45 protein-coding genes, 1 pseudogene and 3 riboswitches (1 of these 49 running past the window's edge) are annotated in these 57,671 nt (G+C 50.6%); of the genes and pseudogenes, 36 read left to right on the top strand and 10 right to left on the bottom strand.

The window, feature by feature from the left end; genetic code table 11:
* Positions 1-1,208: the 3' portion of an ABC transporter permease gene (locus tag HPT30_RS14985; RefSeq protein WP_175372159.1), read on the top strand. It extends 70 nt beyond the left edge of the window; the window shows 1,208 of its 1,278 coding nt (coding positions 71-1,278); its start codon lies beyond the left edge, outside the window; its stop codon occupies positions 1,206-1,208.
* 296 nt (positions 1,209-1,504) lie between these two features.
* On the opposite strand, the gene HPT30_RS14980 is transcribed toward HPT30_RS14985, so the two are convergent.
* Positions 1,505-2,773, bottom strand: a complete 1,269-nt coding sequence (locus HPT30_RS14980; protein WP_175372158.1) for a BaiN/RdsA family NAD(P)/FAD-dependent oxidoreductase — start codon at positions 2,771-2,773, stop codon at positions 1,505-1,507.
* Between the two features lie 176 nt (positions 2,774-2,949).
* Here HPT30_RS14980 and HPT30_RS30705 point away from each other — a divergent pair, with 176 nt between their 5' ends.
* From HPT30_RS30705 to nadE, 3 genes are all read left to right on the top strand, one after another.
* Positions 2,950-4,707, top strand: a complete 1,758-nt coding sequence (locus HPT30_RS30705) for a two-component system sensor histidine kinase NtrB (RefSeq protein WP_175372157.1) — start codon at positions 2,950-2,952, stop codon at positions 4,705-4,707.
* Positions 4,708-4,829: 122 nt separating this feature from the next.
* Complete coding sequence (locus HPT30_RS14970) at positions 4,830-5,264, top strand: BrxA/BrxB family bacilliredoxin (protein ID WP_066374486.1); 435 nt, start codon at positions 4,830-4,832, stop codon at positions 5,262-5,264.
* 201 nt (positions 5,265-5,465) lie between these two features.
* Entirely contained in the window at positions 5,466-6,275 is an 810-nt protein-coding gene (gene nadE / locus HPT30_RS14965; protein WP_175372156.1) for an NAD(+) synthase, read from the top strand.
* A gap of 158 nt (positions 6,276-6,433) precedes the next feature.
* Here nadE and HPT30_RS14960 read toward each other — a convergent pair whose 3' ends face one another.
* Positions 6,434-7,267 carry an alpha/beta hydrolase gene (locus HPT30_RS14960; RefSeq protein WP_175372155.1) on the bottom strand — a complete coding sequence of 278 codons (834 nt, stop codon included), beginning with the start codon at positions 7,265-7,267 and terminating at the stop codon, positions 6,434-6,436.
* Between the two features lie 249 nt (positions 7,268-7,516).
* Here HPT30_RS14960 and acpS point away from each other — a divergent pair, with 249 nt between their 5' ends.
* Both acpS and mutY read left to right on the top strand, forming a co-directional pair.
* Positions 7,517-7,909 carry a holo-ACP synthase gene (acpS, locus tag HPT30_RS14955; protein ID WP_175372154.1) on the top strand — a complete coding sequence of 131 codons (393 nt, stop codon included), beginning with the start codon at positions 7,517-7,519 and terminating at the stop codon, positions 7,907-7,909.
* A gap of 37 nt (positions 7,910-7,946) precedes the next feature.
* A complete protein-coding gene (gene mutY / locus HPT30_RS14950) occupies positions 7,947-9,215 on the top strand; it encodes an A/G-specific adenine glycosylase (RefSeq protein WP_175372153.1) in 1,269 nt (422 codons plus the stop codon).
* 307 nt (positions 9,216-9,522) lie between these two features.
* Here the strand turns inward: mutY and HPT30_RS14945 are convergent, their stop codons facing one another.
* Entirely contained in the window at positions 9,523-10,131 is a 609-nt protein-coding gene (locus HPT30_RS14945; RefSeq protein ID WP_175372152.1) for a superoxide dismutase, read from the bottom strand.
* 447 nt (positions 10,132-10,578) lie between these two features.
* Here HPT30_RS14945 and HPT30_RS14940 point away from each other — a divergent pair, with 447 nt between their 5' ends.
* From HPT30_RS14940 to folE, 4 genes and pseudogenes are all read left to right on the top strand, one after another.
* Positions 10,579-10,998 carry a GNAT family N-acetyltransferase gene (locus tag HPT30_RS14940; RefSeq protein ID WP_066374477.1) on the top strand — a complete coding sequence of 140 codons (420 nt, stop codon included), beginning with the start codon at positions 10,579-10,581 and terminating at the stop codon, positions 10,996-10,998.
* Positions 10,999-11,247: 249 nt separating this feature from the next.
* Positions 11,248-12,420 (top strand): annotated as a pseudogene (queG, locus tag HPT30_RS14935) (tRNA epoxyqueuosine(34) reductase QueG); the annotation flags it as partial.
* Between the two features lie 125 nt (positions 12,421-12,545).
* Positions 12,546-12,797 carry a YneF family protein gene (locus HPT30_RS14930; protein WP_066374476.1) on the top strand — a complete coding sequence of 84 codons (252 nt, stop codon included), beginning with the start codon at positions 12,546-12,548 and terminating at the stop codon, positions 12,795-12,797.
* Between the two features lie 54 nt (positions 12,798-12,851).
* A complete protein-coding gene (gene folE / locus HPT30_RS14925; protein WP_066374474.1) occupies positions 12,852-13,445 on the top strand; it encodes a GTP cyclohydrolase I FolE in 594 nt (197 codons plus the stop codon).
* An 858-nt stretch (positions 13,446-14,303) separates the two neighbouring features.
* On the opposite strand, the gene HPT30_RS14920 is transcribed toward folE, so the two are convergent.
* Positions 14,304-15,827 (bottom strand): Fe-Mn family superoxide dismutase, encoded by a 1,524-nt coding sequence (locus HPT30_RS14920; protein WP_175372151.1) that lies wholly within the window; start codon positions 15,825-15,827, stop codon positions 14,304-14,306.
* A 611-nt stretch (positions 15,828-16,438) separates the two neighbouring features.
* Positions 16,439-17,479, bottom strand: coding sequence for an alpha/beta hydrolase (locus HPT30_RS14915; protein ID WP_175372150.1), 1,041 nt, complete (start codon positions 17,477-17,479; stop codon positions 16,439-16,441).
* Positions 17,480-17,743: 264 nt separating this feature from the next.
* On the opposite strand from HPT30_RS14915, the gene HPT30_RS14910 reads away from it, so the two are divergent.
* Both HPT30_RS14910 and HPT30_RS30425 read left to right on the top strand, forming a co-directional pair.
* Positions 17,744-18,487, top strand: coding sequence for an IclR family transcriptional regulator (locus HPT30_RS14910; RefSeq protein ID WP_175372149.1), 744 nt, complete (start codon positions 17,744-17,746; stop codon positions 18,485-18,487).
* A gap of 71 nt (positions 18,488-18,558) precedes the next feature.
* Positions 18,559-18,687 carry a hypothetical protein gene (locus HPT30_RS30425; RefSeq protein WP_281364498.1) on the top strand — a complete coding sequence of 43 codons (129 nt, stop codon included), beginning with the start codon at positions 18,559-18,561 and terminating at the stop codon, positions 18,685-18,687.
* 931 nt (positions 18,688-19,618) lie between these two features.
* Here the strand turns inward: HPT30_RS30425 and acnA are convergent.
* Positions 19,619-22,363 (bottom strand): aconitate hydratase AcnA, encoded by a 2,745-nt coding sequence (acnA, locus tag HPT30_RS14905; RefSeq protein WP_175372148.1) that lies wholly within the window; start codon positions 22,361-22,363, stop codon positions 19,619-19,621.
* A 233-nt stretch (positions 22,364-22,596) separates the two neighbouring features.
* Here acnA and HPT30_RS14900 point away from each other — a divergent pair, with 233 nt between their 5' ends.
* From HPT30_RS14900 to HPT30_RS14860, 9 genes are all read left to right on the top strand, one after another.
* Positions 22,597-23,619: an amidase domain-containing protein gene (locus tag HPT30_RS14900; protein ID WP_175372147.1), complete on the top strand. Its 1,023-nt coding sequence runs from the start codon at positions 22,597-22,599 to the stop codon at positions 23,617-23,619.
* A gap of 22 nt (positions 23,620-23,641) precedes the next feature.
* Positions 23,642-24,733 carry a D-alanine--D-alanine ligase gene (locus HPT30_RS14895; protein ID WP_175372146.1) on the top strand — a complete coding sequence of 364 codons (1,092 nt, stop codon included), beginning with the start codon at positions 23,642-23,644 and terminating at the stop codon, positions 24,731-24,733.
* 55 nt (positions 24,734-24,788) lie between these two features.
* Complete coding sequence (locus HPT30_RS14890) at positions 24,789-25,106, top strand: hypothetical protein (protein WP_175372145.1); 318 nt, start codon at positions 24,789-24,791, stop codon at positions 25,104-25,106.
* Positions 25,103-26,110 carry a UV DNA damage repair endonuclease UvsE gene (uvsE, locus tag HPT30_RS14885; protein ID WP_175372144.1) on the top strand — a complete coding sequence of 336 codons (1,008 nt, stop codon included), beginning with the start codon at positions 25,103-25,105 and terminating at the stop codon, positions 26,108-26,110. Before HPT30_RS14890 ends, uvsE begins: the two co-directional genes overlap by 4 nt.
* Before the next feature lie 181 nt (positions 26,111-26,291).
* Positions 26,292-27,176, top strand: a complete 885-nt coding sequence (locus HPT30_RS14880) for an inositol monophosphatase family protein (protein WP_175372261.1) — start codon at positions 26,292-26,294, stop codon at positions 27,174-27,176.
* Positions 27,177-27,195: 19 nt separating this feature from the next.
* Positions 27,196-27,480 carry a hypothetical protein gene (locus HPT30_RS14875; RefSeq protein WP_175372260.1) on the top strand — a complete coding sequence of 95 codons (285 nt, stop codon included), beginning with the start codon at positions 27,196-27,198 and terminating at the stop codon, positions 27,478-27,480.
* A gap of 116 nt (positions 27,481-27,596) precedes the next feature.
* A complete protein-coding gene (locus tag HPT30_RS14870; RefSeq protein ID WP_175372143.1) occupies positions 27,597-28,889 on the top strand; it encodes a stalk domain-containing protein in 1,293 nt (430 codons plus the stop codon).
* A gap of 99 nt (positions 28,890-28,988) precedes the next feature.
* Positions 28,989-29,540 (top strand): peptide deformylase, encoded by a 552-nt coding sequence (gene def / locus HPT30_RS14865; protein WP_376767039.1) that lies wholly within the window; start codon positions 28,989-28,991, stop codon positions 29,538-29,540.
* A gap of 164 nt (positions 29,541-29,704) precedes the next feature.
* A complete protein-coding gene (locus tag HPT30_RS14860; RefSeq protein WP_175372141.1) occupies positions 29,705-30,331 on the top strand; it encodes a hypothetical protein in 627 nt (208 codons plus the stop codon).
* A gap of 117 nt (positions 30,332-30,448) precedes the next feature.
* On the opposite strand, the gene HPT30_RS14855 is transcribed toward HPT30_RS14860, so the two are convergent.
* Positions 30,449-31,768: a glutamate-1-semialdehyde 2,1-aminomutase gene (locus HPT30_RS14855; protein ID WP_175372140.1), complete on the bottom strand. Its 1,320-nt coding sequence runs from the start codon at positions 31,766-31,768 to the stop codon at positions 30,449-30,451.
* 123 nt (positions 31,769-31,891) lie between these two features.
* Entirely contained in the window at positions 31,892-32,932 is a 1,041-nt protein-coding gene (locus tag HPT30_RS14850) for an LCP family protein (protein WP_066374453.1), read from the bottom strand.
* Positions 32,933-33,038: 106 nt separating this feature from the next.
* Between HPT30_RS14850 and bcp the strand changes: the two genes are divergently transcribed.
* The 3 genes from bcp to HPT30_RS14835 all read left to right on the top strand — a co-directional run bounded on the left by bcp (position 33,039) and on the right by HPT30_RS14835 (position 35,673).
* Positions 33,039-33,506, top strand: a complete 468-nt coding sequence (gene bcp, locus HPT30_RS14845) for a thioredoxin-dependent thiol peroxidase (protein WP_175372139.1) — start codon at positions 33,039-33,041, stop codon at positions 33,504-33,506.
* Between the two features lie 212 nt (positions 33,507-33,718).
* Complete coding sequence (locus HPT30_RS14840; RefSeq protein WP_175372138.1) at positions 33,719-34,177, top strand: MarR family winged helix-turn-helix transcriptional regulator; 459 nt, start codon at positions 33,719-33,721, stop codon at positions 34,175-34,177.
* On the top strand, positions 34,174-35,673 hold the full coding sequence (locus HPT30_RS14835; protein WP_175372137.1) for a DHA2 family efflux MFS transporter permease subunit: 1,500 nt from the start codon (positions 34,174-34,176) through the stop codon (positions 35,671-35,673). Before HPT30_RS14840 ends, HPT30_RS14835 begins: the two co-directional genes overlap by 4 nt.
* Positions 35,674-35,768: 95 nt before the next feature.
* Here the strand turns inward: HPT30_RS14835 and HPT30_RS14830 are convergent, their stop codons facing one another.
* Positions 35,769-36,710 carry a helix-turn-helix transcriptional regulator gene (locus HPT30_RS14830; RefSeq protein WP_175372136.1) on the bottom strand — a complete coding sequence of 314 codons (942 nt, stop codon included), beginning with the start codon at positions 36,708-36,710 and terminating at the stop codon, positions 35,769-35,771.
* A gap of 145 nt (positions 36,711-36,855) precedes the next feature.
* Between HPT30_RS14830 and HPT30_RS14825 the strand changes: the two genes are divergently transcribed.
* On the top strand, positions 36,856-38,211 hold the full coding sequence (locus tag HPT30_RS14825) for an MFS transporter (protein ID WP_175372135.1): 1,356 nt from the start codon (positions 36,856-36,858) through the stop codon (positions 38,209-38,211).
* On the opposite strand, the gene HPT30_RS14820 is transcribed toward HPT30_RS14825, so the two are convergent.
* Entirely contained in the window at positions 38,186-38,854 is a 669-nt protein-coding gene (locus tag HPT30_RS14820; RefSeq protein ID WP_175372134.1) for a DedA family protein, read from the bottom strand. The genes HPT30_RS14825 and HPT30_RS14820 overlap by 26 nt on opposite strands.
* 108 nt (positions 38,855-38,962) lie before the next feature.
* On the opposite strand from HPT30_RS14820, the gene HPT30_RS14815 reads away from it, so the two are divergent.
* The 11 genes from HPT30_RS14815 (at position 38,963) to HPT30_RS14765 (ending at position 57,314) form a co-directional block, all read left to right on the top strand.
* Positions 38,963-40,375, top strand: a complete 1,413-nt coding sequence (locus tag HPT30_RS14815; RefSeq protein ID WP_246317107.1) for a polysaccharide deacetylase family protein — start codon at positions 38,963-38,965, stop codon at positions 40,373-40,375.
* 331 nt (positions 40,376-40,706) lie between these two features.
* Positions 40,707-41,960 carry a DUF58 domain-containing protein gene (locus HPT30_RS14810; RefSeq protein WP_175372133.1) on the top strand — a complete coding sequence of 418 codons (1,254 nt, stop codon included), beginning with the start codon at positions 40,707-40,709 and terminating at the stop codon, positions 41,958-41,960.
* A complete protein-coding gene (locus HPT30_RS14805) occupies positions 41,929-44,349 on the top strand; it encodes a transglutaminase TgpA family protein (protein WP_175372132.1) in 2,421 nt (806 codons plus the stop codon). The genes HPT30_RS14810 and HPT30_RS14805 overlap by 32 nt, the downstream gene beginning before the upstream one ends.
* Positions 44,350-44,564: 215 nt before the next feature.
* On the top strand, positions 44,565-46,103 hold the full coding sequence (gene guaA, locus HPT30_RS14800) for a glutamine-hydrolyzing GMP synthase (RefSeq protein ID WP_175372131.1): 1,539 nt from the start codon (positions 44,565-44,567) through the stop codon (positions 46,101-46,103).
* 321 nt (positions 46,104-46,424) lie between these two features.
* Positions 46,425-46,523, top strand: a riboswitch (purine riboswitch).
* Between the two features lie 125 nt (positions 46,524-46,648).
* On the top strand, positions 46,649-48,049 hold the full coding sequence (locus tag HPT30_RS14795; protein ID WP_175372130.1) for an NCS2 family permease: 1,401 nt from the start codon (positions 46,649-46,651) through the stop codon (positions 48,047-48,049).
* 124 nt (positions 48,050-48,173) lie between these two features.
* Positions 48,174-50,183, top strand: coding sequence for a glycosyltransferase family 39 protein (locus HPT30_RS14790; protein WP_175372129.1), 2,010 nt, complete (start codon positions 48,174-48,176; stop codon positions 50,181-50,183).
* Positions 50,180-54,010, top strand: a complete 3,831-nt coding sequence (locus HPT30_RS14785) for a glycosyltransferase family 39 protein (protein WP_246317105.1) — start codon at positions 50,180-50,182, stop codon at positions 54,008-54,010. Before HPT30_RS14790 ends, HPT30_RS14785 begins: the two co-directional genes overlap by 4 nt.
* 64 nt (positions 54,011-54,074) lie before the next feature.
* The gene (locus tag HPT30_RS14780) at positions 54,075-55,055 is read left to right on the top strand and encodes a glycosyltransferase family 2 protein (protein WP_175372128.1); all 981 of its coding nucleotides are present in this window, start codon (positions 54,075-54,077) and stop codon (positions 55,053-55,055) included.
* Positions 55,045-55,449, top strand: coding sequence for a GtrA family protein (locus HPT30_RS14775; RefSeq protein ID WP_175372127.1), 405 nt, complete (start codon positions 55,045-55,047; stop codon positions 55,447-55,449). The genes HPT30_RS14780 and HPT30_RS14775 overlap by 11 nt, the downstream gene beginning before the upstream one ends.
* Before the next feature lie 26 nt (positions 55,450-55,475).
* Entirely contained in the window at positions 55,476-56,153 is a 678-nt protein-coding gene (locus HPT30_RS14770; protein ID WP_175372126.1) for a class D sortase, read from the top strand.
* A 104-nt stretch (positions 56,154-56,257) separates the two neighbouring features.
* A riboswitch (cyclic di-GMP riboswitch) is annotated at positions 56,258-56,338 on the top strand.
* 75 nt (positions 56,339-56,413) lie between these two features.
* Positions 56,414-56,494: riboswitch (cyclic di-GMP riboswitch) on the top strand.
* Positions 56,495-56,507: 13 nt separating this feature from the next.
* Positions 56,508-57,314 carry a transglutaminase-like domain-containing protein gene (locus tag HPT30_RS14765; RefSeq protein WP_175372125.1) on the top strand — a complete coding sequence of 269 codons (807 nt, stop codon included), beginning with the start codon at positions 56,508-56,510 and terminating at the stop codon, positions 57,312-57,314.
* Positions 57,315-57,671 lie beyond the last annotated feature (357 nt).

The raw sequence follows: 57,671 nt of genomic DNA, 5'->3' as shown, positions 1-57,671 counted from the left end.
TCCGCAGACGGCTGCTCTCACATTGGCGTGAGCAATGGACGATTATTCGTACCGCTGCTGATTGGACGGTACTGCTCTATATCATTATTCCCGGCCTCCTGCTTGGAGGGCGGATCTATTACGGATATTGGGTTGAACCTCTTCCCGCATGGAGCACAGCAATACCTTTTCCGATCGTCCCTGCGCTGCTGGCGCTGCTGATAAGCAGGGGAGGTTTGCTGCTGTTTATGCAGGAGGGCGATCTGCTATTTCTTCGTCAGCGTCAGCGTTGGATCAAGGGCATTAAGCTGCGCGGCCTGTTGTACAGTCTAGGAGTGACCACGCTGAAGATATGTGCAGTCTTTCTGGTCATGCTGCCCTTTATTGTACGCAGTTATAATGTGCCTGTGCCAGCAGCTGTTGCACTGCTGATCCTGACGGTAGTCGCGAGTTGGTGCGTCAAGTTGCTGGGGCATCTGGTCCGGGTGCAGCGGCAAGGGTGGCGGAAATGGCTGTGGCAGATTCCGGCTATTGTCATTCCCTGCGGGTTCTACCTTCAGATGGCTATTCTGTGGTACGACAGTCCAGGTCTCCTGCTGACGGTTGCCGGAGTTTTTGCGGCTGCCACGGCTATAGCCATCCAGCTGCGCTTCCAGCTGCGCGGCACGTTCATGAACGATGTGCGCGAGGATTACAAGCAGCGTATGAGCATAGCGAGCTTGCTGCTGCGCGGTGTGGTGGATAAGCCGCGCCCGACCCGGCACAAGCCGTGGATCTTCCGCAGGTCTCAGCCGCTGCTGAGATCAAAGCAGGCTGAGAGCCGCTTTGCAGCCGCTGCGATTAAAGCACTGGTACGGAATCCGGCGCATATGAAGCTGTACCTGTCGTTCGCCGGGGTAACAGGAGTGGCTATATTGATCGTCCCCTCTATTCTCAAGTGGCTGGTATTTGTCGTGCTGAATTCGCTGATGGCCTATTGGCTGCACTCCTTCTGGTCCTTATTTTCGGGTGATGATTTTGTAGGGATATTGCCCTTTACCAAGGAGCAGAAGAATGGGGCTGGTGCCAAGGCAGTTCCTATTCTGCTCATTCCGTTTTCCGTATTCTGCGCCGGTGTGGTTTGTCTGCAGCTCTATGCCTGGTGGGGGTTGTTGCTGTTCATTCCTGTTGGCTGCTTGGCCGGTATCATGATTGCACGGGTATTCAACACCTTTCGACTCAGTTCGTGAGAAGGAAGGGACGCTAGAACATAACTGAGATGCTGAAGCATTAGCAAAAGCAGAAGCATTAGCCGAAACAGAAACAGAAACAGAGTGAAAGTAGAGCAACTGCAAATCAAAAAGCTCGTAAAATAAAACCAGCGTAACGGATATCGCTCCGTTACGCTGGTTTTGTGGTAGCAGCTCTATAATTTAGGTACAGTTTAGGTTCTATCTTAAGTTCCATAGTTTTAGGCTAAGTCGCCCATGGCCTTATTATCACCATGGAGGTGCTACTAGTAGCTCTACTTCTAGTCAACCAACAGTTAGTTATTGCGGGCCTCAGCGGCATGCTTCCCGGCTGTATAACCCGTTGAGAACGCAGCAGTAATATTATAGCCGCCTGTATAACCGTGGATATCCAGTACTTCGCCGCAGAAGAACAAGCCCGGCATTACCCGGGATTCCATCGTTTTGGGTTCAATCTCCTTCAGATTGACGCCGCCTCCGGTCACGAAGGCTTCCTCTATGGAACGGGTGCCATGTACCAAGATTGGCATCCGTTTCAGGAGGGAGGCCAATGACAGCAGGCCATTCTTAGGCAGGCTGTGGCCGGTAATATCCCCATCCAGTCCCGCTTTGGACAGCAGCAGCGGAATCATGCGCTCAGGCAGTAATCCCTTGAGCGAATTGCGGATCGCTTTTTTCGGCTCTTGTTCCAGCTTGTCCTGAATCTGAGATTCCAGTTCCTGCGGGTGAAGATCCGGGAACAGATCGATGGACAATTCCACCGCATCCACCCCGAATTTGTTCTTCACCTGGCGCAGAAACTGGCTGCAGCGCAGGGCAATGGGTCCGGACAGGCCAAAATGGGTGAAGATCATATCCCCGCGATGGGCGATAACCTTCTTCCCTTTGGGATTCCAGACCGTCAGGTTTACATCACGCAGGGACAAGCCCTGTAGGTCACCGGATTTGATCCATTCCTCCCGTGAGAGGATCGGCACCTCTGTCGGGAACAGCTCCGTAATGGTGTGTCCGGCTGCTATAGCCCAGGGATATCCGTCCCCGGTGGAACCAGTCTGGGGCACAGACTTACCGCCGGTAGCGACGATCACGGCTGAAGAATGATGCACAGCGCCAGACATTAGACGGACGCCTTTGACCGTTCCGTTCTCATACAGCACCTCACGAACAGGGCTATCGGTCAGAATCTGTACACCGAGGCTCTTAACCTTGCTGATTAGCGCCGAGACAACGCTTGATGCTTTATCGGAAACGGGGAACATTCGCCCATTGTCTTCTTCTTTTAAAGGAATGCCAAGGCCTTCAAAGAAAGCGATGATATCCCGGTTGTTAAAATGGTCGAAGGCGCTGTAGAGAAAACGTCCGTTACCCGGAATATGGGCGATCAGATCAGCGTTCTCCTTAATATTGGTCACGTTGCAGCGTCCGCCGCCTGAAATACCAAGCTTTCGGCCCAGTTTGGAGCCTTTATCAACCAGCAGGACGGATGCTCCGTGCTCGGCAGCAGCCACGCTGGCCATCAGCCCCGAAGAGCCGCCACCAATCACTATTACATCGTAGTTACGCATGAATTTACTCCTTTACATGTCAAAGCAGAGGTTGTGTCTACCGTTCTTCTATCGGCATCATACCATTTCTGGCTCTGATGTCACCAGTCCTGACATCATTTGTCGATTTACAATTGTCAGAAAAGCGCGGGTATGCTTTAATCTAAGGGTGAAGGATTATTTGTCCAACTTGGGGAGTGATTTCAATTACTGGTGCGGTTAAGGATATTTTATTGCAAATATCGGCTGCGAGCTCCTTTTTGTTTCTCTTTCAATGGTGGCTGGATCAGAACCATTGCAAACGCTGGAACAGCAAATTGGATAACCAGTCCTTTTTGATGATAGCATGTGCGCTGAGTGTTACGCTCTGCTCGTTAATGTCCACATCCTTATTCGGCATTACCTATCTCAATTTAGGAATTTTACCAGCCTTTATAGGCATATTATACGGCAGCTTCCGTTCAGGATTAAGTCTGTCCCTCTTGTTTCTGTTCTGCAACATTCTCTTCTCCAGAACGGACAGCCTGAGTACGCTATTGTTGAATTCGTCTGTATTACTCTACCCATTGCTGTTTGGTATGTCCGACCGTTTTAAGAAGGGAACGGTCGTTGAGAAGATCGGTCTGCTCTGGATGGTGCTGCTCCCAAGCATGCTATTCGTTGCACTAGTGCCGATCTTGGGGGGACAAGACAAATATGAGCGGCATTTTGGCAATTCAGGGGATGCTATGGAAGCGCTTGTTCTTACTCTGTATGTGTTTATTGCCATCGTTCTGGGGGCGGTATTCATTTATTTTGTAGAAGTAACTTGGGGGAGAGTTCACCTCAAGGAGCGAATGAAGGATTTCTCCGAAAAGTTTCAGTGGGAGTCGGAGAAGCTTCAGCAGATTACTGACATCATGCCACTCAGCATTATGTCGCTGGATGAGAATGGAGCGATCACGGGGATCAACGATTATATGTTCGAACTGATCCGCAGCCATTATCCTAATGTCACTAAAGTCGATATTATGTCGCAACCTGTCTGTCGTTTGTTCAGGGAAGATGTAGACGAAGAGATTTTCACACGCATGCGTGCCAGCATCCGGACCAAAGAGCGTTCCAGTGAGAAAGTCATTCATAAAGCAAGGGTCTATCACATATTCATAGCTCCACTCCCTCCCCGGGTGCAGGGACTGTCCGGCGGATCCCTGCTGATCGTCCAGGATATGACCGAGGAAGAGAAAATGCGGAGTGAGCTGGACAATGTAGAACGGCTTACCCTGGTAGGTCAAATGGCAGCGGGCATCACTCATGAAATCCGCAATCCCATGGCAGTGGTGCGTGGTTTTCTCCAGCTTATGAGAGAGAAGAGCGGACCGGAGCTAGAATCCTACTATCAGATCGTGATGGAGGAGTTGGACCGTGCTAACAGTATCATCAACGATTTTCTGTCGCTTGCCCAGAGTCGTATTTCGCACAAGGAGAATGTCCTCTTGCATGAAATTATTGATGATCTCAGTCCCTTGCTATGGGCAGATGCCAATCTGCGTGGTCAAAGCGTTGAAGTGAAGCTGAGTTCCTCATTGCCTTCGCTCGATCTGAATGTCCGGGAGATCAAGCAATTGATCCTCAACCTTGGTCGTAACGGGATGGAGGCCATGGGTCCTAAGGGGGTGTTGACACTGGAAACGCGAACCGTGAAGGATCATGTGGAACTGATCATACGAGATACAGGGAGTGGAATTTCGGAAAGCCAGCGGGAGAAGCTGTTTGTTCCGTTTTTTACGACAAAAAGTCAGGGGACAGGTCTTGGGCTGTCGCTGTGCCTTAGCATTGTCGAGCGGCATAACGGCACGATTGCCGTCGATTCGGAGGAAGGCAAGGGAACAGTGTTTACGATATCCTTTCCTGCTGTGCGCTCAGAGATGTCGGAGTATGTGATTACAGAGACCAAGGAAGTATCTGCTAGATGAAGAGTGCCGAAGGGCCTTGTTCATCCCTTGCTTTCACAGAGTATGGATGTATAATAAAGTTAGTAAGTGCTGTTGTGATATTATCTGACAAGCAGCTAAAGTGCAAAGGAGAGTGCTGAGAAATGTCCATGTCTTTTAGCCAATATATGAGAGATTCAATCCAGCCTATGCGTGACGATCTGACAGGCATCGGATTCGAGGAGTTGTTGACCCCAGAAGCGGTAGAAGCTGCGCTTCCAAATGCCAAGGGTACAGCGCTTGTGGTTGTTAATTCCGTATGCGGATGCGCTGCTGGCCAATGCCGTCCGGGCGTAGCCCAAGCGTTGCAAAATGAGATTGTGCCGGATCACCTGTTCACAGTATTCGCCGGTCAGGAGAAGGAAGCTACAGCCAAAGCGCGTGAGTATTTCGCTCCATATGCGCCGTCTTCGCCTTCCATCGCACTGATGAAGGATGGAGAACTGGTTCACTTCATCGAGCGTCACTCCGTTGAAGACCGTTCCGCAGCTGAAATTGCTGCTGAATTGAAGGAAGTATTCAACCGTCTCTGCCAATAAAATCATAGCTATTCCATATAATCTCGCTGCGCCGGATATTCCGGCTGCATGCGGGATTTTTCAAAATAGAAATACATACTTTCGGGCTTGATGTTCCCTCCATGTTTGGGACAGAATAGGTTTGGAAGTGTTCAGATCCCATTATTATGGTGATATGATGATGATGGAATCATTTCAGACTGATGAAACGGGGTGTAGTTTGTGAGTTTGCAGGAAGAGATTATCGCCGACCTCGGTGTCAAACCAACAATTGATGCAGAGGCAGAGGTTCAGAAGCGAGTCGATTTTCTAAAAAAATACGTGCTTCAAGCAGGCGCCAAAGGGCTGCTAATCGCCATTAGTGGCGGAGTAGACAGCGCGGTGGCCGCGGGTCTGTGCAAACGGGCAACGGACGAGCTGTCGGAGCAGGAAGGCAAAGAGTATGTGACTCTTGGTGTATTCCAGCCTTACGGGGAACAGGAAGATATTGACCACAGTTATGCTGTAGCCAAGGCTTTTGACTTGAAGCATACAGTAGAGACTAATATCGAGGAAGCCGTGAACGAAATCGCTCTTGAAGTGGAGCACGGCATGAAGGCACTTGGTGATCACCGTCATATGACCCATCAGGGTAAGGGGAACGTGAAGGCCAGAACACGGATGGTGATGCAATACGCACTTTCCTTTGAGAAGAATCTGCTTGTAGTTGGCACGGATCATGCTTCCGAGGCGATTACCGGGTTCTATACCAAATGGGGTGACGGGGCTGTCGATATTACACCTCTCTCTACCCTGAACAAGCGTCAGGTGCGGCAAGTGGCCAGCTATATCGGAGTGCCGGAAGAAGTAGTCACTAAAGCGCCAACGGCCGGACTTTGGCCTGGACAAACGGACGAGACGGAGCTTGGTATTAGCTATGATGACAACAGCGATTATCTGGAAGGCAAGCAGGTTCGGCCTGAAGTCGCAGAGAAGCTGGAGAGCTACTACCGTAGAACAGCGCACAAGCGCAATGTCATTCCGGGTATTTAGTACAGCAACAGCATACCTGATCTCGGGAACCGCCACGGGGTGCTCTGTGAAACAGTGCAGAGTCCGGGGCGGTTTTTGCCGTTTTGTGAGGGCGACGCCAGAAAGACACGACATCGAGGGACGACTGCCAACAGCTCGGGAGAACAGTAAGAGGACAGTTATTGTCCCAGCTGGCTAGCAAGTGTACGGTCGATAAAAGCTTCGGAGACCGCAATGGCCTGCTCCAGTTGTGGGGTGGTTCCTGCAAAGGGATGTACGGTTCCAAAGGTATGATTCCCGTCCGGAATTTGTACCCAGTCGATATCCGGACGGATCTCGGTCAACTGTGCTGAACCGCGCCGCAAATGCTCGCCATCACGTGTTCCTTGAATCAAGACGGTGGGAAAAGTAGCTTCCCTCATCCGCTCCAGAATTTGATACCGCTCTTGGTGCTGCTCGAGGTCTTCCAGAAGCACTGCATCCAGCGGCATTTGCTGGCCTGTGCGGCCATTAAGGATATAAGCCCGGCCTTGCTGTAGCATATCTCGTTTCTGCTCCGGCGAGTACAAATTCTCAGGATGGGTCACACCATTCCAGGAGATGACACCTGTGATTCCTTCCGGATGATCCAACGCGTATAACAGAGCATCTGCCCCGCCCCGGCTATGTCCCAGGAGAAAGACGGGAAGGCTGCCCAAATCAGGGTGCTGATTCAGATAAGAGAGTAGAATCTCCATGTCTTTGAGCTCGCGGCTGAAGGTATTGCGCGCAAATTTATCGAGCTCGGTAAAATTGTGCAGATCTTCTCCAATCCCTGAATGTGAGAAGTTGAAGGTGACGACTTCATGCTCGCGGCTGAGTGCATTGGCGAGATAGGGGAACATTCCCCAATCCTTGAACCCTTTGTAACCGTGAATTATGATAACGAGGCTCTTCGGTGTGTTGTGGGCAGGAAAGCGAGAGCAACGGAGCAGGGCATCATTTCCGGCTGGAATTTCGAAGCTGCGGTTCATAGGGCGGTCCCTCTTTTCTATACAGAGTGGCGTTTATCGTAAGGCGGTTCTAGTCAATGGACAGGTGCAGAATAGACTTCCGCCCGATTTTCTTTTAAGATACAGAAGGGTTTAGTATAGGCAGTAAAATTAGGTTCACTTCTATTATATCGGTATATGTTCAACAAAGGTTCTACAAGAAGTTCTTACCATTAATAATACCATTAAATGAAGCAATCGGGGATACACGTCTACAAGGAGCGTGAAATATTGATATACGGTATCGGACATGATCTTCTGGAGATTGAGCGAATCACGGCAATGATGCAAAAGGGTATAGGTGCGAAGTTGTTACAGCGGATCTTGACGGAGAAGGAGCAGCTTCTGGCGAAGGGACGGGGCGGCAAGGCTGGGGAATTTACAGCCGGGCGCTTCGCGGCCAAGGAAGCTGTTGTTAAGGCTTTAGGTTGCGGAATCGGCAGTCAGGTGGGTTTTCAGGATATCGAGATCCTGCCGGATGGGCTGGGCAAGCCGGTGGTCACACTGTCTGCGGAGGCCTGGGCAAGACTAGCCTTGCCGGAAAGCACAGGCTACACTATACATCTGACGATCACCCATACCCGTGAATTGGCTTCGGCTTTTGCGGTAGTGGAGTCTCCATAAGAGGACTATGAATACACAAGAATAAGGGGAATAGAAGATGATACAGCAGGAGCAACAACAGCAAGAGGCTAAGGTATTTTTCAGCCGCCATTTGCTGGAGTGGTATCAGAGGGAAAAACGGGATCTGCCGTGGCGCCGTCACCGCAATCCGTATTATATCTGGATTTCTGAGATCATGCTGCAGCAGACACGGGTCGATACGGTGATTCCTTATTTCCACCGTTTTATCGAGCGGTTTCCGACGGTGGAATCGCTGGCCGATGCGCCCGAAGAAGATGTGCTGAAATGCTGGGAGGGACTCGGGTATTATTCCCGTGCCCGCAATATCCAGCATGCGGCTAAACAGGTGAAGGAGCTGTATGGCGGACAAGTGCCAGACGACCGTGATGCAGTGTTCGGTCTGAAGGGTGTAGGTCCTTATACAGCAGGGGCAATTCTTAGTATTGCCTTTAACCGGCCGGAGCCGGCTGTCGACGGCAATGTGATGCGTGTGTTGTCACGTTATTTCCTGATTCGGGACGATATTGCTAAAGGACCTACACGGGTGAAAATGGAGGGACTGGTCAGAGAGCTGATTCCGGAAGGAGAAGCCTCCAGCTTCAACCAGGCGCTCATGGAGCTGGGCGCACTGGTCTGCACCCCGAAATCCCCGCGCTGTCTTACCTGCCCGGTGATGGAACATTGCGCAGGGCGTCTAGCGGGCTGCGAGACCGAGCTGCCCGTGAAGACCAAGGCCAAGCCGCCGCGCCCGGAAGAGCGGCTGGCGGCTCTGGTGGAGGGCCGCGGTGCCCACGCGGGCCGGGTGCTGATCCGGCAGCGGCCATCCAGCGGGCTTCTCGCCCGCATGTGGGAGCTGCCGCACTGGCCTGCGCCGCCTGCGGAGGGCGGCGCACCCCGCACGCCGCTGCCGGAGGCCGCGGCGCAGGACCGGCTGCGCCGGTCCCTGCAGTCGGCCGGGATCTCTGCCCGGCCGGAAGGGCACTGGATGGCTGCGGAACACGTGTTCAGCCATATCGTGTGGACCCTGCAGGTGTACCGCTGCAGGGAGGAAGAGGCCCTGCCGCTCGCCGCAGAGGGCAGGGCGGTGTACGGCGCCGCAGCTGCAGAAGCCGCTGCGGGTGGTGCGCTGCTGCCGGATGGCAGCGCACCTGTGGAGCTGTTTGACGACGGCAGCGGCGATCCCGCTGACCGGGGGGCAGTCCGCTGGATCAACCGTGCGGACATGGCGAATTATGCTTTTCCGAACGTGTTCCTGAAGCTGCTTAATAGCTATTTTGATGAGCAGGAGCAGGCGGGACAAGAGTAGTGATAGGCAGGATATAAAGATGCCTGACCCTGCTTACCAAGTCAGGTCGAGAAGTTTAGCCGCTCAAATGCGAACAGCCCGATCCGTCTCGACCTGGCCGCCTATTCACTCAGCCATAATGGCAACAGATCGGCCATCCGCAGCCTGTTGCCATTAGTTTGTTTGCGGATAGCACATTATTAATTACCGAATATCAACACAAAGAAGGTATCTCCCTGGCCCTGAAGCCGAAGGAGATACCTTCTTTTGCTGTTTATATAGTAGAAAACGGATGCTGCCGTTCAAAAGGCAGCGAAGTCAAAGCGTCTTACTTAGCGCTTTCGTAGCGTTTGCCAACTTCTTCCCAGTTAACTACGTTCCAGAACGCTTTGATATAATCTGGGCGTTTGTTTTGGTAGTTCAGGTAGTAAGCATGCTCCCATACATCCAGACCGAGGATTGGAGTTGCACCTTCGCTGATCGGGTTGTCTTGGTTAGGCGTGCTTGTAACTGCCAGCTTGCCGTCTTTTACAACAAGCCAAGCCCAGCCGCTGCCGAAGCGGGTAGTTGCTGCTGCTGCGAAATCTTCTTTGAACTTGTCGAAACCGCCAAGCTCGCTGTCGATTGCGGAAGCTAGTGCGCCAGTTGGTGCGCCACCGCCGTTTGGTCCGATAACTTCCCAGAACAAAGTATGGTTAGCATGTCCACCGCCATTGTTGCGAACAGCAGTACGGATGCCTTCAGGAATAGCGTTCAGGTCGGTCAGAAGCTCTTCGATGCTTTTGCCTTCCAGTTCAGGTGCCTTTTCCAGTGCGGCGTTCAGGTTCGTCACATAAGTGTTATGGTGCCGGTCGTGGTGAATCTCCATCGTCAAAGCGTCGATGTGTGGTTCGAGTGCGTTGTTCGCGTAAGGAAGTGCCGGTAATTGAAATGCCATGGAAAAATCCCTCCTGATATTAGTTGTTTTTTATAGGTTATCCCAATATAACCTATGGGGATATGTACCCGTCTAACTACTATCATTAAACAGCATCTGGAACAATAATGCAATACTAAATAAACAAAAATGTTTACAAAGTATCCGCGTTTGAACATCCCATTTTTCAATTGTAAACGCTGTGTCAAAGGAATAGGATTCCGCAGTGATGCGCTCTTTATTCATGATTTATTTCCTTAATAAAGAAGTAATGTAAACTAATACTTTGTAAACGCTTCAAATCAAGCGCTTTCAAAAGAAAAGTGATGATATAGCGAGAAATATGTGCTTTAATAGATTTAAAAGCAGGTATTCCTCGGTTTTTGTTGCTTTTTTCGTCTCCACACTGTTATGGGAACTCCTTCTTTTTGTAAAATCATAAGCCATAGAAAAGGGAGATTTTAAAGAATGCACGTTCGTTCCTTTCAATTAAGCGACGTAAGCCCAGTAACTGAACTGCTGCAGACCGCGCTATCGGATGAGTGTTTTGAGAACACCATTGAGCCTTTCTCCAGACAGCTTTCATGGGATTCCGATCTCATTGTAGTTGCTGAAGACGAAGGAGAGATTGTGGGCGCTCTTATTGGCACGATCGAGAAGAATCACGGCTGTTATTTCCGTATAGCTGTACATCCCGATTATCGCCGTAGAGGAGTCGGCAGAAGTTTGGTAACGGCTATGGAGCACCGGTTTCAGGCACGCAAAGTCAGCGGTATTTTTGTAGCTGTGGACGAGCATAATTCGTTTGCGTTGCCATTGTATGAAGCTATGGGCTATGGTGAGAATCAAATCTTCAAATCCGTACGGAAGCTGAGTATTGTCGGTTAATCGGCTTGATTTCGGCTACTACGTAAGCGGAAACATTTTTCTAGAATAGAGAACGATAGTTGTTTCATTATACTGAAGCATATCTTCGAGGGTCCTTTGCAAAGGACTGGGAGATATGCTTTTCTATTGTTATAATGGTCTGAAGGCGCGAATGATTACGAATGTTGCCGGACCCTGGTACCAAGAATTTTGTCGATAATAGGGGACAGCAGCGCCTTTTTTAAAAATAGATCAAAGGAGGATGCGGATATGCACAGAATGCCTGAAACCTCATATGCTCCACCGCCCTCCAAGTGGGAAGAGCTTAAGGCAGAGATCAAGGAGGCCGCGTCATCACTTGGAATTGACGATGTGGGGTTCACCACCGCAGAGCCTTTTCTCTACTTGAAAAATATACTTCAGCAGCACCGGGAGAAGGGCTTCGAGTCCGGGTTCGAAGAGCCTGATCTTGATAAAAGAACGATTCCGGCCCTGCAATCTGGCGATAAGCCGGAATCGATTATTTCCATTTCAGTTGCGTATCCTTCCAAAATGGAGAACCCGCCAAAGTCGGAGCCGGGTGCTCGCCGGGGCATCCTGGCCCGCGCCTCTTGGGGACAAGATTACCACCACGTGTTGCGAGAAGCGCTGGCGAATCTCGAAGAATTCATCCGTGCGCGGGTACCGGATGCCGTAATGGATAGCATGGTCGATACCGGCGTGCTGGTGGATCGCGCGGTGGCGGAGCGCGCCGGAATCGGCTTCAGCGGGAAAAACTGCTCGATTATCTCGCCGAAGTGGGGGTCGTGGATTTTTCTTGGAGAGATGGTCACGAATATTCCCTTCCCTCCAGATGAACCGGTACAGGAAGGGTGCGGGGAATGCACAAAATGTATTGATGCTTGTCCTACTGGAGCGCTTGTTGGCCCTGGCCAGCTCAACGCACAGGCCTGCATTTCTTTTCTGACACAAACTAAGGGCTTCCTGAGCGATGACTACATGACCAAGATCGGAAACCGGCTCTACGGTTGTGATACGTGTCAGATCGTCTGTCCGAAAAACCGCGGCAAGAACTGGAACCACCGTCCGCAGCTCCAGCCTGATCCCGAGGTTGTTAAGCCGCTTCTCATGCCGATTCTGGATCTCACTAACAGAGAGTTCAAGGAGAAATTCGGCAGTAGCTCAGCGGCGTGGCGGGGCAAGAAGCCGATGCAGCGCAACGCGATCATCGCGCTAGGGAACTTCAAGGAGACCGCAGCTGTTCCGAAGCTGTGTGAGATTCTGCTGCGGGAGCCGCGGCCGGAGATGCGCGGAACCGCCGCCTGGGCGCTGTCGCGCATTGGCGGGGAAGAGGCGCTGGCGGCTGTGAATCAGGCGCTGGAGACTGAGCAGCATGAGACGGTGCTTGAGATGCTGGGCCGGGCCCAGGAGAAGCTGCAGGGTGGACTGGAACAACGTGAAGATGAGACGTAAATATGGATTTTTCCAATTGCTGTCCACTTGTTGAAATGCTATGATAGACTCGCGTGCCTAGTGGCGTAGACAAAAGCAATAGAGGTGGACTTGGGATGAATATTGCATTACCAATTATTACGTTAGTCGTAGGTCTGATCGGTGGATTCTTCATCGGTGTATACTATCTGCGCAGACAAATGACAACGATGCAGAATGATCCGGAAATGTTGCAAAAGGTAGCCAAACAAATGGGGTACAATCTGAATAGCAAGCAAATGCAGCGGGCTCAGCAGATGATGAAGGGCAATAACCCGCAGGCGGGACGCCCTGCTCCTGGCAGAGGCGGAAATCGCAAGGGCAGATAACCGAAGTCCGGTATAGATAGATTTTCGCGCGGGTGCGGAAGGGAGAGGTTGTGCATGGGGGGCATCAAGGACTACGTAAACAGCAATGTATCGAAACACCGTGAACAAATAGAGTATCACGTTGAGAAAATATTGGAATTAATCGGGGAAGATACGGCCCGTGAGGGTTTGCTGGAAACCCCGGCGCGTGTTACACGGATGTATGAGGAGATCTTCGGCGGATACTCAGTGGATCCCCGTGAGGCGCTCGGCGTTAGCTTTGACGAGTCACATGAAGAGCTCGTCATCGTCAAAGATATCGTCTATTACAGCCAGTGTGAGCATCACATGGCCCCTTTCTTCGGTAAAGTGCATATTGGATATGTGCCGAGCGGGAGAATAGCAGGACTTAGCAAGCTGGCCCGGCTCGTTGAAGCCGTCAGCCGCCGCTTGCAGGTGCAGGAACGCATTACAGCACAGATCGCGGACATTATGACAGAGGTGCTGAATCCCCACGGCGTGATGGTTGTGGTGGAGGGTGAACATCTGTGCATGTGTGCCCGGGGTGTGAAGAAGCCGGGAAGCAAGACGGTAACGATGGCAACACGGGGAACCTTCCGTGAGGACGCCGCGGCCCGTGCTGAGTTTCTCGCATTGATCAAGGAATAATACAGCAAAAAGGACCTACCAGCCATTCCGATGGCGGGCAGGTCCTTTTTTTGTTCGTTGGCGTGCCTAGAGGTACGTACTATCTAGGTGTGAAGGTGGTGTCAGTGGATGCCAAGGTAGCAGTAGGGGGCTTAAAGGCACGCATGATCTAGCTGGTAAAGGTCCAACTAAGGGAGAGCGAAGCCACCATTGTAGCTAGGAGCTAGGAAAATAGGATGGTCTGTCCATGGCGAAATCTGTGCAGGAAGCGCGTTGACGAAAGTATCGGTCAGAGGTCGGGCCGCGACTTAAGCAGAGACATGCTGCGACCAGCGTAAAGACCTAAGCAAGGCTAGCGCGCCGAACTGTATAGACCTAAGCAAGGGTAGCACGCCGAACTGTATAGACCTAAGCAAGGGTAGCACGCCGAACTGTATAGACCTAAGCAAGGGTAGCACGCCGAACTGTATAAAGAGTCGAGTAGCGCCCCTCTTAAAGAAGACTCTGCGTGCTGAATGCTGCTTTTCATAAATCGCTCTGGGATATCGATATAGGTCGGATTTTTAGCGAAAATTTTGAAATAAGTGCAAATTTGTATCTTATTTCATGGGGGAATTCGATTTATTGGTAATTAAGTGCATTTTTGTACCTTAATTTTACATGTGGTCCTTTCTAGAGGCATATCTATCCATTTTAAGGTACAATTTTGCCTCTAATTGCTCATAAAGTGCGTTTTGATCCCAATTAAGGTACAAAAATGTTGTTATTTGTTTTTATTCTGAAGAGAGTGAAGCATCATGTGAAGCAATCTAGCAGATTTGAATTGAACATGGGTATCTCGCTCTCCAAAACAGATTAAGATAAAGTCACCCGTATTCCTTAATAAGGCTGCCAAGCCAGCTTGCTGGCTGCATTGTAGCGCTCGGATACGTAAGGCCAGTTCACCACGTTCCACCAATCCTTGATATAGTCGGCACGCTTATTTTGGTGCTTCAGATAGTATGCATGCTCCCATACATCCAGAGCGAGCAGCGGAATGACATCCCATTGAGATAGATTTTGGTGCTTCTCAGCGGTTAAAATCTCCAGTCTGTGGCTACGCGGACTCCATACCAGAATCGCCCATCCACCACCCTCTACCTTGTTCGCCGCTTCGCTGAACTGCTGCTTGAAGCTGTCGTAGCTACCAAAGCTTTGCTCAATGGCATCCAGTAAAGGTCCGGTTGGACGTCCGCCACCCTGCGGCGACATTTCGTTCCAGAAGATGGTGTGCAGGTAGTGTCCAGCCCCGTTAAAGGCGAGCTCCCGTTCCCAATGCTTCACCAGGTCGAAATTACCGCTTTTACGGGCCTCGGCTAGCTTGATTTCGGCAGTGTTCAGGCCATCCACGTAGCTTTGATGGTGCTTGTCGTGGTGAATGCGCATCGTTTTCTCGTCAATATAGGGTTCTAGCGCGTTGTATGCATAAGGCAGAGGTGGCAGACGGTGGCCGCCAATCGGAACAGCAGATAGTTCGCGTGACTCTTGTAGCAAATATGGACCATCCTGTTCTAGAAAATAACCTTGTTCCGTCGTATAATCCTGTTCTACAAGGTGACTTTGTTCCGCTGTATAGCTATTTTTCGCCGCAAAATCCTGCTCTGCTGACCGTTGTTCTGAATTGGCTAAGTCGCCCAGCACATACTCGCCCTGTTCCACTGTATAGTCATTTTCCACGGTATAGTCCTGTTCTCGGGGGTGTTGCTCCGAATCTGCTAAGTCGCCCAGCGCATACTCGCCCTGTTCCACTGTATAGCCATTTCCCGCAGCATAATCCTGTTCTCTTGGTCTTTCCTCCGAATCTGTTAATTCGCTCGGCACAAACGCACCCTGTTCTGCTGTATAGTTATTTCCCGAAACGTAATTCTGTTCTGCAGACCGCTCCTCCGGATCTGACAAGCCGCTCAGCGCATACTCGCGCATCAGTCCCCCCAACTGCCCCGGCGTATTCAATGTCTGCAGGACGGCCAGGAAGTATTCCGATTCGCGGATGATATGCAGCAGGACGATGGTTGCCAGCGGCACGGCCTTGACCGCAGCACTGCCCTCCATGATGGCATATAGCTGTCTTATGAACTCGGTAGACTGTGCGCTGGCTACACGTAGTAGCTGTTCAGTCTCGTTGATCAGAGCCCATTGATCCCCATGAGCCGGGGCAGAAAGGGCAGACTCCAATAGATGCCTGGCAGCTTCCTCGGTAGCTCCGAAAACAACAGCCCATTCATCCAGCAGTTTCACATAGGGCTGTTCAAGATTGGGAACGATGGCCTTGATAACCTCGGTATGCTCCTTCTCCTGAGTCTTCCAAAATACGATTTCTTCCAGAATGCGTACTGGCAGCATCGGTCCGTATACATATAGCATTACTTGTTCAAACCTCCCGTGATATGACTTCACAAATACATTTATATGAGCAGAACAGATGGCTTATGAGCTTGGTGAGGCGGCAAAAATATTAAGGAAGCAAACAGGGGGACTTTAGAAAATGGGTTGGGAATAAGCTTAGAGAACAGCTTGGAGAACTGCCTATAGAAGAGCTTTAAGGAAAAGCTTTAGAGAAGGGTTTTGGAGAACAGCAACGAGGAATAGCTTCGAGGAAAAGGTAGAGGGATGGTAAGAGGCAGGCAGTTTGGATGGAGGCGGGCTGAATTAATCTAAATTGATCTGAATTGTTCTGAATTGTTCAGAGCTGAACTAATTTGAGCGGATATAGATTGAGCTACCTTTCTTGTACCACAGAATTTAAGTATCCTGCAAAATGGTAGGTCTATAATAATACGGGTGGCTTGCGGCTGGCCCCGCAGAAAAGAAAAGCCCCCAGCCGGCAACATTTCTGCATATCCGGAAGGAGACTTGTGTGTCTTTTGTAGAAGAATTACAGAAGATTAATATCTTGAGTGGAATATACTATGAAATATTAATGCTATGAAGCAGACGTATGAGAACGCTGGGAATATTTTGATCTATGGTAGTAGCTAAGGTTTTACGGCGGTGGACTGCTCGATTTCTTTCGCTTCTGCCAGCTGTACATTACCCAGGAATGCAGAGACCCGGCGCAAATATTCGCGCGGATGCTCCCGGAACAATAGTTCATGATGGCTGCCCTCTACAATCCAGGATTCAGAGTAAGGGTTGCTCTGGTTTGCTGCAAGCTCCTCGGCAATTGGATAAGGCGCCTTGTCATCCTTGGTTCCGTGCATGAACAGGATCGGGAATGGATAATCCTCTGATTTTACCTTGGCGTATGGAATCTGATTCAGCCCAGTTCCGTTAAGCAACGGGAACAATAGCTCCATAATTTCCAGAGAGGGCTGACGCGGCAGATCGATGTTTTGTTTGATATTATGGTACAGCGTGTCCGGTTCCAGCAGGAAGGTGCTGTCGAGAATCATGGCATCTACATCCTTGGTGACTAGTCCTGCCTGAAGCGCGGTTCCAGCACCCATGGAGAAGCCCCAGACGACAATCTGCTGCGCGCCTTTCTCCTTAGCGAATTGGATGGCACCTAGCAGCTGCTGAGATTCTTTTTTGCCACCTGTAGCGATATCCTTATTGATCTGTGAAGCAAAACCATAATCGAACATTACGACATTAAAATTCAGGCGATGGGCGTAATGCGCAAGATCATACATCGGCACCCAGGATTCCTCGCGATTGGCGCCATAGCCATGGCTAAATACGATAGTCTTCGTAGATCCTTCAGCGGGAATGTACCAGCCTTGCATAGTGCGACTGCCGTCCAATGCCGGGAAGGTCACATCCTCATACTTGAGACCCTTGGCAATTGAAGGGTTGGAATAGAGGGGGGCAACTGTTGGGTTGGACAACACCCAGGCAATATAGCCATGCAGAGAGATGAAGCAGAACACGAAAAAGAAGAATACCGAAAGCAGCAATGCTACAATGATATGCTTGAAGCGAATCATGCCCAGGGACAATGGCGGCGGCGTATCAGGCTTGCGTTCTATAGGCTGGCGGGAGACCGGCGTACCGGTGCGAGTTGTAGCCAAATCCATGATGGTCACCCTCCTAATCTTTTTGACAGATACAAGTGTGAAAAGTCTTACGTATTAGCGTCTTTCTACTTATATATATCGTATGATCATGACTTATCAAAGTCAATGAAATCAACGGTTTTGTAATGCAACTGTAAAGTGGAGCCCAGCCTTTTCCGTGTGCCGAATGTGCTGGATTTCCGCAGGGATTTGCTCTAAGATAGAATTGATTATATTTAATAATGTAACCGAGTTTCATTTGATGAAACAAAAGGGGAGATCAGGGTGGAGGACCGTAAACTGACGGTACGCGCTGTAGAACGGGCGCTTGATATATTATTGTGTTTTACGAAGGACAACGAGCTCGGGTTGACGGAGATTGCCGGGCAGATTGGTCTACATAAAAGTACGGTGCATCGGCTGTTAACAACGTTGGAGGAAAAAGGCTTCCTGACTCGCAATGCGGCGACGGAGAAATACCGTCTAGGCATTCGAGTCTGGGAGCTGTCGACGCATCTGCCAGCTTACGATGAGTCGGCAGCTCTGCTGCTGCCGGCTATGGAGCGGCTGCGCGACCGGCTGGGCGAGACCGTCAGCTTGTACCTGCGCGATGGACTGGAGCGTGTGCGCATTCAGGCTGTACAAAGCCAGCAGGCTATCCGCCGGGTGGCGCAGATTGGTGCTCGACTGCCGCTGTCGGTCGGAGCTTCCAGTAAGGTGCTGGCGGCTTATGCGCCGCCGGAGGTGCTGCAGTCGTTGCTGGAGGGCCCCGGCTGGCCCGACTATGTGGAGCGCGATGCCTATAAGCATCAGCTCCAGGAGATTATGAAGCTGGGCTACGCGACGAGCTTCGAGGAGCGCGAGCCTGGCGCGGCGGCGGTAGCCGTGCCAGTGGTGGGACGCAGCGGCACTGTCGTGGCCGCGCTGTCCGTGTCCGGGCCAGTCAGCCGTCTCTCCCAGGAGACGCTGCTGGCGTATGCCGCCGTCCTCCATGAGACGGCGGCTGAGATGGGCTTGATGCTGCCGTAAGCACGGGCGGCAGCATCAAGCCCTGCGCTGCTAGCCGCGCCCCCGGAGGCGGCTGGCAGCGCGAAGCTGGCATGCTGCCCGTACAGGCACGGCCAGCATCACAGAGCTGGCCAGCATCTAAAGCTCGGGCCAGCCTTATTGCACTGCGGCTGGCCCAGGCACTGCAGTCTGCCGCGTCCGATATCCGCGGCAGTACATGAAAAGGTTGTTCCAAGTGTTTTGGAACAACCTTTTTTCTCTTATGAGCAACTACCTTCGGTTTGGAAAGCAGAAAGCAGAAAGTATACAAGCCGAACAAAAGAAATTAACCAAAACGAAGATAAGCGAATGGGGAAGTTTGGAACTGTAGGAGCAAAGCGCTTGCCTGAAAGCTTTCCATAGGAAAGCTAGCACCGGAACATAGACTGTTGACAGATTTCAACCACAAGAAGCGGTGAATTTCCCCTTCACCAATCATCTAACATTGAAAAAGAGGGGCCATCTCCCCAACTAACAGCATTTTTGTAGCTTATTTTCCTTTAATATAGGAAAATAAATCAAATAAGGGCATTATTGTATCTTATTTTCGAGAAAAGCACGCTGAACAAGGTATTCTGGAAGATTTAAAGTACAATATTGCACTTAATCTCCACTAACCCTTAGCTGCAGAGGATTTAAGGTACAAAAATGCCGTTAATTACACTGCGATCCTTTTTATATGTGTTCTTAATTAAGTTCAGAAATGTCGTTATTTTCGAACCACGAGCTACGTTCCACTAGCCACGATCCACTAGCCACTAGCCACGATCCACTAGCCACGATCCACGAACTATGGAACAACATAACCACAGAAGCACAGAACCACGGAACCACGAGCTACGGTTTCACTAACCACGATCCACGAACTATGGAACCACATAACCACATAATCACGGAGCCACGAGCACGGTCCACTAACCAAGATCCATGAACTACGAACGACGGAACCCCAACCCCAACCCCAACCCCAACCCCAACCCCAACCCCAACCCCAACCCCAACCCCAACCCCAACCCCAACCCCAACCCCCATCTCTTTACATCCAACCATGCAAAAAAAAGGATGCCCTCAGCGCCTATGGCTCTGTGGACATCCTTTTGTTAAAATTTCAGGTTATTCAACCGGAAGGGCGTTATCTGTAGTTGTAGCATCGGCCAGCATCTGGCGGAGTACAGTCTGCAGAATACCGCCATTGCGGTAGTAGTCGATATCAACGGTACTGTCGAGACGTGCGATGACAGGGAACTCGAAGTGGGTTCCGTCTTCGCGGGTAGCCGTGACGGTCAATTCTTGGCTAGGCAGCACATTGTTGTCTAGACCGTTAATGTTGAAGGTCTCGCGTCCGGTCAGGCCCAGGCTGCTCCAGCCATGACCTTCCTGGAATTGCAGCGGCAGAACGCCCATGCCGACCAGGTTGCTGCGGTGAATCCGCTCAAAGCTCTCGGCAATGACGGCTTTGACGCCCAGCAGCAGGGTTCCTTTAGCGGCCCAGTCGCGGGAGCTGCCTGTGCCGTACTCTTTTCCGGCGATAACAACGAGATTCTGACCTGCGGACTGATACAGCATGGAAGCGTCATAGATAGACATTATTTCCTCGCTTGGCAGGAAGGTGGTTACCCCGCCCTCTGTACCTGGAGCCACAGCGTTACGAATACGAATGTTGGCGAAGGTACCGCGCATCATCACTTCATGGTTACCGCGGCGTGAGCCGTAGGAGTTGAAGTCTGCACGCTCTACGCCGTGGTCGCGCAGGTACTCGCCTGCCGGACCGTTCGTAGAGATGTTACCTGCTGGAGAGATATGGTCTGTTGTAACAGAGTCTCCCAGCAGCGCCAGAACGCGTGCGTTGTTAATATTATCGATATCACCAAGGCCATCGGCCAGATTCTCGAAGAACGGCGGGTTCTGGATGTAGGTGGAGTTATCGTCCCACTCGTACAGTTCGCCTTCTGGAACTGGAATCGAATTCCAACGTTCATTTGCGGTAAATACATTTTCGTATTTACGACGGAACATTTCCGGGCTCAAGGAGAGGCCGATCGCTTCTTTGATTTCCGCGGAAGTAGGCCAGATATCCTTCAGGAAGACAGGCTCGCCTTGTGGATCGTATCCGAGTGGCTCATTCTGCAGATCAATGTCAACAGTACCTGCCAGCGCGTAAGCGACAACTAGCGGCGGGGAAGCCAGATAGTTGGCTTTGACCTGCGCATGGACACGGCCTTCAAAGTTCCGGTTACCCGAAATTACAGCAGCTACCGTCATGTCGTTGTCGTTAATAGCTTCGCTGACTTCATCTGGCAGTGGGCCAGAGTTACCGATACAAGTAGCACAGCCATATCCAGCTACGTAGAAGCCGAGAGATTCCAGCGGTTTCAGCAGATCTGCTTTCTCCAGGTACTCTGTAACTACCAGCGAGCCTGGGGTCAAGCTGCTCTTAACGTATCCCGGCTTAGTAAGACCGCGCTCCACGGCTTTCTTCGCCAATAGACCTGCACCCAGCATAACGCTTGGGTTGGAGGTGTTCGTACAGCTCGTGATTGCTGCAATTACAACTGCACCGGTGCGCAGCTTGCTAGTCGAGCCGTTCTTGTGCTCTATTTCAACAACCTGATTGATTTTCTCGTCGCTGAGGCCATATCCACCCTTATTTACAGGTGTGCGGATAATGCCTTCAAAGCTTTCTTTCATATTCGTAAGTTCCACACGGTCCTGCGGACGTTTTGGTCCCGCCAAGCTTGGTACAACCGAAGCCAGATCCAATTCGATAACATCGCTGAACTGCGGGTCTGGTGTTTCTGCGGTACGGAACATGCCTTGTGCTTTATAGTAGGATTCCACCAATGACACCAGGTCGTCAGGACGGCCGGTGCTGCGGAGGTAAGCCAGTGTCTCTTCATCGACAGGGAAGAAACCGATCGTTGCGCCGTATTCAGGAGCCATGTTAGCTACCGTAGCACGGTCTGCCAGACTGATGTTCGCCAGGCCAGGGCCGTAGAATTCTACGAATTTGCCGACTACGCCTTTTTTACGCAGCATCTCAGTTACGGTCAAAGCCAGGTCAGTGGCAGTAGCACCTTCTACGAGGCTACCGGTAAGCTTAAAGCCCACAACATCTGGTGTAACAAAATAAAGCGGTTGGCCCAGCATACCTGCTTCGGCCTCGATACCGCCGACGCCCCAGCCGACTACGCCAAGACCATTGATCATGGTAGTGTGGGAGTCTGTTCCTACAAGAGAGTCCGGATAAACTACGGTTTCGCCATCTTGGGTCTTCGTAGCGGCGACAGAAGCCAGATACTCCAGATTCACCTGGTGGACAATACCCGTTGCAGGCGGAACCGCACGGAAATTGTTGAAGGCTGTCTGCGCCCAGCGCAGGAAGCGATAGCGCTCTTCATTACGCTCGAATTCAACGTTCATATTGTATTCCAGGGCATCGGATGTACCGAAGGCATCGACCATGACAGAGTGGTCAATAACCAGGTCTACCGGTACGAGCGGATTGATCTTCTTGGGATCGCCGCCTGCTTTTTTAACAGTATCCCGCATGGCTGCCAGGTCTACGACTACCGGTACACCGGTGAAGTCCTGCAGTACGATCCGAGCAGGGATAAAAGGAATTTCTTTGTTTCGGTCAATACCGCCAGCCCAGCCGGCCAGCTGCTTTACATGCTCTTCCGTGATCGCCCGTCCGTCGAATTGACGAACTGCAGCCTCAAGCAATACTTTGATGGAAAAGGGCAGGGAGGAAATGGCACCCAGTCCTTGTTGTTCAAGGGAATTAAGGTCGTAGTAGCGATACGTTTTGCCGCCCGACTCCAGAGTACGGGCTAGCGAAAAATGATCCTTGCTTGGCATAAATGCGCCTCCTTGTTTCATCTGTTGAAACTCCATTTCATATATTGCATCTCCTTTAAGTATAACGTTTACAAGGAGGGGAGTAAAGTTTTTTTTGCTCCTTTTTGATGGGAATACCGCCCGTTTTCTCCACCCCGTAATCATATCCAAAATGGATTGCATCTGTATAGCAGCGCACTTTCCTTCATATACATAGGACAGCAGCTAAACAGGGGAGAAGGGGCGGGAGTAGAATGGAGCAGGATTGGAAACGAAGTCTGTATGAATATGTGGATCAATTGAACAAAGACAGGGTGGAACCGGGGGCTGTACCGCGTTTTTCTGTGGTGAGAGATCCGCGCTTTCGGATACAGCAGGAGGAGCGCTCCCGCAGGCTGGGGGAGTGGTATGCCGGCAGAGGCATCACGCCACTGCGTGGAGAGACGGGAGTCAAGACATTAAATGTTGTACATCAATCTCCGAGTGAGGTTATTGCAGAGGTAGTTCTGCATCGTGCGCTTTATTATGAGAAAGGCGGCATGAGGCATCGTGAAGATGCAGTAGAATCGGAACGCTTGATTTTTGTTCAGGGCGGGAGCTGGGAGATTGCCGCAGTGGAGCGGAGAATTCCAGAGAGGAGTGCCAAACGCTACATCGAACCTGAAGCGGACGGGAGAGTCTCCAAATGGGGAGAGGTTCTGCCTGCCCCACAGCCCTCGCAGCCGCTTCTGAACAAGAATATATTAGGGGGAAATTCCGGCTCCAAAGAGATCCGTTACAACCGCGAGGCAGCTGTAGCATACGCCGATCGTTGGTGGAAAGAAGGGAACCCGGAATACACCAACTTCGAAGTGGATTGCACCAATTATGTCTCCCAATGTCTCTTTGCAGGGGGAGCGCCTTTCAACTATACTGGTAAAAGAGAAACGGGCTGGTGGTACAAAGGTTACAATGGAAGCCAGGAGTGGTGGAGCTTCAGCTGGGCTGTGTCGGACAGCCTGCAACGTTATTTGAGTGCCAGCCGCAGCAGCGGTCTGCGTGCTGAAGCAGTAGAGCGGGCAGAGCAGCTTCAGCCGGGAGATGTCATCTTCTACGATTGGGATGGCGACGGCCATTACCAGCACAGCACGTTCGTCACCGCGCTTGATGCAGGCGGCATGCCGCTGGTGAATGCACGTACGGTCAGCAGCCGCCATCGCTATTGGGATTATCGCGATTCCTATGCGTGGACCGACAAGACGGCCTACCGTTTTTTTCATATTAATGACTATTTATAATTCGGAAAGAGGTTATTGGAGTATGGGGAATGCAAAATTGACCGTAGGTCTGGTATACGGCGGCAAATCCGGTGAGCATGAGGTGTCGCTGCAGACGGCTTTTGCAGTCATGAATGCTTTTGATTACGATAAATACGAGATTCTGCCTTTTTATATTACGAAGCAGGGATTGTGGAAGGTGGGCGAGACGCTGACAGCGCCATTCGCACAGATTGAGCAGCTTAAGCTTGCTGAGGCGTCTTCTGATTCAGGAACTGCGATGAATGCCATATTCAGCGGTCTTTCCAGTGAGGTGTCAGCGGTTGATGTGATGTTCCCGATGCTGCACGGCACTTATGGAGAAGATGGTACCATTCAAGGCTTGTTCGAAATTGCGAACATTCCTTATATCGGGGCTGGAGTTTTGGCCTCGGCGGCGGGTATGGATAAGGTCGTAATGAAGAAGCTGTTCGCTGAAGCCGGACTGGATCAGTGTGAGTACTGCTACTTTAACGCTAGCTCGTGGAAACACAGAAGTCATGAGCTAATCGTGAATGTGGAGGATAAACTTGGCTACCCTGTGTTCGTTAAGCCGGCCAACCTGGGGTCCAGCGTGGGCATTTCCAAAGCAGAAGACCAAGAAAGTCTGGTTAAGGCTGTCGAGTATGCTTTCCGGTATGATACGAAGGTCATTATTGAAGAATTCGTGGATGCACGTGAGCTCGAGGTTGGTGTGCTGGGTAACGAAGAGCCTGAAGCCTCCGTTCCGGGTGAAATTGTTTCCTCTGGTGAATATTATGATTACGCGGCCAAATACATTGACGGCAAGTCACAAATGCTGATTCCGGCTCCGGTTGAACCCGATATTGCAGACCGGCTAAGAGAATCGGCGCTGGTGGCTTTCAAGGCTATTGAAGGAAGTGGAATTACGCGGGCGGACTTCTTCGTGCGCAGATCTGACGGCAAAATTATGATTAATGAAGTGAACACGATGCCAGGCTTCACTCCTTACAGCATGTATCCACTACTGTGGCGTGAGACTGGCGTATCCTATAGAGCGCTGCTGGACCGTATGATCGAGCTGGCGCTGGAACGCTACAATTTCAAGCAAAACCTGAAATACGACAACGAATAATACACTATGACAAGGCGTCAGGCGGGATCATCCCGGCCAGAGAGGAGAGAGAAGGATGGGCTTTCAATCAGAGTTCAATTCGGTATGCAAATTCAAAAGCGAACAGGAATTGTATGAGCTGCTGGAGTACGGCCGCACTAAGATGGTAAAGCAAGGATTTCGCGTCTATCCGACCGGGCAAAAGGTCATCGCCTACACTCCAGAGAATGTTGCTGTAGCGATCGTCAAAATTTCGGCGTCCATCGCCGAGATCAATTTTCAGGGACATGAGGTAACAGCGGTGGAGATGGATCTCATCCGCAAACTGAATGAGGAAGAATCAAGGGTGCAGACTGCTCTAGCTTATGAGATGTTTTTCGGGGAAGAGAAATGATTGTAAGGTTTGGTTATGTGGCGATGTCCACGGTTATTCCCGATTGTTCACCTTCCAAGACGATGACGATGGCTTCATTCAAAAAGCTGGAAGATCGCGAGGCGGCACTTGCCCGCTTGGAGAGCCTGACTCGAACGAATTTGCACAACACGCTGCGTCTGCTGAAACATAACACTGGCTCTGATATCAAAGTATACCGGATGACCTCGAAGCTGGTCCCGCTGGCAACGCATCCCGATCTCCAGGACTGGAAGCCGCTGGCGGCGCTCGCGGATGATTTCGCTGAAGTGGGCGATTATGTGAAAAGACACGGCATGAGGGTATCGTTTCACCCCGATCATTTCACGGTGCTCAGTACGCCGCGGCCAGAGGTGCTGGTGAATTCCATCCGGGATCTCCAGCATCATACTGATATGCTGCGTGCGATGGGGCTGCCGGCAACGGCCAAGAACAACATCCACATCGGCGGAGCCTATGGGGACAAGCCTACGTCGGCAGCGCGGTTTGAAGATCATTTCCGGGAGCTTCCATTGGAACTACAAGAACGTGTCACGCTGGAGAATGACGACAAGACCTTCAATGCCCCGGAGACACTGGCAGTCTGCCAGCATCTCGGACTTCCGATGGTGCTGGATATTCATCATCAGTGGGTGAACAATGAAGGGGAACTTCCGTGGGAGCTGTGGCCTGAAATTCTGAAGACGTGGCAGACACCGCTTGCTTTGAAGGATGTACTTCCCGGGGAGCATTTGCCGCCAAAAATTCATGTGTCGAGTCCTCGCAGCCCCTCTGATCCCCGCAGTCATGCCGACGGGGTAGAGCCTGTGCCACTGCTGGCTTTCCTGCAGCGCATTGCAGAGGATACGCCTGCCGTAGATGTGATGATTGAGGCCAAGCTGAAGGACGGTGCGCTTTTTGGGCTGATGGAATCAATGAAGGAAGCGGCGAAGGCTGACCATAGAATAACTGTATTAGACGGGGCCAGCGTTAATATTGAACCATAAACAGTGATAAACCGCGTGATATAGCCGGAACAGAGGCCTGCCCATGACTTGATAAGTCTCCGGAAATAGGGTACGTTGGATAAAACCAAATGCCCGGGAAATCCCTTGCCGTTATCTGTATTTTTTTGCAAGGGCTCCGGCCCGGAAATGACGATTATGTTCAAGAAAGCGGAGTGAAATGATGAACCCTATAAATCCTAATAGCCGAAATGAACGGGAACCCTATGTCGTAACCAGCAAGGGACACACGGCCGTAGCCATTAATGCTGCCGCCAAGGCAGGGGAATGGATCAAAAGCAGACAGGGTCAGGTAAAAGAGCTTGGCACCAAAACCTCTGCGCAGGATCTGGTTACAGAAGTGGATAAGGGCGTAGAGCAGATGATCCGCAGGCTGATCCTGACTCATTATCCTGACCATGCCATCCTTGGCGAGGAAGGGGTAGAGCCGGGTGCCGCCGCAGCAGCTGCCGCTCTTGAAGAAGCGCGTGAGCATGAATATTTGTGGATTGTGGATCCAGTGGATGGAACCACTAACTTTGTCCACGGCTTTCCTTTTTACTGTGTGTCGATTGCACTCGTCGTTCGGGGAGAATTGACCGTTGGTGTTATTTATGATCCGACCCGTGATGAAATGTTTGTCGCTGAAAAAGGTAAGGGTGCATATATTCACGGTATTCGTGCTTCCGTTTCGACGGAAAATGAACTGGCTGGCAGCCTGCTAGCCATGGGCTTCCCGCCGGATCGCGAGTTCGCGCAGCCGGCGAACATGGCCGGTCTGCAGCAGCTGCTGCCGCAGATCAGGGGCATACGCGCCGGTGGCTCAGCGGCGCTGCATCTTGCCTACGTGGCGGCTGGCAGAGTCGACGCTTACTGGGAAGTGGGGCTTAACCCTTGGGATTGTGCGGCCGGTGTTCTGCTTGTATTGGAATCTGGTGGCAAGGTCACAGATACTCGTGGGAGTGCTTATGATATTGGCACCCGCCATGTTGTGGCGAGCAATGGCCGTATTCATGATGCGCTGATTGCTTCGCTGAAAGCTGGGGAAGCTACAGGATATCAGCCATAGGGAGGAATCCATTATGACCATGAGCGGCAACGATGATTTGGAACGCAAGCTGAGTGAGCTGCTGGAAGATGGCGAGATGGAGCAGACCGACCGCTCTGCTAAGGAGCTACGGCAAATCTCGCCCAAGTATGAGATTCGTATCCAGACGACGCTGGACCCCATTGTGGAGGAGACGCGGCGTTATCGCAAGATCGGCCAAGAATTGGATGACCGTTATGATAAGTATATGGAGCGTGCTGGAGAGCCATCTGGTTCAGCGAATGACTCCGCCAAAAGCCAGAGTCCAAACTCCGACAAGGAATAGTAATAGAATAGCTATCTTCATGCAAAAGAGCGGTTCTTCGTTTAACGGAGGACCGCTCTTTTGCATGGGTATCCGGGATGGTAGAATAGAGTCAGAACGAAATGGGGAGGAATACGATGCTGAAATTTTGGAAGAAGATAACAGCGGCTAGTATGAGCAGTCTACTGCTGTTATCGCTATGGATAGGTGTCCCCGGGTCAGTGCAAGCTGCAGGAGAGGCAGCTGCAGCGCAAGGAAAAGGACCGGAGACCTTCCGCATCGTGGCACTGGGAGATTCCATAACGGCCGGATATGAGCCGGGAATGACGGACCTGAACGCGAAGCCTTATGGATTTGCGGAGAGATTGCTGGAGCAGGGCTGGTACCATGGCCGGAGCGAGCTCGCCAATTACGGTATCCTCGGATTGACGACTTCCGGCCTGAGTCACTATACAGAGGCGCTCAAAGCCGGTACGGTCACTACACCGGACGCAATTCAGCAAGGTCTTCCTGATCCCAGAATCGCTACCTTCGCAGCGGGGATCCCGCAAGCGGCCAAGGAACTCGCGGCAGCGAATCTTATCACGATTACAATCGGCGGAAATGACTTAAGCAGCTTGTTCTTGAAGGTCAAAGAACTGACAGATGCGGACTTTGAGACACAGCTTAATCAGAAGCTGGCTGATTATAGTGCCAATCTGAAGGTCATTCTGGAGAATATCCGGGTGGTCAATCCGGGGGCCAAGATTCTCCTTGCCGATCAATATCAGCCAGCGCCCAAGATTGCCGTGGGCCAGTCTTACACAAAGCTGATGAATGCAGCAGATCGCCTCACATCTGCCGCTGAGGCTGTGGCTGGTACATTCAGCCAAGGCGGAGCACCGGTGCTGGTTGCTCATGTTGCCGAGCAATTTGCCGGAGCAGAGTTCTCATTAACCTATATTATCAGTGGCAAGACACCTGATTTTCACCCGACACAGCTAGGATATGAGAAGATCGCTACAGTGTTCGCAGAACTGCAGTGGGGTGCATACCGCACACCAACGGCAGTCGCTACGGCAGCGACAGTTGCTCCTATGAATATTGTTGTGAAGGGTGTGGAATTGAATACGCCCAACAAGCCTATACTTAAGAACGGTCAGAACTTCCTGGCGCTGAAGGATATTCTGAATGCTGTAGGCGCATCCGGCAAATGGGATAACAAAACATCAAGCGCAACGATTCAATACGGTGACAGAACGGTTGTCGTTACGATTGGCTCGAAGACGATTAAGGTTAATGGTCAGGATGTTGCGATTGATACCCCTGCTTTTCTCCAGAAGGTTGGCAAGGAAGACAAAACCTATCTTCCATTGGGCGCGTTAGCCACTGGACTTGGATTTGACGTGAATTACAGCAGCAAGCTGCGGACGGCTTTCATAAATCCGTAAGGATGCATACAGTACTTATATATACAAATCAAACCGGTAAGGCAAAGGTGGATGAAATTGTTGTCTAATTCAAAATTTACTGCCGACTATATCATTCGGATGGACGATATTGTTCGGGAAGGAGATCCGGTACTTCGTGAGGTGACCCAGCAGGTGGAGCTTCCCTTGCAGGAAGCTGATCGTGAGGCGCTGCAATGCATGATGCAGTTCCTGAAGAACAGCCAGAATCCGGAACTTGCGGCTAAATACAAGCTTCGCCCTGGTGTAGGCCTTTCAGCCAATCAGATTGGATTGTCCAAGCGGATGTTCGTGATGCTTGCCACTGATGAGAAAGGGCGCATGGTTGAGCAGGTCTGGGTGAATCCCAAGATCATCAGCCACTCCATGGCGATGGTGTATTTGCCCGAGAGTGAGGGCTGCTTGTCGGTAGATCGTCCAGTACATGGCTTTGTACCGAGATATGAGTCTGTGAAGGTCAAGGGTTATGATGCCAGCGGCAAAGAGATCGTTGTTCGCTACAAAGGCTATCACGCAATCGTCATTCAGCATGAGATAGATCATCTGGATGGCATCATGTTCTATGACCGGATTAACAAAGAGAACCCGTTCAAGCTTCCGCAGGGTGTGGAGATCCACAGTTTGTATGAGTAGGCAGACATACCGGGCTTCTTTTTGAAAAAAACGCGTAAAAAGAATGGCTTTCGTCCTCTCTTTCAGGGGTTGAAGGCCATTTTTTGAGGTGAATAAGATTCCAAATGTTGGGTGTTTATATGCTATACTGTCATTATTACAACTGAGACAAGGAGGCTGTAATAATGGGAACAATGGGCTGGGGTGAATTTCGGACGATTCCGAGTCATTATAATGAGGAAGTTAGAGCAATAGATGAGCACATTCTGGGACTGGTGCAACAGCGGAGGGAATTCGCTGGGGGGAAGAGAGCCGTACCGGCTCCCGAGCAGATGCAAGTCTTCGCCAAGCAGTTCGGACTGGAATTGGAGCAGGTTGCGATGATTCTGAGCGGGTTGAATGAAAGGGTACAGCCCATCTTCTGGCCGGAAGAGGAAGAAGTGGTGGGTGTGCTGCCAATTTTGCAAAAAACATCACAAGATCACTGTGATTATAGCTTGACCCATGCAATGCAGTATGAAAGCTATAGCGTTGTTACGGTTGAGATTAAATATCGTCAAAAAGAGTCCGGAAATGTGCAGCTCCAGCCTAACCTGACCTTGGCCATTATCGGTGAGCGGGAGTATACAGTACAAAGACATGGAAGTAGAGGTGGCGGGACCCATGCCCAGCTCCAGTTTGTAGTCATCCCTGCGCTGCCGAAGGAATTGAACGGGATTGAGTTCTCATTGGTGCCGGAGGCTATGTTTTTGGAAAATAAAATCAAGGAAATCAATTTGAACCGTCAGGTGGATTTTTATCCCTCCGTCTAATCAGCCTGGAGGATGATAAGGCAGCAGACGGGCTGGGGAATGGACGGTACTATTTGATCCGAAAAAGCCGCTGGGGAACGATATGTCCCCAGCGGCTTTTGATGATATAACTGTGATTTACAGGTCACCCGCCGCCATGGCGGCAAAGGAGGCCTCAGCAGCTTCCAGGGTGGCAGCGATATCTGCATCGCTATGCGCGGTGGTCAGGAACCACGCCTCATACTTGGACGGTGCCAGATTGATGCCGCGGTTCAGCATGTGCCGGAAGAAGCTGGCGAACATTTCTCCGTCCGTATCCTGGGCCTCTTCGTAATCCGTGACCGGGTGATTGCAAAAATGAGTAGAGAATGCTCCGCGGATACGGTTGATCGTCAGTGGAATACCGTGACGGTCTGCCGAGGCCTGAAGCCCTTCGGTCAGAGTGATTGCAAGACGCTCCATTTCTTCATAGACGCCTTCTGCGCTTAACACCTCAAGACAGGCAATACCGGCAGAGATGGAAGCCGGATTCCCCGCCATCGTCCCTGCTTGGTAAGCAGGACCGAGTGGAGCTACCTGTTCCATGACATGCTTGCGCCCACCGTAAGCACCGATCGGCAGGCCGCCGCCGATGATTTTGCCGAGCGCCGTCAAGTCAGGTGTGATGTCTTCATGGTTATCGAGACCGGCATAGGTTTGAGTGGAGCCGTAATGGAAGCGGAAAGCCGTGATTACCTCATCGTAGATGACAAGCGAGCCATTGTCACGAGCCTGCTTGCACAGTCCTTCCAGGAAGCCTGGCTTCGGCATTACCATACCGAAATTGCCGACAATCGGTTCGACCATAACAGCGGCCACATCGTCGCCCCAGGTGGCAAGTGCCTCGCGCAGTCCATCCAGGTCATTGAACGGAACGGTAATGACTTCTTGTGCCAGGCTGACGGGAATGCCGGCGCTGTCTGGGATACCTAGTGTGGAAGGGCCGGAACCGGCGGCAACGAGCACCAGATCGGAGTGGCCGTGATAGCAGCCGGCGAACTTAATGATCTTATTGCGCTTCGTATAGGCGCGAGCCACGCGGATCGTGGTCATGACGGCTTCGGTGCCGGAATTGACGAACCGCACTTTGTCCATCGAAGGGATGGCTTCCTTAAGCATTTTAGCAAGCTTGATTTCCAGATGGGTTGGTGTACCGTAAAGGATGCCGTTCTCGGCAGCTTGAGTGATGGCTGCGGTGATATGGGGATGGGCGTGGCCGGTAATAATCGGACCGTAAGCAGCCAGATAATCTATGTAGCGGTTATTGTCCTCATCCCAGAAATGCGCGCCGCTGGCCCGCTTCATGAATACAGGGGCACCTCCGCCGACGGCTTTGAAGGAACGGGAGGGACTGTTGACGCCTCCTACGATATGCTGAAGGGCTTCCTGATAAAGTTGCTCTGATGTGGAACGGTTCATGAATAATCATCCTTTCGTCTTCCATAGGCAAGGGAACGGGCGAGCAGCGTTTATGTCCGCTGTTCGCCCGTCTGTGATCATGCCTTGGGGGTTATTATATAGCCTTCCATGTCCATTACGGAACTATGGGGTTGCGGGAGCATTGCTGCTCGTGCCGGCCTCCGGTGAAGGAGAGGGCTCAGGACCATTCAGTGTATCCTGTACAAATTTCTTGAGCTTGCTATTGCTGCTGATTCCAATGACGGCCGATCCATTACTGGTCTCATCTTCCTTGAGCAGGTTCATCGGCGGGATTTGCTCACTGCCGCCAATGCTGCTATCGTAACCTACGCTCGCCAGCTTCGCCATGTCGGTCAGTGTCAGATTGGTGTCGATATATGGACTAACATCTGACAGGATGGACGGTAGCTTGAAGAGTGTGGTGGTGCTTTTCAGCTTGTCGGCTACGACCTTCAGGAAGGCACGCTGACGTTCGGTCCGGGTGAAATCGGAGGTGGCATCATGACGGAAGCGGACGTACTGCAGGGCCATATTGCCGTCCAGATGCTGGAACCCCTTTTTGAGATCGATATCGTATTCGGGTCCGTCGGCAATCGTCTTGTAGACCATATCCTTCTCCACGTCGTAATCCACGCCGCCTACCGCATCCACCAGCTTAATAAAGCCCTGGAAGTCCGTATAGACATAATATTGAATCGGGATGCCCAGCAGATCGCCTACTGTCTGCATTGCCGTGTTGGGTCCATAAATAATCGCCGCATTGATACGCTGCTTACCATGATCCGGAATAGCTACATACGTATCGCGGAGAATAGAGAAGACAGTGATCTTCTTCTTCAACGGATCAAGAGATGCGACAAGCATCGTGTCCGAACGGGGGACTTCGCCTTTCTTCACCCCACGGGCATCGACACCCATGAGCAGAATATTAACAGGTTCCGTGCCCTCCCATTTAGGGGGCTCAGGCGTGTCGGTATCAACCGTCTCCACATTTTGGAAAGGTGAATTCTCGCCGTCCTTTTGGAGATTGCCAAGTTCATTGGCGATGGAGGTGAAATAATATACAACAACGCCGATGATTAGAAGAAGTATTATAGCCAGAGTCCAAATCAGTGGTTTCTTAGTTTTACCGGCCTTTGCGTGCCGTTTCCTTCTTGGTGGCATTTCTCGTTCTTCCTTTCGCATTCACATTCTCTACATTATAATTTCTTTTGGGAATACGCGCAATTTCGGAATAATTATCCTAATAAAATGAAGGTGTGAAAAAAACATGAATACTACTGGAATAGAAGTGGGACAAGCCGCCCCGGATTTTACGTTGCCTGCCTCGAATGGGGAGCAGGTCCGTCTGAGCCAATACTTGGGACATAAGGTCATTTTATATTTTTACCCGAAAAATATGACAACCGCCTGTACGCAGGAAGCGTGCGATTTCCGGGACGCTCATGAAGAGATTGCTGCCAAGGGTGCAGTGGTCCTGGGAATCAGTACAGATAGCTTAACCTCGCATGCTAAATTTATTGCCAAGTACGGCCTGCCTTTCTTGTTGCTCTCGGATGAGGAGCATGCCGTTAGTGAACTTTATGGCGTCTGGCAGCTGAAAAAAATGTATGGCAAGGAATATATGGGGATTGTCCGTTCAACCTTTCTGATTGATGAGAATGGAATCGTTGCAGAGGCGTGGAATAAGGTTCGGGTTAAAGGGCATGTGGAAGCAACTGTGGAGCAGCTTGGCTAGGATGTAAATGAATTAATTTATGTGCGAAGTGTCATGTTCTTTTAAATTAAAAATAAAAATTTGTTTGGTCGTCCATGTAAAGTGGACGGCTTTTTTTATAGACAACTATCCATTTCAGAAAATTTCAGCAAGTAGTTGACGGGAAAATACGTAAAGAGTAGAATAGTTCGCATGCGAAGTATTTAATTTTAAAGGTACTGGAGGGGAAGGCTGTGGAGGAGAACGAGCAGCGACGGCAGCTGGATGAGATTATTTCTTCCTTTCGCCGGATCAGTCATACTTTTCAGCAGCTGCTTTGGAAAGATGCGGAGGAACTTGATATTACGCCTACCCAGCTGATGGTCTTGCGGAAGATCTCTGCACATCCTTCTATTGGAATCACTGAGCTTGCAGAGCTGTTGCATCTCGGAAATAGTGCGGCCAGTGGAGTTGTGGACCGGATGGTGAAGGCCGGTTTGCTAACGCGTGAGCGGTCTGAGAGTGATCGGCGGATCTTCCAATTGACACTGACTGACAAGGGCAGTGAGATTATGGAGAAAAGCAAAGCCTCACTGAGAAGATATCTGTTGCCGCTAGCAGACATCCCTACCGAGGATGCAGGTGAACTGCTACGCATACATGGTGAAATCGTGCAAATATTAGAACAAGGGAGAGACAAAAAGAAATTATGAGTACAATAACTGCTAATGCTACGGCAGGCAAAGCTATTCGCAGAGGTCCGATTATCGCGGCGCTCTTGATCGGTGCATTCGTTGCGTTGCTCAATCAGACGCTGATGAATGTGGCGCTGCCGAAGATTATGGAGGACTTGAACATTCTGGCCAATACGGCCCAGTGGCTGACAACCGGCTTCATGCTGGTTAACGGTGTACTGGTACCAGTCAGCGCGTATCTGGTGGAGAAGTTTACGACCCGCCAGCTGTTTATTACGGCAATGGTTCTTTTTTCAATAGGTACGCTGGTGTGCGGTGTCGGCACCGGCTTTGAGATGATATTGGTCGGCAGACTGATTCAGGCTGTCGGTGCAGGGATTCTGATGCCGCTGATGAACATTGTGTTCCTGCGCATCTTCCCGATTGAGGAACGCGGCAAGGCGATGGGCTTAATGGCGGTGGCGATGATTTTTGCCCCGGCTGTCGGTCCTACACTGTCCGGTTGGGTTGTGCAAAACTACTCTTGGCGGGTGCTGTTCTTTATTGTCTTGCCACTGGCTATTTTCTCCACGCTGCTGGGTGCGAAGACGATGCAAAATGTAGGGAAGGTCACTTCTCCTTCGCTGGATAAATTAGGCGTCATTCTGTCCACACTCGGCTTCGGCGGTTTACTCTACGGCTTTAGTGACGCGGGAACAGATGGCTGGGGCAGCACCACGGTTATCGTGTGCCTCATTCTGGGTGCAGTTTCCCTGGCGTTGTTTGTATGGCGTCAACTGAAGATCGACAAGCCGCTGCTGGAGTTCCGAATTTTCCGTTATAACATGTTTACACTAACCACCATCATCAATATTATCATTACGATGGCGATGTACTCCGGTATGATTCTGCTGCCGATTTATCTCCAGACGATTCGCGGCTTTACGCCGATGGAATCCGGGCTGCTGCTGCTGCCGGGTGCGATCCTGATGGGAATCATGTCGCCGATTACGGGGATTATTTTCGATAAGATCGGTGCCAGATGGCTTGCGGTTATTGGCCTAATTATTACTACAATCACGACTTGGGAATTTGGCCATCTTACAGATTCCACCTCATACACATACCTTATTCTGACGTATACCGCGCGGATGTTCGGGATGTCTATGCTGATGATGCCGATTGTCACTGCGGGTCTGAATCAGCTTCCGCAGCGTCTTAACTCTCATGGCTCTGCGATGTCAAACACCCTGCGTACGATCGGCGGCGCGATGGGGATAGCTGTGTTCGTCAGCTTGATGACTAATCGCACCAAGAGCACAATTACCGACGCTTTGGTTAGCGGAGCGGTCTCCAAGACAGACAAAGCCGCCATGTTGAAGCTGTCGCAGGAAGCAACCATTAACGGTATTAACCATGCCTTTATTGTGGCTACCTGGGTGACTGTTGCTGCATTGGTACTGTCTTTCTTCATCAAGAAAACCTCGCCGCAGGCAGATTTTCTGAAGACAGAAGTTGAAGCTGAGGCCAAGTAACAAGCTTCTTGAAAGCATCAAAGAAAGGGCTGTTCTCACCAGATTGGTGGGAGCAGCCCTTTTTGATTTTACCTGATTGTTTGACTTTCTCCTTCTCAATCCTGCTTAGCATACTTTGCGGCGATTTCTGCCGCGAGCTTTCCGAGTTTATGGCGAATGGACTCTGGTTCCAGTACCTCGACAGACGTGCCGAAAGCAAGCAGGAAGCCATAGAGCCAGCTGTCCTCGGGATAGTGGATCGTTACGAAGTACCCTCCGTTGCCGTCAGGCTGCAGCTCGGCAGCATCAAAGCGATCCTCTGCCAAATGCCTGCCCTCGGCAGCAAAATGCAGTACGCATGGGACAGGGCTGCCCTCTCTCTGCCAATCCCCTCCCCAAGGTAGTCCCTCCAAGGGAAGATCTTCTCTTGTATAGGTCCGCGTCTCCTTCACCAGCGATTTCATCCGCAGCAGCTTGAAGAGGCGGAAGTCCTGCCGCAACCCGCAAATACCGTATAAATACCAGGCCTGTCCCTTCAGCACCAAGGTGTAAGGCTCGACAGAGCGCAGTGTGATGTGCCCCTCGGCATCCACATATTCAAACGAGACAGCCACGCTTTCTTCCAGAGCTTCTTTAAGGAGCGTCAAGCGTTCTTCCAAAGGCCCATTCAGCCCGCGTGGTGAAAAATCCACGATGAGCTGGGTGGTCTTGCTGCGGAAGGCGGCCGATTGAGATGGAGGAATCACACTGCTGATTTTCTCCATAAGCAAAGTATGTTCAGTCCCTCCGGAAGAGGAGACGCCTTGCAGCGCAGTGAAAATATCAGCCAGTTCCTGATCGGTCAACACGTTGCGGTCAAGGCGGTAGCCTTCCATTAGGCTGATCCCACCGCCTGCTCCTTGAGTAGTAAGCACCGGAATGCCGGCAGCATTGATCGTGTCAATATCACGGTAAATAGTGCGTACAGACACTTCGAACATGTCGGCAAGCTCTTTAGCTTGAATATGGCGTCGATTAATCAGCAGGATGACGATAGAGAGTAAACGGTCTATTTTCATTATAAATCTCACTTTCAGCAGGTTATGGTGTCATGTATTTTCTTCATTTTAACAAAATAAAACGGGTAAACCTATTGTGTGATGTCTTTATATTAGATTAATATCTAATTAGATATATATTTAATTATAGGGATGAGGATGAATCATGAACACAGAATCTGGTGGTGCCGTTTTGAAATACCACCGCGGTTATACCCGATTGTTCATCACAGGAATAATTAATGGAATTGGTGACCGCTTCAGTCAGGTGGCGATGCTGTCGCTTGTGCTGCATCTGACGGGATCGGGGCTGGCAGTGGGGATATCACTTGGGGTCAGAGTGTTGCCTTTTCTGCTGCTCGCTCCGCTTGGGGGCATGCTCGGCGGAAGATTGCCACGCAAAATGATCATGATTGCTACGGATTTGCTGCGGGTGCCAGTGGCGTTGGCCTTCTTATGGGTAGACGGGCCGGACAAAATTTGGGTAATCTACGCCGCAAGCTTCCTGCTGGCTGCGGGAGAGGCCATTTATAGTCCGATTCGCAAATCGTCCATTCCGCTGCTGGTGAACCGGGAACGCCTGCTGGCTGTCAACGGGATGGAGCAATTAATGATGGGCATAGTGCTGATACTGGGTGCTTTTGCCGGTGGGGTCGTTTCGTTATGGTTCGGTCCCCAGTGGGCATTTATTCTGAATGCCGTATCCTTTCTGCTTGCTGCGCTATTGCTTGCCGGTATTCATTTTCCGCAAGGCTATGGCAGTAGCCCGGATGGGAAACAAGCTCAAGCTCAAGAAGAAGCTCAAGAACATTCCCAAGAACACGACCAGGCTCAAGCCCAAGAGCAGGCTCAAGAACATGGCCAAGCCCAAGCTTCTACGAGATCAACCCCATTTTCACCGTCGCTACGCAGTGTGTGGAGCATAGTGTCCGGTAGCGTAGTCTTGCAAATTATTTTTGCTTTTGAACTGCTCGTACCTCTGGTTAACGGGTTGGATAACGTGCTGATCAGCGTATACGCGGTGCAGGAATTTGGGGCTGGAGATTTGGGAGTAGGTGCTTTTTATGGTGCACTCGGTATCGGGCTTAGCCTTAGCTTTTTGGCTGGACGTTTGCTGAATAAGAGACTGCTTCTGGGAGCGCTGGGTGGATTGTTACTGGAGGGTATACTGCTAATTGCAATCAGCTATAGTGAGAGCTTCGCGGCGGTGTTTGGGCTGTACATTTTACTTGCCTTCACAGGGGGTATCGGCAATGCCTGTCTGGATACTTTGTTGATGAGGGAAACGCCTGTGATCTACCAGCCGATCATTTTCGGATGGCTCACGGCCGTGAGCAGTACACTCCTGGGCCTGTCCATGTTTGGTGCGGGACTTGTCCTCGAGACCATGAAGCCAAGGCAGCTTGGATTATGGGGCGGAGCGGGCTTCGTATGTATTGCACTGTTCTTGTCTGTATATGCCAAAATTCGTATGAAAAAGAAAAAGGACGGTTCGATCACCGTCCCTTGGAAGTCTCTTTGATTTTAGTCTCAAGTTTAAGTTTGGCTCTGCGCCGGAGCAGGAAGCCTGCGATTCCTTTGCGATAACGGTACATGAGTATCAGGACAACTAAGCCTGCAATACCAGAAATAATCCAGATTGCATATAGCTCGAAAATATGGAATACACCCATCCACTGCGGGCCGAAGACTCGGCCGATGCCAAGGAACAGCACAACCCAGAACAAAGCGCCGCTGTAGGCATACAAGGCGAATTTACGGAAGGGCAGGCCGATAATTCCGGCAAAATATCCGGTAAAGTGGCGTACACCAGGGATGAAATAACCGATTGAGATCAGGACGCTTCCGTATTTTTCGAACCAGCGCTGTGTCTTCTCCAGCTTGGTTTCTGAGAACAGAAACCATTTGCCATATCGCTGAATGAAGGGGAGTCCGGCTTTGAGTCCGATGAAGTAGGTAATGGTCATACCGACCGTAGTTCCGAGAAAAGCGATTAAGACTAGTAACGTAAAATCCAGTCTGCCCGTATAGGAGAGAAATCCGGCGAAGGCCATCGTGGTCTCCCCTGGAAAGGGCAGCGCGACGAATTCCAGCAAAAGTCCGAAGAACAGTACACTGTATCCGTAGTTGGCGAATAATTCCTGAATCCATTCCAGTACTTCCATAGGGTAATCACTCTCCAAAGGCGAAAAAGCCGTATTCTAATTGAAAGCTTGTCTTCATACAATCTACTAACGGCTTTGAGAGCCAATAGAATGCTGGAGGTAGAAAAGATGAAGGGTAACAATAATACAAACGGCCGCCGGATAATGTTCCGCGGATTGCTCATTATGGCCATGGCATTGCTGTTGACATCCGGCTGGGGAACAGATACGTATTCCGGGTCCGGGTCGGCAAGACCCCTTCCACTGCAGGCAACAAATGCGGATGCCTCTTCTTCTCAGCATAATCCTCTGGCAGCTCCGGTGCAAGCGGACCCGGTTACTCCCGCTGTCCCGGCTGTTTTGGAGGCAACACCTATTAAAAATTCGACGCTTAATGCGGTTCCGATACAACATCTAGCGCTCCCCGCAACAGTGGCAGAGACGGCTGTAGTTCAACAAGTGGCAGCCACAGCAGCCAAAGCAGCTAAAACGGTCTACCTTACGTTTGACGATGGTCCGAGCAAAATCACGCGGGAGGTCCTCGATATTTTGCGAAAACAGGGGGTTAAGGCAACCTTCTTTGTGCTCGGAAACGCTGCAAAAAGCCACCCCGAGCTGATTAACGCCATCTGGGAGCAGGGGCATGCCATCGGCAATCATTCCTACGATCATGATTACCATAATCTATATAGCGGATTCACCGCATTCTGGAATCAAATCAAACAGACAGAGAATGTTATCCGTGAAATTACAGGTGAACGTCCCCGGCTTGTTCGCGCCCCGGGCGGAACCTCTGGTCATTTTGATGATACCTATTTCCAATTGTTGAATCAAGCGGGCTATCTGGTCATGGACTGGACGGTAGACAGCGGTGATTCCCGGAGAAAAGGTGTACCAGCAGCTGAAATCCTGCGGGAATCCACCAAAGACTTAACGTCTTCCGAGGTTGTACTGCTACTGCATGATGGCGGGGGACACGGGGAAAGTGCCAAGGCACTGCCCCAGATTATTGCTCGCTATAAGGCAGCTGGTTATACCTTTAAGGTTCTGGACGATAGTGTTAAGCCCGTGCAGTTCAGGGTGTCAGCCAAGGCAGCGGGCTTGGACCGGCTGAAGCCGTCCAATGCTTGGATCGCTTCCAATATCCTGCCGAATGTCGCACTTTTCCAGCCGGGCAGAACACTTGCACTAGAGGTAGGGCTGCTGGAAGCTAAATTGAATCCGGGTGAATATAGCATCATCAACGGACAATACATGGTGCCGCTGCGGGCTGTGGTGGAACGGCTTGGCGGACAGGTGAGATGGGATCAGACAAGCCGCAGTGGTCAGGTGATCTGGAACGGCAGGACCGTGACAGCAGATGTATCTGGCGGGGAACTGGCTGTCAGTCTTCCAGGAGGTGCTCAGGAAAAGCGTGCTGCCAGAGTGGAGATTATTGGCGGCGCCATCTGGGTTCCATTGAGAGAATTGCTGGAGACAGCTGGCCACCCTCTGAAAGCAATCAGTGCTACTTCGGAGGAACGCCGGGTAAAAGCTGCCTGACACGGCAAAAGTATAGTAACGAAAAGCGAAGCGAAACGAAACGAAAGTCAAAGTTTGGAACGGTAGGAGCGACCGCTCGCCTTATATAGCAAAAAGGATGGAAACAATAGTCTGAGGGGATCTTTTCCTGGAAAGAATAGATATTAACACGCTCTTGCCCGAGGTTCGCATCACAGGCCAAGGGGCTATAGAGCAAGTCTATGTCCGAAGGAAGGGTATCCCATTGTCCTCTTCATCTCAACAAGAAAGTCATGGAAAAGAAGGCTCACAGCCAATCTCAAGGGCGGTAACGCTCGGAAATCGTAGCAGTGCTCTAGGAGAATGGCTGCGAATGCTGACAGCAGGAGGCATAATTGGTGTCCTCTACGCCTGGCGTGGAGGGCAGGCGCTGCTCTTCCTCTTGTGCGTAGTCGTTCTTCTCTTGCTGGGCGGGTTAATACTGCAACTCTTCGGGCCCCGCCGGATCAAAGTAGAGCGAACGGTTACGCCAGCCCGTCCTGTTGCGGGAGACACACTCCGGGTGCAAGTTCAGGTCAGTTTCACCTCACGGATTCCACTCCCTTGGATGATCATATTCGATGATTGGGGGAGTGTTAGCCATCAAGAACTGCTGTTTCCTGGATTTCGCCGTTCTTTTTCGTATTCTTATAGGTTGAACGAGGTGCCGCGAGGGGTTCACCAATTGCGGGCCTGCAGAGCGGTGTGGGGTGACCTGCCGGGCTGGTTTACGGGCAGCGGCAAGCCTGCAGGGGAGGCCACTTTCAAGGTGTCACCTGCTCCATTATATTTCCGCTGGTCGGCGCCGGAAGGCGGGGTGCTTCCGGATCAGATCAGATCCGCGAAGTGGAATCGTGGCAGCAATGAGGAGGCCGTCGATATCCGTCAATATGCGCCGGGAGATCCCCTGAACCGGATACACTGGAAGAACAGTGCGCGTCGTGGTGTTCTGCAGAGCAGGGTGCCGGAACAGGAACGCGGGCGCATGACTTGTGTTGTGCTGGACAATTGTGCCGTGAGCTATGAGGTCCCTTATGGTGCACTTGGAGCACGAGGACGAAGGGGTGAGAGACCTTCCGGCTTTGAGCAAGCGGTGTCAGCGGCAACGGGACAATTGCTCTCTGCTGAACACAACGGAGCGTATGTGCAATTGTTTACCGGAGGCTGGCCGGAAGGGCTGGCGCGTCATGAGGGGCTAGGAAAGTTGCCAGTTCGGGTGTTGGACATGCTTACTGAGATTGCCCCGGACGGTGGACGAAGCTTGCCGGAGCTGCTCGAGGATGCCGCTCGTAGCTGGATTCCGGGAATGTCTGTTGCAGTGATTACAGGACAGCTTAACGAGGATTCGGCCAAGGCTATTGCACGTTATCTCGTGCAGGGTATCAAGATGGATCTCTATTATGTATGGGATTTGCCTGCTCCTCAGAGAGGCAGCGCCGGTCGCGAGAAGTCTTCCACTGCGGGAAGCATTTCAGACAGTCTACGCCGTCTCGGTGCCACATTATATTGCCTGGATGGTGCGCTGCCTGTTAATGGACACGGGGAGGTGGAATTCCATGTATCAGCCGGAAAACCAACCATATGGTAACAAAAAATCCGGTGCGGTCCGGCACAGTTACGGGGGCGGATTAGGGGCGCATAGAACGGAGCCGCCCCTCACTGGGCGGGAGGCTTTCGGGAAGCCCCAGGCTTACGATGTTCAGGCGGCCGGGACTTTAACCGGAGCGGAATCAGGGTCCCGCATTATAGAGAACAGCCAGGTCGGAATGCAGGGGGAAGTCCCTCTCGGGTACCGCCTACTGTTCTCTTTGCCTGTTTTAGGCCTGTTTGTCCTGTGGCTTTCTCCACTGTACCGTGTCTCAACTACTCCTGAAACGGCCAGCCTGATGACAACTCTGATGTTAACGGCGGCTGTGCTTATTTTTTGGGGCATGCTTCAGCTGCCTGGTTGGCTTCTTTTGACGCTACAGTTTGCGAGCATTGCTTTAGCCTGGGCGTATCTGGCTGGTGGAGAAGAGGGAGCCGGCTGGTTGGCGGAATACCCGGCAGAACTGTTAAGGGATCTCGTTATGCTTTTGTCAGGACATGTTGCGGATTTGGGCAATGCCAGCAGATTGCTGATTCTAGCCGCAGGATGGGGGATGCTGGTCTCGTCTGTGCAGCATTTAGCAATACATAGGGGGAGTTCCTCGCTTTTTAGCATGGTGTCCATGGCTTATTTATTGTTGCTGGATATTGCCTTTAGCATCGAGACGACCATTGAGGTGATGCTGGCCGCAGGATTGATTTTATGGATGCGAGGGATGGGCGGGCTGTTTCGTTTACGGGAAAGAAATACCCACATGAGGATTCCTTATGGTCGTTGGGGCAGTGCCGCGTTTGTCGTAGCTTTTGTTCTGATGATAGCCGCTTGGTGCGGGGAACAGCTCTACGGCTCACACTCCGTGAATCAGATCACACTACATTCTGCCTTCAGCAAGTTAAATGACTGGGCGGCCGGGCATATGAAGGAAAGAATGGAAGCTATGGGTAGGGGAACTACGGGTTACAGTTTGAGTTCTGCTGAATTGGGAGCCCCGTTAACACCCGGTACAGAGCCGGTCTTTACGGCTTTCAGCGATGAGCGGACTTATTGGCGCGGCGAGAGTTTGGCTTACTATGACGGCCGCCGCTGGATCAGAGAGGCGGACTCTTTTACTCCGCTAAATCTTTCCGGTTTTCCGCACTCTTCTCCGGAAACTGATTCGGGGCTGACTGGCCGCAAGACACTGCGGCAGCAGATTCTATTGGCTGCGCCATCCCCGGGCGGGCTTCCGGTATTCAGCGCAGGGACTATTGAAGGCATGGAGTCCGGGGAACTGGAGGACGGAAGCCGTCTAGGCTATATTCTTGTCAATAAGGAAGGCGACAGCTTCCGTCTGCCGGATGAGGCAGGCAGCGCCCGGGTCACGGGTTACACGGTTCTCTCTGTATTACCCGAATCCGATCACGCTGTTCTGCGTAACGTGCAGCGCGCTGACCCTGAAGAGATTCGCAGTAAATATTTAGAACTGCCCTCCCAGATGCCTGCCCGGGTGGCTTCTTTAGCAGCCGAGCTTACGGCCGCCGCTGGAAGCCGCTATGATGCTGCTGTGGCGGTAAGGGATTATCTGCAGAGTCATTATCCCTATACTCTGGATACGAAGCTCCCGCCATCCGGCAGTGACTTCGTAGATGATTTCCTGTTCCAGGCGAAGCGCGGTTATTGTGTTCATTTTGCAACGGCCATGACCGTCCTGCTTCGCAGTGCCGATATCCCGGCCCGTTTCGTGCAAGGCTATGGGCCTGGTGAGCTGGTGACAGGCCCCGGGCCGCAGCGATATGCTGTTACCGAGGGCGATGCCCACGCTTGGGTCGAGGTGTACTTTCCAGGCGTAGGCTGGGTCCCCTTCGACCCGACGCCGGGTGGCGCGGGTGCTGGCACCGCGCAGCCTGCCGTTCCGGCGGCTTCCTTGGCGCCGGCCGGGTCAGGCCTCTCCGCTGCGCAGCACGCGGAGAGCTTGCCCGCCCAGCCGCTGCCGGGCGGGCCGGTACCCGCGCCGCTCCAGCTCGCGGCGCTGGCGCTTCCCGCCGCCGCGTGGCACTGGCGGCGGAGCCTGGCCCTGCTGTGGGCTTCGCGCAGCAGGGCTGTGGGCCGGGAGAGGCAGCTTCGCGCTGCCTCTCTGGCCTGGCACGGGCTGGCGGCGCGGTATGGGCCGCCGCCGCCCGGGGTCACGGGCAGGGAGTACGCAGACTCCCTGCCGATCGCCGATGCCGGACTGCGCGCAGCGGTCCGGCGGTTCGTACGCCAGTGGGAGACCCTGGCGTACAGCGGATGCGGCGGGGCACCAGCTTCCCGCCGCACTCCCCCGGCGGCTTCTTCCGCCCCGTCATCAGCCGCCGATGAAGGTGAAGCTTTTCTGCGGGAATGCCTCAGGATCACCTTCCGGCTGACATAAACCGTCTGCAGGAAGTGGAAGGTCAGGCATTGATACACTTGCCTGAAGCGGTGCCCTTTGAAAAAGGAAGCGCAACCGCATCATTTATGTTGCCGCCTTCATCGATCCTGACAGCAATCGACATGACAAAATCCAGCCAAATCCATGCCCTCCTTTCCTTGACGGTGCGAATTAACCATGAGTATAATGAATCCAATAATCAAGGGAGGCACGTAATGAACAAGCCAAATGAAATCATCGTTGTTCTCGATTTCGGAGGACAATACAACCAACTTATCGCGCGCAGAATCAGAGATTTAGGAGTATATAGTGAGCTTCTGCCTTACAATACACCAGTAGAGAAGATCAAGGCTTTATCGCCGAAGGGGATCATTTTCTCCGGTGGACCGAGCAGCGTATACGCCGAGGATGCACCGCATTTAGATCCGGCAATTTATGACTTGGGTCTGCCAATTTTCGGCATTTGCTACGGAATGCAGCTGATGGCCCAGCAGCTTGACGGTAAGGTTGAACGTGCCGCCAAACGCGAATATGGTAAAGCTGATGTTGATTTTGTGGAAGGCTCCCACCTTGTGAAGGGTCTGGAGAACCGCCAAACAGTATGGATGAGCCATGGAGACCATGTAGTGGAGCTTCCAGCTGGCTTCAAACTGGATGCAGGGACTGAAAGTGCACCGATTGCAGCTATGAGCAATGCCGAGCGCAAATTCTATGCGGTACAGTTCCACCCAGAGGTTCGTCATTCCGAACATGGTAACGAGATGATCTCGAACTTCCTGTATGAAGTGTGCGGCTGCGACGGCAATTGGACGATGGAATCGTTTATTGAGGAAGCCGTGCAAGACATTCGTAATAAAGTAGGAGACAAGAAAGTACTCTGCGCCCTTAGCGGTGGTGTGGATTCTTCCGTAGTGGCGATGCTTATCCACCGTGCTATCGGGGATCAGCTGACCTGTATGTTTATTGATCACGGCCTCTTGCGCAAAGGGGAAGCCGAGGACGTTATGGAGATGTTCGTCGGTAAATTCGATATTCATGTAGTGAAGATTGATGCTAAAGAGCGTTTCATGAGCAAGCTGGCTGGTGTGGATGATCCTGAGCAAAAGCGTAAAATCATCGGTAACGAATTCATTTACTGTTTCGATGAAGAATCGGCCAAGCTGGGTGACTTCTCCTTCCTTGCACAAGGTACGCTGTATACGGATATTGTTGAGAGCGGAACGGCAACAGCGCAAACCATCAAATCTCACCATAATGTAGGCGGCCTGCCGGAAGACATGAAATTCAGCCTGATCGAACCGCTTAACACCCTGTTCAAGGACGAAGTCCGCAAGCTGGGTGAAGAGTTGGGTATGCCAAGTGCTCTCGTATGGCGTCAGCCGTTCCCGGGCCCGGGTCTTGCTATCCGTGTGCTGGGCGAAGTAACAGAGGAGAAGCTGAAGATTGTTCAGGATTCCGACTACATTCTGCGTGAAGAAATCGTCAAAGCCGGTCTCGACCGCGAAATTTGGCAATACTTCACTGCATTGCCGAACATGAAGAGCGTTGGCGTTATGGGTGATGCTCGTACGTATTCCTACACCGTAGGTATTCGTGCAGTAACCTCCATTGATGGCATGACCGCAGACTGGGCACGTATTCCTTGGGATATTCTTGAGAAAATCTCCGTCCGTATTGTCAACGAAGTAGAGAACGTAAACCGTATCGTGTATGACATTACTTCGAAACCACCTGCAACGATTGAGTGGGAATAGGTCAACAGCAACAATAGATTGAATAAAATACTCTCTTTTATCTGCGTTGTTCAGCAAATAGAAGGGAGTATTTTTTTATACTCTAAAGAATTCTGTCGAGAATCGTGACTCCAAGATCCGACGGGACACAGCGTCATTATGATCAATAGTAAGCTTAGCGTTCAATTTTTATAGATTAGAATTATGTTTAACAACCTTTTCTTCCCGATTTCCATATAGGATTGGCGGGAAATGTCGTTTTTACGAACAATACAAAAAAAATAACGTTTATTGTTCGTTTTTGTCATTGACAAGGGATGTCATATCCCCCTAAAATGATAAAGCACAACAACATCATTTACTCGTATAATTCCGGGAATTGGCCCGGAAGTCTCTACAGGTCACCGTAATGACCTGGCTACGATTAAGAAGAGAACAATCTCCTGTTGGTCTTCGCCTTTGGATTGGCGATATGCAGGAACCTACTCTTTTTTATCCGGCCGGTGTCTATCTGACTCCGGCTTTTTGTTGCTGCTATACACAACATACCTTAGGGGGAGAACAATTTGAATCGCTTTTTCAAGTTGAAAGAGAATGGCACTACCGTTCGTACAGAGATTATGGCCGGCTTGACTACGTTTATGGCAATGGCTTATATCCTGTCCGTAAATCCCAACATACTGACCGCTTTTGGCCAGATCGACATGGGATGGTATTCTGTATTTTTGGCTACAGCGATAGCCGCAGGTGTTTTCACTATTGCCATGGGGTTGTTCATTAACTTCCCGGTTGCACTGGCGCCTGGTATGGGACTCAATGCTTATTTCGCATCGGTTATCCTGTCATCCGCCACATCGGATCATCCATTCACTTGGCAGATGGGTCTTACCGCCGTATTCATTTCCGGTCTGATCTTTATCCTGCTAACGGTAACCAAGGTACGTCAGATCTTGTTGACAGCTATTCCTGACAGCCTGAAGCATGCAATCACCGTCGGTATCGGCTTGTTTATTACCATTATCGGCCTTAAGAACAGCGGAATCATGACGATCGGCGTAGAAGCCGTAAACGATATTGCCGCTCATAAGTTCACAGATGTCCTTTCTTTTGAAACAGTTATCCATCTGGGCAGCCTGGAGAATACCAATGTCCAGCTTGCAATTATCGGCCTGCTGCTGATCGCAATTCTGATGGTACTGAATGTTCGCGGCGCGATCCTGTTCGGTATCCTGGGTACTACTGCAGTGGGAATTCTGATGGGCGCCGTGGATTTCAGTCCTCTGTCCAACCCGCAAACGCCATGGGTTCCTGATTTCACTCAATTGAACTTTATGGAATTTGACTGGGATGGTATTCTGCATACCGGTATCATTTCCGCCATTGCGACATTCACTTTCGTAGAGTTGTTTGATACTTTTGGTACACTTGTAGGTACAGCTCAACGTGCTGGCATTATGGACAACCCTGAAGAAGGGAAGAAGCGTGTAGGTAAGGCAATGTTCGTAGATGCGGTGGCAGTAGCTGGTGGTGCGATGGTCGGAACTTCCACAACTACGGCTTATGTAGAGAGTGCTGCCGGGGTTGCTGAAGGTGGTCGTACAGGTCTTACCGCGGTAACTACAGGCGTCTGCTTCCTGTTGGCACTGTTCCTTGCTCCTGTGGCTGCGCTAATCCCTGGTTCTGCTACAGCTGCAGCTCTAATTGTTGTAGGTGTGCTGATGGCGCAATCGCTTCGTAATATTGACTTCCAGGACATGGTCGTTGCGATTCCTGCGTTCCTGACTTTTGTTATCATGCCTTTCACTTACAATATCGCTAACGGTATTTCCTTCGGTATCGTTACTTATGTCATTCTTGCTTCTGTCTCAAACTTGGCTGGCAAAAAGAAATACGACATTCACTGGATGATGTGGGTACTCGCGATCCTGATTATACTCCGTTATGCATTAATGGGTAGTCAGGGCTAAAGCCCGTGTCTGAGAAATCCATCCTGCGGTCCCTTCGTTGTTGAAGGGGCCGTTTTTTTGTGGGTTTTGCGTATCGGACTTTCCATCATCCAATATTTAGATTATATTGTTGAAGAGGTGATAAATGTTGTCCAGCAGTCTAAATCGGGTATTTATCTATTGCAAGAACAACCCTTGGCTCGTACTAATGTTCCTGCTGGGAGCGATGATCCGGATAGTGTATATTGGTTCCATTCCGCCAGGACTGAATCAGGACGAAGCGTCGATCGGTTATGACGCCTACGCTATACTTCATTATGGTATCGACAGAAACGGAATCCACCTGCCAATCCACCTGATCGCCTGGGGCAGCGGGCAAAATGCTTTGTATGCCTACTTATCCATGCCATTTATCTGGTTATTCGGATTATCACCGGTAACGGTGCGGATGGCGAGTCTGCTTATGGGGCTAGTGGGTATGGTTGTATTCTATCTTTTGTCCAAAAGACTCTTCTCCTCCCAGGTAGCCGGTCTTGCCGCCATGTTCTTTATCGCTATTAATCCATGGCATATCATGATGTCGAGATGGGCGCTGGAATCGAATCTGTTTCCTACGTTGATTCTGATCGCTGTGTACTGCTTGCTTCGATCCTTCGAAGCTCCGAAATGGTCCTATGCGTTTACAGTTGTGCTATCGTTATCGCTTTATGCCTATGGGACTGCCTATTTTTTTGTTCCGATCTTTGCTTTGGGAACTGTAATTCTTCTATTGTATAGAAAAGTGTTGAAGCTACGGACCATTCTATGGAATGGTGTACTGTTTATCCTGCTGGCTTTGCCGATTCTATCCTTTATAATGATCAATCGTTATCAACTACAGGGCTTTTCTACCCCGTTCTTTTCCATCCCAAGATTAACTACACCGCGAGTGGAGCAGGTCTCCTCGGTCTTCGGCGGGCAAATGCTCGACACAGCCTGGAGCAATCTCCGTGAATTTTTCAAGATAATGCTCAGTGGAAGTGATGGTCTGCCGTGGAATTCCATATCACCTTACGGTTACGCCTATTCTCTTGGATTGCCCTTTGTCCTGGTAGGACTTATTGTTATAATAAAGTCTTTACGGAACCGGGATTGTTACGGCACAGGCCAGTCGGTGATCTTGCTCTGGTTCGTAACAGCTATTCTGATGGCTGCTATTACGAGTGTGAACATTAACCGGATTAATGTTATTTTCTATCCTGTAATTTTGCTGATTGTTGCCGGCTTCTTGTGGCTTGGCCGAAAGATTAAGGGAGCGGGCCTGGTTGCAGCGGGTGGATTCGCCCTGTTTTTTGTTTTGTTTGGTATGGCGTACTTCCGTGATTTTCCAGAGAAGATCGGCCCTAACTTTTATGAGTCTATCGGAGAGGCCATCCAGTATGCTTCTGAGGAGACTGAAGGGAATATCTATGTTACCGATAAGGTCAACATGCCCTATATCTATGTACTCTTTTATGAAACTATCAATCCCCATGATTTTTTGGAAACCGTCAGCTATGCCAATCCGGGTGCTCCCTTTCAGCTGGTAAGCTCATTTGGGCGCTACAGGTTTGGGGGGCCGACGATTATTCCGGGTGAGCGGGCGGCATATATCTTCTGGAATGGTGATCCTCTTCCCGCCGGAAACGAAGGCTACGAGATTAAGAGATTCAAGAACTATACTGTAGTTGTTGACCGCGAAGGAATTTCACCTGTGAACCCTCAGGATACTGAAGGCGAAGATAGCCGTCATGAACTGATGAACGGAGGATTCGAGGAAGGGGCGTTGCATTGGACTTTTACAGCCGGGACAGGAATCGGGACCAATAATCCGTATCAAGGAAGTTCTTTGGCCTATCTTGATCCGGGTACAGAAAAGACCGTTGCCCAATTGATTTCCCCGCAGAATTCCGGGGAGTACAAGATCTCGGCAATGATTAGCGCAGGCGGGGGAGGCGGAAAGTTTGGCGTACGGGTTAACGGCGCTATCCTTACTGAAACCGAACTCACCGAAGGTGCAAGTTATCATCAGATTGAACTTCCCGCAGTAAGCCTGCAGAAGGGTGAACAGGCGGAGATTTATTTTACCGGCGGAAACGGCTGGATTAACATTGATGAGGTGAGGATGGAACAATGATGATCAAGAATACACGTGCAGCCGCAATACTCATTGTCATATGCGTACTCTTCATGCTTCCGGTGACAAGCGTGTTTGCGGAGGGCAACCTGCTGCAGAATCCGGGCTTTGAGGATGGGGATGACAGCGCTCCGTCCGGCTGGACAGAAGACGCATGGATTCCGGGGAAAGATGCCGGCTATGTGTCCGTGCAATCGTCCGAGGTCCATTCTGGCAGTAAAGCAGCTGTAATCGAGAATTTGCAGCCGAACCATCTGAAATGGATTCAGACAGTTCAAGTAGAGCCGGATCACTTGTATAAAATTTCTGGCTGGGTCAAAGTGGTGAACGCAGCAAGCGGAGGGTTTGGCGCCGGTGTGTTCATAGTTGGAGTAGGAGGTGGTTATCCAGGTGTCATGGAGACTGCCGGAGAATGGAAGTATCTAGAGTTCATCGGCAAGACAGGTCCACATCAGAAGGAACTCGGCGTGGGTGCCAGTCTTGGCGGTTATGCCAGTCTGACACAGGGCAAGGCTTACTTCGATGATTTGGCTGTGGAACCGCTAGATGCTGCTCCTGAAGGCAGCAATATTATCTCGCTGGATAACAGTTCGGCACCTCAAGGAGGAGACAGCAAGCCTGAGGAAACACCGCACAAAATCTCTCCGGCGAAGCTGCTGCTGATTTCAGCGCTGTTCAGTGCCTTTTTCGCAGTCCTTTGTAACCGGTTCTTCCGTAACAACAAACTAATGAAGCAACCGGAGAATGTATACAGCCGGTGGTTATATGTTTCGATTGGTGCAGCGTTAATTCTGCGGGTCTGGATCGGACTGACTGCGCAGGGTTACCAGAATGATATGAATACCTTTATTGCCTGGGGTCAGCGAATGCTGGATTTGGGGCCTGGCAGATTTTATGAGGAAGGGTATTTCGCTGATTATCCACCAGGATATTTGTACATATTGTATGTGCTGAGCGCGATCCGCGGGATATTTGGATTGGTACATGGCTCCGGTGGAGAGAATCTGTTGTTCAAGCTGCCGGCGATCATTTCGGATCTGGTGCTTGGTGGACTGATTTATCGGGCGGCCAGACAAAAACTCGGCTCCGGGATCGCACTTGGTCTTTCGCTACTGTTCTTGTTTAATCCAGCGGTTCTTATCAATTCCGCTGCTTGGGGACAGGCGGATTCCTTTTTCCTTATCTTCCTCCTGCTTAGCATTCAAGGAGCAGCGAACAAGTCGCTGGTACGGGCGGCCATCTGGTTTGCCATTGCCACACTTGTTAAACCACAGGCGCTTATCTTTACACCGGTGCTGTTGTTTGCCTTTTATCACCAGCGGGCCTGGAAACAACTTGCGCTCGGCGCAGTATATGGACTCGGGATCTTCGGTGTGCTGGCAGCGCCATTCTTCTGGAACAATGGTGGTCTAAGCGGACTAATTAATCTTTATAAAGCTACATTATCTTCTTATCCGTACTCAACCGTTAATGCCTTTAATCTCTATGCGCTAACGGGTCCGATGTGGTCAGCCTTGGATCAAACCTGGCTGGGAATCTCGTACAGAGGTTGGGGATTCGTCTTTATTCTGGTCGCCGTAGCTTTGGCGATGTTCTATTCATTCCAAAAGGATCGTAAGGATTTATCCAGATCATTCTTTATTGGCATGGTATTGATTGTTACTGTCTTTGTATTGGGTACAAAAATGCATGAGCGCTATATGTACCCTGCACTGATACTTACCGTATTCGCTTATATTCAAAGCAAGGACCGGCGATTCCTGACGTTGTTCCTGGGGTTCAGTTTGACCCAATATGTGAACGTCGGCTATACGCTGGCCCACCTGAATGCAGGCAACAACCCGGAAGCGGATGGCATCGTTATAGTGACGGCGATCACCAATTTGGCCTTGTTACTATACATGCTATATATTGGGTACGATGTATATGGAAAGAACCGCGTGAAGAACCTGCTCCCTTTGCGATCTGAGGAGGAGCATCGTTCGGAAGATCTGGGCTTAGTACAGAACATTCGGGTTCTCAAGGATAAGGCAGGGAACTCCCGATTCAAGCTTAAGCTTAGCCGCAAGGACTGGACCTGGATGCTTGTCATTACTGCCGTATATGCAGCAGTTGCCTTGTTCCATCTGGGATCTACGAAGGCACCGGAGACTTTATGGGAACCGGCGGCTAGCGGAGAGAGCTTCTATGTGGATCTTGGACAGAGTAGGCAGCTTGAGCGTGTGAATGTCTTCGGAGGCGTTGGGACGGGCAAGTTCAAGCTGGAATTCAGTGAGTCACCTGAAGCCTGGGGCAGCCCGCTCGAAGTCAATGAGGATGTCGGCAATGTATTCATCTGGAAAAGCCAGCCACTGAGTGTGGCAGCAAGATATGTGAAGCTTACCGTAGTCTCGCCGGGATTCACCTTGAATGAGATGGCCTTCTACGAGCAGAACGGAGGCAGAACACCGCTTCCGATTGCCAGCGTTACACCTGACGGGGGAACCGCCAAGCGGGGAGCACCCGGCAATCTGTTCGATGAGCAGTCGCTGATTCCGGAGTATTCCAACTTCATGAACAGCACTTATTTTGATGAGATTTATCATGCGCGGACCGCGTATGAGCATTACCACGGCATCGTGCCGTACGAGAACACACATCCCCCGCTGGGTAAGCTGCTGATTGGCATTGGGATGGAGTTGTTCGGTGTTAATCCATTCGGCTGGCGGATCATCGGAACGCTGTTTGGAATTGCCATGTTGCCGCTGATTTATATGATGGCGCTGCGCTTGTTCAAGCAGACCCGTTATGCGGCGCTTGCAGCAGGATTGTTCGCTTTGGACTTTATGCATTTTACGCAGACAAGAATTTCTACGATTGATGTGTATGGCGTATTCTTCATTATGTTAATGTTCTATTTCATGCAGCGTTACTTCACTTTGAACTTCTATAAGGTACCACTCGGCAAAACGCTGATTCCACTGTTCTGGTCCGGCTTTTTCTTCGGGATCGGCGTGGCTTCCAAGTGGATTGTGCTGTACGGCGGGGCCGGTCTGGCCGTTATGCTGGCATTGGCACTGGTTGACCGCTACCGTGAATACCGGGCCGCCAAGCGAGTGCTGGCCGAAGGCCGCTTGAGTGATCAAACATTGGCCGCTGCTTGTCGTGGAGCGGTGAACTCCTTTTGGAAGAATACCATTATAACGCTTGCCAGCTGTATTGGATTTTTCGTAATTATACCGGCGGTTATCTATGGTCTGTCCTTTGTTCCTGCTTTGTCGCCATCGGCGAACGGCTTTACTTTGACGGGTCTGATTGATGCCCAGAAGAACATGTACAACTATCACAGTCAACTCGTTGCGACACATCCCTTTGCATCCTCCTGGTGGGAATGGCCATTCATGAAAAGACCCGTCTGGTTCTTTAGCGGCGGAGAAGGATTGCCAGCCGGACAGGTCAGCAGTATCGTAACCATGGGTAATCCGCTTATCTGGTGGACTGGAATCTTTGCCATGATAGGTTCACTGTGGCTGACAATCAAGCGCAAAGACAAAAATCTGTTCATGATCTGGATCGCGTTCTTTTCCCAGTATGTGCCTTGGATGCTCGTACCGCGCGAAACATTCTTATACCATTATTTTGCCATGGTACCGTTTATGATTCTTGCTATTGTATATGTAATGAAGCTTATTGATAGCAGATATCCGAACGCGCGGTATATTCGCTATATTTATGTTGGCGTGGCGGCGCTGCTCTTTATTGCTTTCTATCCAGTGCTATCGGGTATGCAGGTCAATGGAAGTTATGTGACGAGTGTTCTGCGCTGGTTCCCGTCTTGGGTGTTCTAAGATTTACGATTTCAGGGCTTGTGCTGCCACAGGCCCTATATAAAATTTGCTAGGAGGAACAAAGGTGAAGGCCAGATACAGTGTAGTAGTGCCTATGTACAATGAGGAGGAAGTCATCAGCCATACCTATGATCGGTTGAAGCAAGTGATGGACAGATGTGGCGATTCCTATGAATTGATCTTTGTTAATGATGGCAGCCGTGACCGGACCGTAGAGATTATGCAGGAGATCAGTAACCGCGATAAAAGAGTCAAGCTGGTAGATTTCTCGCGGAACTTTGGGCATCAGATTGCGATTACAGCGGGTATGGATTATTCCTCAGGGGATGCGGTGGTGGTTATTGACGCCGATCTTCAGGACCCGCCGGAAGTTATTTTGCAGATGATAGAGAAGTGGAAGGAAGGCTATGAGGTTGTCTACGGGAAGCGGTTGAAGCGGCATGGAGAGACTCTTTTCAAAAAAGTGACCGCGAAGCTCTTCTATCGGCTGCTCAGCAGTATGACGAGTGTGGAGATTCCCACGGATACCGGAGACTTCCGCTTGATAGACCGTAAGGTGTGCGATGTACTGCGGGGCTTGAAGGAGAAGAACCGTTATGTCAGAGGGCTGGTAAGTTGGGTCGGCTTCCGGCAGACCATGGTGGAGTATGTGCGTGAGGAGCGTTTTGCAGGGGAAACGAAATATCCGCTGAAGAAGATGATTCGTTTTGCCTTGGATGGGATTACTTCCTTCTCGCACAAGCCGCTTAAAATTGCTTCCTACGTTGGATTCTTCATCTCGTTTTTCAGCTTTCTGTATTTATTCTTCGTATTATTTCAAAAGGTCTTTACCTCCTGGACCGTTCCAGGCTGGACCTCCATTGTTGGCGTCAATCTGTTGTTCAACGGAATCGTATTGATGCTGCTGGGCGTCATCGGGGAATACATCGGCCGTATCTATGACGAGTCCAAAGACAGACCGCTCTACATTGTGCGTGAGACGAGAGGCTACCCTGCTGAGGAAGAGCTGAAGGAGAGCCGGAAGGATAAAACTTATGTCCGATAATAACCGTCGGGCCGCGTTCATTCAATTCCTGAAGTTCAACGCGGTGGGACTACTTAATACTCTCATCGATTTTGCGGTCTTTACCCTGCTCCATTCCCTTGGGATGATGTATGGGCTGGCGCAAGTGTTTTCCTACAGTGCAGGTACCGCCAACAGCTTTATCCTCAATAAAAAAGTGACCTTCCGGGACAGTAACCGCAGCGGCAAGAATGGATTTGACCGGATACAGCTGCTGAAGTTCATCATCCTGAATCTGACTGTACTTGTGATCTCTCTACTGCTGATGCATGTGTTGACGGATCGGTTCGGCGTGCAGGTACTTCTGTCCAAGGTACTGGTAACCTTTGTCACTGTAGTTATTAATTTTTTCGGAAGCCGCAAATGGGTGTTCTAGGAATGTAAAATACGGGGGTGAAGATCATGCGTAAGTTCTCTTATCTCATCATTCTTGCAGGAATTCTTGTCATGTTGTATCCGAAAGCGAATGAATGGTACGAAAACCGGCAGGAGCAGAAGCTGCTGGAAGAGGCGGAACATAGCTACAGTAATCTGGTCCCGGTCTCTGCCGATAACGATCTCAAAAGCAAATATGCTCAGGTAACACAGTTGCTTGCAGAAGAGTCTGCCGCCGAAGAGCAAGAGCCTCAAACGGAAACGCCTGCAACAGCAGCACCTGAAATTAAGGTTGGCGGGAAAGTAATTGCTTTAATTGAGATCGATAAGATCGACTTGAAACTGCCTATCCTTGAAGGAGCCACGAAGAATAATATGAAGCATGCGGCGGCCCATATGAAGGAGACGACTCCTATTGGTGAGATTGGCAATGCTGCAATTGCAGCTCATAGAGCGAGAACTACAGGAAGGCTGTTTAACAGGTTGAACGAAGTGGCCATTGGCGACACCATCACAGTGAAGACTAATGCAGAGGAATTGGATTACAAGGTCTATGATATCTCTGTAGTAGACCCTACGGATGTATCGGTGCTGGACGGGAATAACAAGGATAAGATCCTGACGTTGATCACCTGTGACCCGCTAGTAAACCCTACGCACCGTCTTATTGTTCATGCCAAGTTGCCCCAGACGGCAAAAAAATAATGTTTTTAAGAGATTAGTGTTATCTTTTCAATAAATTAGGGTAATCTATTGATTTGGGCTTTGAATATATAAATGTATATGCTAGAATTAACTTAGAAAGCTAATCACGATAACGGCAAACCTATCGAAAGATAGGGACGCAAAGCTAAAGGGCCTTCCCGTAAGGATGGCAGCCAGCTACCGAATGCAGAGGCTTTTTTTGTTGTCTTTCCATGGCAAACCTAGTTGTTCTCTAGTAGATGCGAGGATAGATAAAGCTTATACGATAACGGCAAACCTATCGAAAGGTAGGGACGCAAAGCTAAAGGGCCTTCCCGTAAGGATGGCAGCCAGCTACCGAAAGGAGTTTTATCCATGAAAAAGTTTTATTTTGCTTTAATGTCCCTGTTTTTAATGGTCACTTCTATCAATGTCACTTCGGCTAACGCTGCAAGTGCAGACGCGAAATGGCTGGATACCTCGAAGCTGAGTCAAGGCGTGGTGGGAATTCAATATGAAGTTCCGAAGGATAAACGCATCAAGGTTATGATTACCAAGGACAATAATAGCTATACTTACAATCTTTATTCCTCACAGCAAGTCGAATCTTTCCCGCTCCAACAAGGTAATGGCTCTTATAAAGTATCTGTTCTGGAGAATACAACGGGCAACAAATATAAATCGGTCTACTCTGAAACTTTGGATCTGTCGCTTAACGACACTAACGCTGTATACTTGGGTTCCGTTCAGAACGTGAAATGGAATTCTTCCGATATTGCTATTCTTAAAGCCAAGCAGCTTACAGAAGGCAAAACAACTGTGCAAGGAAAAGTACAAGCTATTCATGATTACATCGTTGCTAATGTGAAATATGATTACTCGTTGGCTAATAGTGTGACTACCGACTACATTCCTAATATCAATAATACACTGACCAGTAAAAAGGGCATTTGCTACGATTACGCTTCTCTGTTTGCTGCAATGTCTCGTAGTGTAGGGGTTCCTACTAAACTGGTTATGGGGAATACTAGTTATGTTGCTCAATACCATGCCTGGAATGAAGTGCTGATTGATGGTAAATGGGTGACGATCGATACAACTGTAGATGCCGGACTGGGCAAAAGCGCTCAGAATGATCTGATCAAAAGTTCTAGTAAATACACTGCAGCTAAATTCTATTAAAATGCATAGAACGTGCTGAACAACCTGCTTAATTATTAAGCAGGTTGTTTTTTTTATATTAAGGGTTGCTTTTTTGTTGAAAGATAGGGTATTATGTAAAAGCGTTGTTGGGCAGAGAAAAGTGCTGTGAAATGATTAAAAAAAAGAATTTCAAAAAAAGTACTTGCGCTTCTGAGAATAACGTGTTATATTATAAGAGTTGCTGCTGAGACATTGAGCGGACAACGAGAATAGCTTGATCTTTGAAAACTGAACAACGAGTGAGTATCGAATTCACGAAAGTGAGTTCAAAATGAGAATTTTTAATTCTCGTCAGATGTTTCAAAATGAGCAATCGCTCTTTCTAAATACCAATTT

Origin of the sequence: Paenibacillus agri, assembly GCF_013359945.1 — a bacterium.
Lineage (GTDB): Bacteria > Bacillota > Bacilli > Paenibacillales > Paenibacillaceae > Paenibacillus_AQ > Paenibacillus_AQ agri.
This window is presented reverse-complemented; position numbering and strand designations above follow the sequence as displayed.

Bases quoted from the DNA above. Each gene is read 5' to 3' on its own strand.
- HPT30_RS14980 (WP_175372158.1), bottom strand. From the start codon at position 2,773: ATGCGTAACTACGATGTAATAGTGATTGGTGGCGGCTCTTCGGGGCTG.
- HPT30_RS14970 (WP_066374486.1), top strand. From the start codon at position 4,830: ATGTCCATGTCTTTTAGCCAATATATGAGAGATTCAATCCAGCCTATG.
- HPT30_RS14960 (WP_175372155.1), bottom strand. From the start codon at position 7,267: ATGAACCGCAGCTTCGAAATTCCAGCCGGAAATGATGCCCTGCTCCGT.
- mutY (WP_175372153.1), top strand. From the start codon at position 7,947: ATGATACAGCAGGAGCAACAACAGCAAGAGGCTAAGGTATTTTTCAGC.
- HPT30_RS14945 (WP_175372152.1), bottom strand. From the start codon at position 10,131: ATGGCATTTCAATTACCGGCACTTCCTTACGCGAACAACGCACTCGAA.
- HPT30_RS14940 (WP_066374477.1), top strand. From the start codon at position 10,579: ATGCACGTTCGTTCCTTTCAATTAAGCGACGTAAGCCCAGTAACTGAA.
- HPT30_RS14930 (WP_066374476.1), top strand. From the start codon at position 12,546: ATGAATATTGCATTACCAATTATTACGTTAGTCGTAGGTCTGATCGGT.
- folE (WP_066374474.1), top strand. From the start codon at position 12,852: ATGGGGGGCATCAAGGACTACGTAAACAGCAATGTATCGAAACACCGT.
- HPT30_RS14920 (WP_175372151.1), bottom strand. From the start codon at position 15,827: ATGCTATATGTATACGGACCGATGCTGCCAGTACGCATTCTGGAAGAA.
- HPT30_RS14915 (WP_175372150.1), bottom strand. From the start codon at position 17,479: ATGGATTTGGCTACAACTCGCACCGGTACGCCGGTCTCCCGCCAGCCT.
- HPT30_RS30425 (WP_281364498.1), top strand. From the start codon at position 18,559: ATGCTGCCCGTACAGGCACGGCCAGCATCACAGAGCTGGCCAGCATCT.
- acnA (WP_175372148.1), bottom strand. From the start codon at position 22,363: ATGCCAAGCAAGGATCATTTTTCGCTAGCCCGTACTCTGGAGTCGGGC.
- HPT30_RS14900 (WP_175372147.1), top strand. From the start codon at position 22,597: ATGGAGCAGGATTGGAAACGAAGTCTGTATGAATATGTGGATCAATTG.
- HPT30_RS14895 (WP_175372146.1), top strand. From the start codon at position 23,642: ATGGGGAATGCAAAATTGACCGTAGGTCTGGTATACGGCGGCAAATCC.
- HPT30_RS14890 (WP_175372145.1), top strand. From the start codon at position 24,789: ATGGGCTTTCAATCAGAGTTCAATTCGGTATGCAAATTCAAAAGCGAA.
- uvsE (WP_175372144.1), top strand. From the start codon at position 25,103: ATGATTGTAAGGTTTGGTTATGTGGCGATGTCCACGGTTATTCCCGAT.
- HPT30_RS14880 (WP_175372261.1), top strand. From the start codon at position 26,292: ATGAACCCTATAAATCCTAATAGCCGAAATGAACGGGAACCCTATGTC.
- HPT30_RS14875 (WP_175372260.1), top strand. From the start codon at position 27,196: ATGAGCGGCAACGATGATTTGGAACGCAAGCTGAGTGAGCTGCTGGAA.
- HPT30_RS14870 (WP_175372143.1), top strand. From the start codon at position 27,597: ATGCTGAAATTTTGGAAGAAGATAACAGCGGCTAGTATGAGCAGTCTA.
- def (WP_376767039.1), top strand. From the start codon at position 28,989: ATGGACGATATTGTTCGGGAAGGAGATCCGGTACTTCGTGAGGTGACC.
- HPT30_RS14860 (WP_175372141.1), top strand. From the start codon at position 29,705: ATGGGAACAATGGGCTGGGGTGAATTTCGGACGATTCCGAGTCATTAT.
- HPT30_RS14855 (WP_175372140.1), bottom strand. From the start codon at position 31,768: ATGAACCGTTCCACATCAGAGCAACTTTATCAGGAAGCCCTTCAGCAT.
- HPT30_RS14850 (WP_066374453.1), bottom strand. From the start codon at position 32,932: ATGCCACCAAGAAGGAAACGGCACGCAAAGGCCGGTAAAACTAAGAAA.
- bcp (WP_175372139.1), top strand. From the start codon at position 33,039: ATGAATACTACTGGAATAGAAGTGGGACAAGCCGCCCCGGATTTTACG.
- HPT30_RS14835 (WP_175372137.1), top strand. From the start codon at position 34,174: ATGAGTACAATAACTGCTAATGCTACGGCAGGCAAAGCTATTCGCAGA.
- HPT30_RS14830 (WP_175372136.1), bottom strand. From the start codon at position 36,710: ATGAAAATAGACCGTTTACTCTCTATCGTCATCCTGCTGATTAATCGA.
- HPT30_RS14825 (WP_175372135.1), top strand. From the start codon at position 36,856: ATGAACACAGAATCTGGTGGTGCCGTTTTGAAATACCACCGCGGTTAT.
- HPT30_RS14820 (WP_175372134.1), bottom strand. From the start codon at position 38,854: ATGGAAGTACTGGAATGGATTCAGGAATTATTCGCCAACTACGGATAC.
- HPT30_RS14815 (WP_246317107.1), top strand. From the start codon at position 38,963: ATGAAGGGTAACAATAATACAAACGGCCGCCGGATAATGTTCCGCGGA.
- HPT30_RS14810 (WP_175372133.1), top strand. From the start codon at position 40,707: ATGCTGACAGCAGGAGGCATAATTGGTGTCCTCTACGCCTGGCGTGGA.
- HPT30_RS14805 (WP_175372132.1), top strand. From the start codon at position 41,929: ATGTATCAGCCGGAAAACCAACCATATGGTAACAAAAAATCCGGTGCG.
- guaA (WP_175372131.1), top strand. From the start codon at position 44,565: ATGAACAAGCCAAATGAAATCATCGTTGTTCTCGATTTCGGAGGACAA.
- HPT30_RS14790 (WP_175372129.1), top strand. From the start codon at position 48,174: ATGTTGTCCAGCAGTCTAAATCGGGTATTTATCTATTGCAAGAACAAC.
- HPT30_RS14785 (WP_246317105.1), top strand. From the start codon at position 50,180: ATGATGATCAAGAATACACGTGCAGCCGCAATACTCATTGTCATATGC.
- HPT30_RS14775 (WP_175372127.1), top strand. From the start codon at position 55,045: ATGTCCGATAATAACCGTCGGGCCGCGTTCATTCAATTCCTGAAGTTC.
- HPT30_RS14770 (WP_175372126.1), top strand. From the start codon at position 55,476: ATGCGTAAGTTCTCTTATCTCATCATTCTTGCAGGAATTCTTGTCATG.
- HPT30_RS14765 (WP_175372125.1), top strand. From the start codon at position 56,508: ATGAAAAAGTTTTATTTTGCTTTAATGTCCCTGTTTTTAATGGTCACT.